Here is a 57671-nt window from a genome sequence, read left to right as displayed (position 1 = left end):
AAAAGAGGTTCATGTCGTCATCGCCGCGCCTCCGCTCGTCAACCCATGTTTTTACGGCGTAGATATTAGCACGGATTCTGAATTGATTGCGACAGGGCGTTCTGTAGATGAAGTACGGGAAATGATCGGCGCGGATTCATTGACATTCCTATCGGCGGAAGGGATGTTGAAAGCAATCGGGAGACCGTCTGATATGAAAAATTGCGGACAATGTCTCGCGTGCTTCACAGGTGAATATCCGACAGAAATCTATGCGGATACAGTATTGCCTCACGAAAAAGAAATTGGGCGATAAGGAGGACTTTCCATGTCAAAGGCGTATGAAAAAGCGGGAGTGAATATCGAGGCGGGCTATGAATCCGTCGAGCGAATGAAGTCTCATGTAGCTCGTACTGCACGTATTGGGGTTGCTGGCGCATTCGGAGGATTCGGAGGAATGTTCGATCTTTCAGAGCTTAATTATAAAGAGCCTGTGCTCATTTCGGGAACGGACGGCGTCGGCACGAAATTGAAATTGGCCTTTCTTGCAGATAAGCACGATACGATCGGCATTGACTGCGTCGCGATGTGTGTGAATGATATCGTTGCGCAAGGCGCAGAGCCTCTTTATTTCTTGGATTACATCGCACTCGGAAAAGCGGTCCCTGAAAAGGTTGAGGCGATCGTTAAAGGCATCGCGGATGGATGCGTTCAGTCGGGAGCAGCGTTGATCGGCGGAGAGACAGCTGAAATGCCTGGACTCTACGACGTTGAAGAATATGATTTGGCAGGGTTTGCGGTCGGTGCGTGCGAAAAGAGCAAAGTCATCACAGGGGAGAAAGTAGCTGAAGGGGATGTTCTCGTCGGCATCGCATCTAGCGGCATACACTCGAACGGTTTCTCACTCGTCCGTCAGATCGTTCTTGAAGAGCAAGGATATGGACTTGACGAGTATATTGCTGGATTCGAGGAACTCGGCAAGGTTGGATCGGCTTTGCTTGAGCCGACGAAGATCTACGCGAAGCCGGTCATGCAAATTCATGAGGAGCTCGATGTCCATTCCATGGGGCATATTACCGGCGGTGGATTTTATGAAAACCTTCCGAGGATGTTCGGAGAAGGATTCGGCGTCGAAATTGACCTTGGCTCATGGCCTGTACTGCCAGTATTCAAAATGCTGAAAGTGAAAGGCGAACTTCAAGATAAAGACATGTATAGCGTCTTTAATATGGGCATCGGCTTCGTTATTGCACTCCCTGCTGAGCAAGCGAAGCGAGCCATTCAAATTGCTGCTGAGCACGGCGAAGAAGCATATGAAATTGGTCGTGTTGTAAGTGGATCGGGAGTCGTTTTCAAAGGAAGCCATGATGGGAGCTTGGCAGAATGAAGGAAAAAGCAAAAATCGCGGTATTCGCTTCAGGCAGCGGCAGCAATTTTGCAGCACTTGAGACTGCGAGTCGCACAGGCGAGTTGGATGCGGAAATCGTCCTTGTGTTAACGGATAAACCCGCATCGTTCGTCGTGGAGCGCGCTAGGCAGACAGATATCCGAGTCGTTGGGTTGGAGCCGAAAGCTTTTTCTACTAAGCAAGCCTATGAGGAAGCGGTACTCGATATTTTACGCGAAGAAGGCGTTGAATGGATTGCGCTGGCAGGATATATGCGGCTAATTGGACCGACTTTATTAGCCGCCTATCCTTCACGCATCGTCAATATTCATCCATCCTTGCTACCTTCATTCCCTGGCAAGGATGCAATCGGACAGGCGATCGCTCACGGTGTGAAGCTGACGGGCGTCACTGTCCATCTTGTCGATGAAGGAATGGACACAGGGCCGATCCTCGCGCAAGTTGCGGTTCCTGTCGTTGAAGGTGACGAGAAATTGACAGCACAAGCGATTCATGCGGTGGAGCATGTCATTTATAAAGAAACATTGCAGAGATTGATTTTAACCAACGGAGGGGTTCATTCGTGAAAAAACGGGCATTGCTCAGTGTCTCAGACAAAAACGGGATTTTGGAATTTGCACAGGCGCTTGCAAAATTGGAATACGAAATTCTGTCAACAGGCGGGACAATGAAGCATTTGAAAGAAAACGGCGTCCCAGTGACGGCGGTTGACGAAGTGACGGGCTTCCCTGAAATTATGGAAGGACGGGTGAAAACGCTCAACCCGATGATTCATGGGGGACTTCTTGCAAAGCAGGATGATGCTGCACATCAAGCGCAAATGACAGAACATGGCATTCAGCCGATTCATATTGTCTGCGTGAATCTTTACCCATTCAAAGAGACAATTTTAAAACCAGACGTTTCTGTCGATGATGCCATTGAAAACATCGACATCGGCGGACCGGCAATGCTTCGCGCATCCGCGAAAAACCATGCCTATGTCACAGTTATCGTCGATGCAGCAGATTATCGTCAAGTGCTTGAAGAGTTGCAAACAGAAGGGCAAACGACTCTCGACACACGCAGACGTCTAGCAGCGAAGGTTTTCCGTCATACTGCAGCATACGATGCACTCATTTCCGGATATTTGACCGATCTAGCAGGTGAAGAATTCCCTGAGCAAGTAACGTTTACATACGAGTTGAAACAGCCGCTCCGCTACGGGGAAAACCCGCATCAGAAAGCGGCATTCTACAGCCGTCCACTCGGTTCGGACTTCTCTATCGCGAGCGCAGAGCAATTGCACGGCAAAGAGCTCTCTTATAATAATATCCAAGACGCGAACGCAGCGATCCAAATCGTCAAGGAATTCAACCAACCAGCTGCAGTGGCAGTAAAGCATATGAACCCTTGCGGTGTTGGTGTCGGTGAAACGGTCGCCGAGGCGTTCAATAAAGCTTATGAAGCTGACCCGGTTTCCATCTTTGGAGGCATCATTGCGCTGAACCGTGAAGTGGATGCGGAGACGGCGGAAAAGCTTTCAGGAATCTTCCTCGAAATCATCATCGCACCTTCATTCACGGTTGAAGCAATTGATTTATTGACAAAGAAGAAAAATATTCGTCTGTTGACGATTCCGTTCGAACAACATACAAAAGATGCTTGGAATACGGTATCGGTTGAAGGCGGACTTCTCATGCAACAGCCGGACACATTCGGATTCGCCGATGCAGACATTCGAATTGCAACGGACCGTGAGCCGACAGAGCCGGAATGGGAAGCACTCAAGCTCGGTTGGGCAGTCGTCAAGCATGTGAAATCGAATGCGATTGTCGTTTCGGATGCGCAAAGGACGCTAGGCATTGGAGCTGGCCAAATGAATCGGGTAGGTGCAGCGAATATCGCTTTGACACAAGCAGGGGACCGTGCGAACGGTGCAGCGCTTGCTTCTGACGCATTCTTCCCGATGGACGATACAGTGGGAGCAGCGGCGAAAGCGGGCATTACTGCCATCATCCAGCCTGGGGGATCTGTAAAAGATGAAGATTCCATTAAGAAGGCTAATGAATACGGCATTGCGATGGTGTTCACAGGCGTACGTCATTTCAAACATTGATCGAAGGAGAAGATACAGATGAAAGTACTCGTCATCGGCAGCGGCGGTCGGGAGCACGTGATTGCAAGGAAGTTCAACGATTCGCCGTCCGTTTCACAAGTATTTGTCGCACCTGGGAATGACGGCATGCGAAACGATGCAGAATGCATCGGAATCGATGCAACTGATTTCGAATCACTTGCTACATTCGCCATAGACCAAGGGGTGGACTTGACATTCGTAGGTCCAGAGCAGCCATTAGCCGAAGGGATTGTCGATTTCTTCTCCGATAAAGGATTGAGGATTTTCGGGCCGACGAAGGCTGCTGCTCAAATTGAAGGCAGCAAGTCTTTTGCGAAGGATTTGATGAAAAAGTACGGAATTCCTACAGCTGCATATGGGACGTTCACGGATGCAGAGGAAGCGAAGACGTTCATCCGTCAGCAAGGAGCGCCGATTGTCGTGAAAGCGGACGGTCTCGCGGCGGGGAAAGGCGTCGTTGTTGCAATGACATTGGAGGAAGCGCTTGAAGCGATTGACGATATGATTGGCAATCAACGGTTCGGAGAGTCCTCATCACGCGTCGTCATCGAAGAATTCCTGGATGGCGAAGAGTTCTCATACATGTCATTCGTCCATGACGGGCAGATCTACCCGATGGTCATCGCGCAAGATCATAAGCGTGCGTATGATGGCGATAGAGGGCCGAACACGGGCGGGATGGGCGCGTATTCCCCGGTTCCGCATATTCCGAAGCATGTCATTGAAGAAGCGTTCGAGAAAGTCGTCGTTCCGACAGTCCGCGCCATGACGGAAGAAGGGACGCCGTTCACAGGTATCCTATATGCGGGCCTCATTTTGACGGAAGAAGGACCGAAAGTCATCGAGTTCAATGCACGTTTCGGCGATCCGGAAACACAGGTAGTCTTGCCAAGAATGGCTTCCGATTTCGGGGAGTTCATGATGGCACTTATGAATAAAGAGCCGTTTGAATTGAAATGGCATGACGAAGCGATGTTCGGCGTCGTCATTGCGTCGGACGGCTATCCTGGCGATGTTGTAAAAGGTGCAAAACTGCCGGACTTCAACCAGCTTCACGGCGTCGAAATCTTCCATGCGGGAACGAAAGCCGAAGACGACCGTTTTGTCGGAAACGGCGGACGAGTTCTGCTAGCCGCTGCGAAGGCGAAAACATTGGAAGATGCACGTGACCAAGTTTACAATCAATTGAATCAAGTTGAATGGAATGGATTTTTCTACCGGACGGATATCGGCTGGCGTGCATTTCGAAGCAACTAAGAAAAGGGGTTGTCCAGAATAGTTTTCTGTGACACCCCTTTTTTACATATACCTCTAGTGATCTCCGCTTTAGGCGGTTCAACCGTGCTATCAGGCGGATTTTGTTTCTATTCAATCGCTCCAGTGCTCTTCAGTTCAATCTTCATATTGACAGTAAACTTGATTTCTGGATAGATGCGGTCCCATTCATCCATGATGTCTTTTCGTGATAGCCTTGTCGCCCGGTAGCGCAATCCGAACCCGATCGGATCAACATTATTTTCCTGGAGCTTTGTCAACAAACCCATCACTTCTTTTTTTAATTCCTCAGACGCGAACTTATTATACTTCTCTAATTGACTGACACTTAACCGATGACTGGATTCGCCGATGACGCCAACCTTCGTTACGTTCATCTCAATCCTCGGATCTCCATTGCCAACAAGCAGTTTATAGTTCATGTTCACTTTATCGAGATTCAGAACCATTGTCATATCATCATCTTGAATTTTATAGCTGAAACCTTGCGCCTTGTTTACAAGCGAGTTGAAATGTTTTGTTTCATTTGCGGATAGCTCCACCGGTTTTTCTCCCGGCTTCAACACAATCGATTTATTCACTTTAAATTCTTGATTGTCCTCATCTATATCGATAATCGGCATGATTGTATCAATTCCTTTGCCTAATACTTCCCGCCTGAACTCGAATAGGAAAGTTGTGACGACGAAAGGACTTTCCGTTCCGGTATTATCGAAATAGTTATATAAAGCAATTGATGTAGGTGTTTCAATTAACGGTTCAAAGGACACGACATCTTCGGCGGTTTTTTCAGCCACAGCTACATAGGAAATCATTTGTATATCGCCGCGCCTTGTGAAAAAATCCATGAATGTATCAATATCCCTCGCAATCAAATCTTTATGCATAACAATGATTTTACTATGGCCGAACTCCAATGTTTTATCAACACGGGTTTCTATTCCATGTATAGCTTCTGCCACGGATTCGGCATCATTCGATATATAGGCAAAAGAAGGGGATGGCGCAGCTTTAACGTCGCCTATTGGCTTTGCCAGTTTCAATGTCACCCTAAAGCCGTTCTTCACTTTATCGGAAGGATCGATGCCGATTGCGACAACGAATATTCTTTTATCGATATCTTTAAATGCACAGCCTGCCTGCAGCAGCAATGTGACCAAAATGGCAACAAGGCAAGCCTTCCTTACTTTTTGCTTTCCCGCCATTTGGAAGCAGCCCCTTTCCTCGCTAAAAGCAGACAGCTGACCAGCAAAAGCAGCATGAAGGGCAGGCCGAAGTTATCAAACGCTTCAACTGATTTAAAAAGCCCGTAAACTGTTACTGTTTTAGTCGATATGATTGCAATCCCCCAGAAGATGACGATGAAAAAAGGAAGAGTCAAATTGTACGATTTCCAATTAAACTTTTTGAAATAAACAACGCTTGATAGCAATTTGATTGAAACATGCCAATGGATAATCATACTGACGACGCCAAGTGCCAAAAAAGCACCAATGAAAATGAATACGACCCTTTCAATAATCCCAAATTTCATTCGCAATGAATCACTTGTCATAATCCATGGATATAGAGCGTTATCCAAGGAATCGAACCCTCCAATACCGATTGGAAGGAAATAAGTCGTCGCAAGGATGTATGCACAAATGAATGTCAGAAGGGCCATTCCTTTGCCACTCGGCTTTTTCAATTTCGTAAAAAAGCGATTGAATATTACCAAGTTTGCAGTCCCTATGACGATAAATAGAGAAGATGTAAAGGCGCTATAATCCGGAAGGTGATTTACTTCCATTAAAGCGACTCGAATATAATCCCAATTGAGCTCGGGAGTCATATATCCTTTTAGTTGAATAAAAAAAATGAGTGGAACGATAAGGATGAAAATGATTTCACCCATGTATAAGATATTTTTCGTGCCCATGCAGATGCCATAGGTGACGATAGCCACAAATGTCAATATAACTGTATACATTGACATCTCAGGTGTGAGAAAACGGTTAATGATAAATGTGTAAATGATGAGAGTGAACAATCCTGCGATATACCAAGCTACAGCAAAAAAAAGAAGAACGGGTGTTGCAAACCATTTAGGTGTGTATGCATTCAAAATTTCCGGCAAGCCTTGCCCAGGGAAACGACTGAAGAGAATGACAAGGATATATGTGAATATCATGCCTATTATGAGTGCGAGAACTAAGGAGAGGACAGTTCCCGTATTGCTTCCGACAATTAGAATCCGTGGTGTAATGGACACCATATTTGTAATCATATTGATCAAAATCAAATAGAAGAGGAAGCGGCTCATTTATTGTCCTGCCTCCAATTCTTCATTCTTGCTTTTCCAAGGGATCCGTAAATAAGGACAGCCTAAGCTTTCCTTGTTCACCATTAACATGATGATTCCCATGAAACCGAGCAGCAAGCCGACCATCCCGAACAAAGTGGTGTAAATAATTAAGAGAAATCTTACGACCCTCACAGCAAAACTCATTTCGTTTATCGGAATGACGAATGTGGAGATGGCGACTGCCGATACGATAATGACCATAATAGTCGAAGTGAGCGCAGCCTCCGTTGCCGCAGTCCCTAAAATCAGGCCGCCGACAGTTGTGGCGGTGCCGCTTACCGCTTTCGGCAATCGCATGCTTGCTTCCGTCAGCAGTTCCATGAAGACAAGCATGAAAATCACTTCAATGAACGAAGGATATGGCACGCCGATCCGACTGCCCGCAACTGTGAGGGCCAATTCAATTCTCAGGATATCCGGGTTGTAGGATGTCATCGCTATATATAAGCTTGGAAGCAAAATACAAGTGAACAAACCGAAATAGCGTAATAAAATCGTGAAACCCGATATGGCAGAAACGTGGTAATTGTCTTCCATGGAAGACATGAAGTCGAAAAAAATGACAGGGGCAACGATGACATTCGGGCTTCCGTCAATTGCGATGATGACTTTACCGGCGACCAAATTGTAGACGATTCTATCGGGGCGTTCCGTCACAAGCGTCGTCGGGAACAGTGTGAATTTACTTTTGTTCAGGAAGTGTTGGAGCTCTCCGCCGGATTGGAACAATGGCGTTTGGATTTCTTCAAGCCTCTCCCTTAGCTTCTTCAGCATTTGCGGATCGACACGATCACTGTCATACAATAGGGCGACAGCTGTATTGGACGTTTCCTTGACATGGATATCTTCAATTTTTAATGTGGCGCGATGATACCGTTGCCTAATGAGATTGATCGTCGTTTCAATATCTTCGCTTAAACCTTTTTGGGGCCCATGAATTGTCGGTTCCAATGTGGTGTCTTGTACTTCATTGTTCTTGATGAGGCGTAGTTCAAGTAGAAATAAGTTGTCGCCAACTGCAATGATCACACTTCCGGCACTGATCAATACGAGCAGCTTATCTATTTTTGGAAGATCGACTCGATTCGGCATCGATTGAATATACGATGCAAAGTCTTCCTCTGAAGCCATTTCAAAAAAAGGTTTGATGACCGTCTGTTGCAACTTATCGCCATCCACGACGGATTTTATATAGAAGAGAAACGCAGTTTGGCCTTTTATTTGTAAAGGCGTTTGAATGACATCGTCCGAAGGCTTGAATTTTTTAGCCAATTCAGTAAGTAAAGGAGGGGCTTGCTTTTCAGTCATTTCCAACACTCCTTTCATATGAGGCACATTAGATAGTTTGCCGTTAGCGTTCCCGAATGTCTGCAAATGATACATGTACTGGATGCGACTGAAATTTCATTCAAATGAACTAAAACATCTATATTTCAATTGGATGCTATGCTACGATAAAAATATAGAAAAATCTTCAAAAGGGGTTTATCCAAATGTGGGAGCAACATGAAATACAAAAGCAACTCGGAATTATCAATGGCAAAGAAGCGCCAGACCTAATTATTCAGCATGCAACATATCTTCATTCCATCTTTAAGAAATGGGTGACAGGGAATATTTGGATTCAAGGCGATCGGATCGTCTATGCGGGAGGCAGAATGCCGGCCATGACGGAAGGCGCGGAAATCATCGATGCAACCGGCAAAAAAATCGTTCCCGGCTATATCGAACCGCATGTCCACCCATTCCAGCTGTACAACCCGGAAACATTCGCGGACTATGCAGGAATACTCGGAACGACGACATTTTTGTCAGACAACTTGACGTTCTTCCTGCTGCTTGGAAATGAAAGGGCATTCAAGCTGATCTCCCAATTGAATGAGTTGCCATTTTCCTTTTATTGGTGGGCTAGGTTTGATTCCCAAACGGTTTTGCAAAATGAAAGGGAAGTGTTCAACCTGGAGGCGATCGCTGAATGGCTGAAGCGTGACGACGTGCTGATGGGCGGCGAGCTGACAGGATGGCCGCGTCTCATGAACGGCGATCCCGAAATGACGGCGTCTGTCAATGCCGCGAAAAAAGCGGGGAAAAAGATCGAAGGCCACTTCCCGGGTGCTTCCGAACGGACGCTTGCGAGAATGAAGCTGCTCGGGGCTGACGGCGATCATGAAGCGATGACAGCTGATGAAGTGGAGTCGCGCCTGTTGCAAGGATACGCGGCGACCTTGCGCCATTCATCGATCCGACCGGATTTGCCTGATTTATTGAAAGGAATCATCGACAAGGAGTTGGACGTCTTCGACCATCTCATGATGACGACGGACGGCTCGACGCCTTCCTTCCATATTGACGGCGTCATGGACAAGTGTATCCAAGTGGCGCTCGATGGAGGGGTGGAGCCGATTGATGCGTATTTAATGGCATCTTATAACGTAGCCCGCTATTACGGCGTCGATGATCTGCACGGCGTCATCGCGACGGGAAGATATGCGACACTCAACTTCCTCGAAGATGAGAGGAATCCAGTGCCGACAGACGTTTTGTCAAAAGGGAAATGGCTGAAGCGCGAAAACGCATCGACAGAACCGTTCAAACAAGTGGATTGGTCGCTCGTTTCGGAATTCGTCCCGGATTTCGATTTGGATGAAAAGGATTTTGACTTCAACGATGCAGTTGGCATTGAAATGGTGAATGACGTTATTACAAAGCCGTATGAAGTAAGCCTTGACTTGTCGGTGGAAGAGCTATCATCGGAACATGATGAAAGCTTCCTTATGCTCATTGATCGACATGGAAAGTGGCGGGTGAATACCGTCATTAAAGGCTTCGCCAATCACGTGCAAGGCCTTGCCTCCTCCTACTCCAACACTGGTGATATTATCCTGATTGGAAAGGACAAGAACGAAATGCTGCTTGCCTTCCGGGAAATGAAGCGGATGAAGGGCGGCATGGTGCTTGTGGAGGACGGCGAAATTGCTGCCTCAATACCGTTGCCAATCGGAGGAGGTCTATCAGCTGAGCGTATGGAAGTATTGATTGACCAGGAAGTTGCATTGAAACAGGCATTGGCGGATCGGGGATACAAGCATGGTGATGCGGTCTATACATTCCTGTTCCTGCAGTCGACCCACTTGCCGTACATACGGGCGACTCAAGTCGGACTCTATCACGTTATGAAAAATGAAGTAATCATTCCGGCAACGGAAAGATAGGAGGAACGGATGAAAGGGAAAAAGGGAGGATGGCTGCTAGCCTTAGCCATCATGTTGCTGTTGCTGTCTGCGTGTTCAAAAAAAGAGAAAGCCGGCGCGGAAGAGATTGTTCCGGAGCCGGAAGAGATAGAAGAAGTCGAAACTGAAGAAGAGCCGATCGAGGAGCCTGAGGAAGAGGGATCACTCCTTTACCAGGAGCCATTCACCGGCATGTTAAGCGAGGAAGAAAAATGGGCGAGACCAGTGCTTGCAACGATTAATAATCATCCCCATGCAAGACCGCAATCGGGCATAAGCCAGGCGGACATCATTTATGAGTTCATGGCGGAAGGGAATGTTACGAGGTTTTTAGCGTTGTTCCAAAGCGAATTGCCGGAAACGGTCGGTCCGATCCGAAGTGCGCGTGACTATTTCATTTATCTTGCAAAAGGGATGGATGCATTTTACGTTGCCCATGGCTATAGCCCCGATGCACAAAAGCTGCTAGCAAACAGGTATGTCGACAATGTAAATGGCATGCAATATGACGGAACTTTATTTAAAAGATCGAGTGAACGCAAAGCTCCTCATAACTCATATATAACCGGTGAAAACATAGTAGCTGCAATGGAAAAGGTCGGGGCATCAGATGAAATCGCAAAGACACCTCCATTTACTTTCCATGAATCGGTAGAGGATGCTAAAATAGGGGATAGTGCATCGATGATTGTTGTCCGCTTTAGCTCTAGTCAGGATTTCATCAATACGTTTTCATACGATCCGGGAACGGAAACGTACAACCGGACGGTGAATGGAATACTTACGTTGGATAAAGCGAACGGAGAACAAGTCGGACTTTCCAATATTATCGTCATGGAAGCGGACCACCGTACAATCGACAATGTCGGAAGACAATCTGTCGATATTGAAAGCGGCGGCAAAGCGCTCCTTTTTCAAGCTGGCAACGTGAAAGAGCTGGAATGGAGAAACGTCGAAGGCTTCCTTGTACCAATGGAAAATGGAGTTCCTGCAAAACTTGTTCCCGGCAAGACGTGGATCCATATTATCCCTACGTATACCGGAATTTCAAAATCTGTCACGTACACACCTTAAGCAGTGAAAGAGGGGGAAACTTATGCAAATTGATAAAATCCGGAGTGAACAAACGGATCAGTTATTCAAAGCCATCTTGGAATTGAAAGATCTTGAGGAATGTTACAAGTTCTTCGACGATCTTGCGACGATGAGCGAGCTGCAATCGTTGGCTCAGCGTTTGGAAGTTGCCCATGCTTTGAGGCAGAAAAAGACGTATGACCGGATTCAAAATGAAACGGGTGCAAGCACTGCGACGATCTCAAGGGTAAGGCGTTGCGTAGATTATGGATCCGGCGGCTATAACACAGTGTTGGACCGCCTCTATCCAGAGCTTGCGGAGAATGACGATAAGAAGTAGGCTGAAAATCCATGAATCAAAGTCAAAAACGACTTTGTCTATACTCGGGACGGGCGGAGAAATCCGTCCGTTTTTTTGGTATACTGTTGAATAGCAGACGCTCCATGAGAATGGGGTGCATCCAATATGCAATTGAAAAATTAGGTGGTAGACAAAATGGACTATAAAACATGGCGCCACGCCTTTAAAGTGGATCCCGCCAAACGATTGGCGGACGAAGAGCTTGAGCAGCTTGCGGAATCCGGAACGGATGGCATTATCATCGGCGGCACGGATGGCGTGACGCTCGAAAATGTCCTCGACTTGTTGGCACGCATCCGGCGCTTCTCAGTACCTGTCGCGCTTGAAGTGTCAACTGTCGATTCGGTGACGATGGGGTTCGATTATTATTTCATCCCGACAGTTCTGAACTCGACCGACACGAAGTGGGTAAACGGCATTCACCAAGAGGCCTTGAAAGAATATGGCCATATGATGAATTGGGATGAAGTCATTGCAGAAGGCTATGTAATTGTAAATACCGAATGCAAGGCAGCGAAACTTACAGGCGTTATAGAAGCTCCAGACGAAGAAGATGTCGTCGCCTATGCGCGGATGGCGGAGCATCTATTCAATCTACCTGTATTTTATGTGGAATATAGCGGAACGCTTGGAGATCCGGCAATTGTGAGAGCAGCCGCACGAGTCCTCGAAAAGACGCGGTTATTTTACGGCGGCGGAATCCGGAATGTGGAGGACGCGAAAATGATGGCTGAAATAGCTGATACGGTTATCGTCGGCAATATTATTTACGAAGACTTTAAGGCTGCCCTTTCGACTGTCGAAGCAGTAAAATCGGTATCCCATTGACATAATTTACGGTATAATAAGGAACAAATGTTCTTTGGAAGGCGGGATTACGTATGAAAGAAATCGCGGAAAATCTGCTTGTCGGCATGAACCCCGAACAAGCCCGCGCAGTAAAAAAGACGGAAGGACCGCTGCTCATCATGGCAGGCGCAGGCTCCGGGAAAACGAGGGTGCTGACACATCGGATTGCGTATTTGATCGTCGAAAAAGGCGTGTATCCTTCCAATGTTTTAGCGATCACATTTACGAACAAAGCAGCCCGAGAAATGCGGGAAAGGATCGATGGTTTGCTCGGCACCGGCTCTGGCGACAGGATGTGGGTGTCGACATTCCACTCGATGTGCGTCCGCATTTTACGGAGGGACATCGATCGTATAGGAATTTCGAAAAGCTTCACAATCCTCGACTCCTCCGACCAATTGACAGCCATTAAAAATGTATTGAAGGAGCGAAATATTGATCCGAAACAATACGATCCACGTGCAATGCTAGGTGCAATCAGCTCGGCGAAAAATGAATGCATCGATGCGGATACGTATAGCGGGCAAATCAATCCGCATAACCCTTATGAAAAGACGATTGCGACTGTTTACGAAGGCTATACGAAAAAGCTGAGACAAAACCAATCGCTCGATTTTGACGACCTCATTATGATGACTCTCAAGTTATTCGAACGCGTCCCTGAAGTCCTCGAATTTTATCAAAATAAATTCCAATATATCCATGTCGATGAATATCAGGATACGAACAATGCACAATACCGCCTAGTCAATATGCTAGCGGCGAAATTCCGGAATCTTTGCGTCGTCGGTGATTCCGATCAATCCATCTACAGATGGCGCGGTGCTGATATCGGCAATATCCTATCTTTCGAAAAGGATTATAAAGATGCAACGGTCATTTTACTTGAACAAAATTACCGTTCGACAAAAACGATCTTGCAGGCGGCGAACGATGTTATCCAGAACAACAGAAGCCGCTACGACAAAAAGCTGCGTACTGAGAATGCTGAGGGTGATTCGATCACGATCTATAAGGCATCTGATGAAAAAGACGAATCCCAGTTCATCGTTCAGCAGATTATCGAACTGAAAGAAAGCGAAAACTTAAGGCTTGATCAGTTCGCGATATTGTATAGAACGAACGCGCAATCACGTGTCATCGAGGAATATCTCGTGAAATCCAACTTGGATTACACAATCGTCGGCGGCACGAAGTTCTATGATCGAAAAGAGATTAAAGACTTACTCGCTTATTTGCGTTTGATTGCAAATAATGATGACGACTTGGCTTTGGCTCGTATTATCAACGAACCGAAAAGAAGCATCGGCGCGACTTCTTTTGAAAGAATGGCGCAATTTGCGATCGAAAACGATAGATCGGTATTTGACGCGTTGCAGGAAGTGCACTTCATGGGTCTGACAGCAAGAGCTGCGAACGAAGCTTCGAAGTTCAGAGATATGATAGCTGGATTTACGCAAATGCAGGAATACTTATCCGTATCAGAACTCGTGGAGCAAGTGTTGGAGAAAACGGGATATCGGGATATGCTCATTCGTGAGAAGACGATTGAATCAGAAAGTCGATTGGAAAATATCGAGGAATTTCTCTCTGTTACGGAAGCTTTCGAAAAGAGGGCAGAAGAAGAGGAAGGCGACCGCTCGCTCGTCGCATTCCTGACAGACCTTGCTTTAATTGCCGACATCGATTCTTTGGATAAAGAAGAGAACCAATCAACAGAAAAAATCGTCCTTATGACGATGCATGCAGCAAAAGGTCTCGAATTTCCGGTCGTCTTCGTCATCGGCATGGAAGAAAACATCTTCCCTCATGCAAGATCGATCGGTGACGACGAAGAAATGGAAGAAGAACGTCGGCTTGCCTACGTTGCAATCACCCGTGCGGAACGCCGGCTCTATTTAACTTGCGCTGCTTACCGGACATTGTTCGGCCGCTCGAGTTTCAATAATCCATCTCGTTTCCTGAACGAGATCTCAGATGAAATCATAGAAGTGACATCGAATAATAATCAAGGCTTTTCTTATGGCGGATATGCAAGACAGGAAGCACCGGTGCGACCTGCTGTAAAAAGGCCGATTTATAAATCAAGCGGCGGAGAAAAGATGGGCTGGAAAGCTGGCGACAAGGCGACCCATAAATCTTGGGGGACAGGCATGGTCGTCAGTGTAAAAGGGAAAGAAGACGATCTGGAGCTCGATATCGCATTCCCGGAACCGGTCGGCATCAAACGGCTCCTTGCCAAATTCGCACCGATAGAAAAAGCGTAAGGAGAGGAAAGAATGGATCTTAACATAGATCGAAAAGCTGCCGAGAAACGAGTACAGGAACTCAATGAACTGCTTAAAGAGTACGGACACGCCTATTACGTGCAAGACCGGCCGATTGTGCCGGACTCCGTCTACGATAGCCTTATGCAGGAATTGCTCTCCATTGAGGCGACGAATCCGGATCTGATCTTCCCTGATTCGCCTACACAGCGTGTTGGAGGGGAAGTTCTAGAAGGTTTCAGCAAAGTCGTCCATGAGTATCCGATGTTGAGCCTTTCGAATGTTTTTAACGAAGAGGATATCCGCGATTTTGATAGACGGGTACAAGCGGGGGCAGGTCAAGTCTCATATATTTGTGAATTGAAGATTGACGGCCTCGCCGTTTCATTGAAATATGAAAATGGCATGTTCGTTCAAGGTTCTACACGGGGAGATGGGACGGTTGGAGAGGACATAACTGCCAACTTGAAGACGATCCGGACTATTCCATTGAAGCTCACCGAACCGGTTACGATCGAAGTGCGCGGAGAAGCGTATATGCCGAAAAAATCATTTATGAAATTGAATGAGACACGGGATGAAAACGGAGAAGAGCCATTTGCGAATCCAAGGAATGCAGCGGCAGGCTCACTTCGCCAATTGGATCCGAAAATAGCCGCGAGCCGTAATCTTGCTGTATTCATATACGGTGTTGGCGGTGACGGTGCTGCTTACGGGCAGGATAGCCACTCCGATTCGCTCGATTATTTAGCGTCGATCGGATTCGAAACGAATAAGAAGAGCAAACGGTGCAAAACAATTGAAGACGTAATCGCATATATAGATTCTTGGCAGGATCAAAGGCAGGATCTTGATTATGAAATCGATGGCATCGTCATTAAAGTGGATAACTATGAAGACCAGGAACAATTGGGCTTTACGGCAAAAAGTCCACGTTGGGCGACCGCCTATAAATTCCCTGCGGAAGAAGTGCATACAAAGCTCCTTGATATCGAGTTAAGTGTCGGGAGGACGGGTGTTGTCACACCGACCGCCATTTTGGAGCCGGTCCGAGTAGCCGGAACGACTGTTGCTAGAGCATCCCTCCATAATGAAGATCTTATTCGTGAAAAGGATATACGTATCGGCGATGCGGTTGTCATCCGGAAAGCTGGGGATATTATTCCAGAAGTCGTCAGTGTATTGATCGAGCAGCGTTCAGGCCATGAAGAACCTTATCACATGCCCGACAATTGTCCTGTCTGCGATTCTGAACTTGTCAGGATAGAAGGGGAAGTGGCGCTCCGTTGCGTGAATCCACAATGTCCTGCGCAGATGAAGGAGGCGCTCATCCATTTCGTTTCACGCAATGCGATGAATATTGAAGGGATTGGCGAGCGGGTCGTCGATCAGTTGTATACGTCAGGTCTCGTTCATGACGTTGCAGACCTTTACGGTTTGACGAAAGAACAGCTGTTATCTCTTGAGCGGATGGGAGAGAAGTCAGCGACGAATTTATTGACAGCGATTGAAGCTTCGAAGTCCAACTCATTGGAGAAGCTGCTGTTCGGACTTGGAATTCGGCATGTCGGGGAAAAGGCGGCGCACATCTTATCTGAGGAATTCGGCACGATGGAGAAACTCGCGAAGGCGGATGCGGAACGGCTTACGTCAATCCATGAGATCGGCGACAAAGTAGCGGACGCGGTCATCCAATTTTTCAATAATGAAGATGTATTGGAAGTGCTTAGAAAGCTGGAATCGTATGGCGTGAATATGGACTATAAAGGCAGAACGCGCCAAGAGATTCCGACTGAAGGACCGTTCGCCGGAAAAACGGTAGTGTTGACGGGCAAGCTTTCGATACTGACGCGCAACGAAGCGAAAGAACGGATAGAAGCGCTCGGCGGGAAAGTAAGCGGGAGTGTCAGCAAAAAGACGGATCTCGTCATCGCGGGGGAAGAAGCCGGATCGAAGCTTGCGAAGGCGGAAGAACTCGGAATTACGGTGTGGAACGAAACAGAGTTGGTCGACGCGCTCGGCGAAAAGGAGTAATTTTGAATGAAAAGGCTATTTATACTACCCTCTATTGCTGCCGTCCTTTTGTTGGGCGGCTGTCTACCGTCAATCGGACCTAACAAAGAGGAAGTCATCCAGGAAAATGAGGAGCAAGTTGAAGAAACAGTCATGATTCCAAACGTCCAAGTGGATGATGAATATTACAAAGTGCTTACCCCTCTCAAGAAGAGCGCAAGCCGTGGCCTTGTCGTGAGCAATATTTATACGAAATACGATATTGGGGAAGCAGAGGAAGGGTTATTGCGATTATCCGCCCAGCACTTCGACACGAAAAATTATCTCTTCCAAGAAGGACAGTATATCGATGCAGCGACAGCACGGGCATGGCTTGCCAGAAGCTCGGTGAATGAACAAGGCTTGAACCCGCCCGAAGCAAAAGGCGAAGATGCTGAAGAGAAACCGATCTATTTGGCGCATATTATCGAACAAAACTATTTGACGATGACGGACGATAAGAAAGTACGTTTATCTGGCGTTTCGATTGGACTCGCTTTAAATTCCGTCCATTACGATAAAGGCGGGAACGAGACGACGATATCTGACGCGGAACTCGAAAAACAAGGCATTGCCATGGCTGACAAAATTGTCAGCAGGCTACGCGCAAAAGAGGGATTCCAGGATATTCCGATCGTCGTCGGCCTGTTCAAACAAGAAAAAAGAAATGCGATTGTTCCGGGAACTTATTTCGCAACTGCTTTTGCTGACAAAGGAAAATCATCAGCTTCTGGGTGGAAAAAAGTGAATGAGCGGTATGTCGTGCTTCCCGCTCCCGCGGATATCGACAATTATATTGAAATCAATAGATCGTTCAGCAACTTCAAACAAGATATCGATGAATATTTTTCTAGCTTTGTAAATGTAATTGGAAAAGCTTTTTTCAAAGAAAATCGTATGGAATCCATTTCTATTGATATACCAATTCAATTTTTTGGGAAGAGTGAAGTCATCGGTTTCACACAGTTTTTAGCAGATCACATTATCAAGTATTTTCCGAATATCGATATTGAGGTTAGTATCACTTCGGTAAATGGTCCGGAAGCGCTAATTGTCAAGGAGGCCGGGGATGATGAACCGTTCATCCACATTTACGATTATTGAATATAAGATGACAAATGGCGCCAGCACCGAGGTGCAATGGATGCGCAGTAGCTTTTCAACATACCGCTAAGGTGGTATGATAAGTCGTACAATTGCAATTGGGGAGGAAATCAAATGACGAAATTTACGCCAGAAGACGTACAATACTTCGCGAATTTTGCAAGAATCGCCTTTTCAGATCAAGAGGCGGAAGTGTTTTCTGAAATCATTTCCGATCTTGTGGAATTTGGAGATGTATTAAAAGAAGTTGATACAACTAATATAGAGCCGATGACTCATCCGTTGCAGCTATTCAACGTGCTTCGGGAAGACGTCCCACAAGATGTATTGGATCGGGACGAAATGTTAGCGGGCGTAAAAGAGCATGAAGACGGAATGATTAAAGTTCCGAATATCCTGTGATAACGGTTTTTAGGAGGAAGTAACATGACGTTAATGAAAAAGACGGCAGCAGAACTTCAAGCACTTTTACATAACCGGGAAGTCTCTGTCAAAGAAGTGACCGAAGATTCATTTAAGCAGATCGCTGCGTTGGATGGTCAAGTGAAAGCATTCCTGGCGTTGACGGAAGAAGAAGCTTTAGCAAAAGCGGAAATGTTGGACAACTCATCGCTTGAAGCACGAGGACCTCTTTTCGGATTGCCGATCGGAATTAAAGATAACATTATTACAAAAGGCACTACTACAACTTGTGCAAGCAAAATGCTAGAAAACTTCGTTCCTGTCTATGACGCAACAGTCGTTGAAAAAGTGAACGAAGCGGGTATGATCAGTGTCGGTAAATTGAATATGGACGAGTTTGCTATGGGTTCTACAACTGAGCGTTCGGCTTTCCAAACGACTCATAATCCATGGAATTTAGACTGTGTGCCGGGCGGTTCATCGGGCGGTTCTGCGGCTGCAGTTGCTGCAGGTGAAGTGCCATTCTCGCTCGGTACGGATACGGGCGGATCTGTGCGCCAACCTGCTGCACTTTGCGGAGTTGTCGGGATGAAACCGACATACGGAAGAGTATCCCGTAATGGCCTTGTCGCATTTGCATCCTCTTTGGATCAAATCGGCCCGATCACTCGGACTGTTGAGGACAATGCACTTTTATTAAATGCCATTTCAGGTGTTGACTATAGAGACTCCTCTTCTTCACCACAACAAGTTCCTAATTTCAAAGATGCTTTAACTGGTGATATTAAAGGCTTGCGTATCGCAGTTCCTAAGGAGTATCTCGGTGAAGGCATCGAAGAAGACGTAAAAGATAAAGTCCGTGCTTCTTTGAAAGTTCTTGAATCCCTTGGCGCAACTGTAGGAGAAGTAACGCTGCCACATTCTAAATATGCTTCACCGACATATTATGCGATTGCTACTGCTGAAGCGTCTTCCAATCTTGCAAGATTTGATGGTATCCGTTATGGCTATCGTTCAGAAGATGCGAAAAACTTGGAAGAGATTTATTTACGCTCACGTGCAGAAGGATTCGGCACGGAAGTGAAAAAACGGATTCTTTACGGCACATATGCACTAAGCGCAGACCATCACGAAGATTTGTATGTCAAGGCAATGAGAGTCCGTACGCTAATCTCACAAGATTTTGCGTCCGTTTTCGAAAACTATGATGTCATCGTTGGTCCAACGAGTGCGACTACGGCATATGAAATCGGCGGAGCTGTGAAGGACCAAGTGACATTGTATGCAAACGATGTTTTAACAGTGTCTGTCAACTTGGCTGGCGTGCCGGCAATTTCGATTCCATGCGGCTTTTCGAATGGATTGCCAGTCGGTCTCCAAATTATTGGAAAACATTTCGACGAAGCACTCATTTATAAAGTGGCGCACGCGTTTGAACAAGCGACCGATTTCCATAAACGCACTCCAACGCTTGGGGAGGGGAATGAATAATGAACTTTGAAACGATTGTCGGACTAGAAGTCCACGTTGAACTGAAAACTGACACAAAAATCTTCTCACCGGCTCCATCTCATTATGGTGCTGAACCGAATATGAACATCCATGTGAAAGACTTGGCATACCCAGGAACATTGCCGACGTTGAATAAACGCGCAGTCGACTTTGGAATGAAAGCTTCACTCGCATTGAACTGTGAAGTGGCAAGAGTTATGAACTTCGACCGGAAGCATTATTTCTATCCGGACAATCCTGCAGCATTTCAAATCTCTCAAGACGATCGTCCGGTCGGCAAAAATGGATGGATTGAAATCGAAGTCGAAGGCAAAAAGAAAAAAATCCGTATCGAACGTATCCATTTAGAAGAGGATGCCGGTAAATTGACGCATTCCGAGAATGGTTATTCTCTCGTCGACTTGAATCGACAAGGTACGCCACTAATTGAAATCGTTACTGAAGCGGATATTCGCTCACCGGAAGAGGCATACGCTTTCCTAGAGAAACTGAAAGCGATCATTCAATATACAGGCGTTTCTGATGTTCGTATGGAAGAAGGTTCATTGCGATGCGACGCTAATATTTCTTTGCGCCCATTTGGACAAGAGGAATTTGGAACGAAAACTGAATTGAAGAACTTGAACTCCTTCAACTTCGTTCGCAGAGGGATTGCAAATGAAGTGGAGCGTCAAGAAAAGATCCTTCTCTCTGGCGGTAAAATCCAGCAGGAAACGCGTCGGTATGACGAAGCAACAGGCCAAACTGTGCTTATGCGCATAAAAGGCAGCGCAAATGACTACCGTTTCATCAATGAACCGGACTTGCCTGAAATCCATATCGACCAAGAGTGGATCGATCGTGTCCGTGCTGAAATTCCGGAACTTCCGGACGCTCGTAAAGCTAGGTATGTCAATGAACTTGACTTGCCGGAATATGATGCTCACGTCTTGACGTTAACGAAAGAGATGTCCGATTTCTTCGACGCGACTGTAGCAGCGGGGGCTGATGCGAAACTCGCTTCTAACTGGTTGATGGGTGAAGTGTCTGCATACTTGAATGCCGAACAGAAGGAGCTTCATGACACAGCACTTACTCCTGACGGTCTATCTAGCATGATCAAATTGATTTCGGACGGTACAATTTCATCTAAAATTGCTAAAAAAGTCTTCAAAGAATTAATCGAAAACGGTGGAAACGCTGCTGACATCGTAAAAGAGAAAGGCCTCGTCCAAATTTCTGACGAAGGTACTCTCCGCACAATCGTAACAGAAATACTCGATGCGAACGAACAATCAATCGAGGACTTCAAAAACGGCAAGGATCGCGCAGTCGGCTTCCTTGTAGGACAAGTAATGAAAGCGACAAAAGGTCAAGCGAACCCGCCAATGGTTAATAAAATCCTACTTGAGGAAATTAATAAGCGATAATCTTTATCCTCAATCGTCCTATACGGGTCTTGCGAAAGTCTCCGTATAGGGCGTTTTTGCTTGTTTTCGAGTCTTGCTCCGGGCTTCATTCGCTTTTGTTTGGCATCCTATTTGATTCGCACAGCGAATAGCCTTACACTTAAGAAAAAGGAGCGTGTCAGCAATGAAAACTGAAAAGCAGTATTTTGACGAAGCAATCTCACTTGCAGACTATATGGACAAGATGGAGAAACATAAAGAAAACAGCTTTGGCATTTACGAAAAATTCGACGTGCCTCAAGATGATGCGTTTATCGAAATAGCAAAAAAGGAAAAGCCCAATATACTAGTCATAACGGAAGATTGGTGCGGAGATGCAATGATGAACAATCCGATCCTGCGCCGATTTGCAGAAGCCGCGGACTTGGACGTGAGGGCTGTCTATCGCGATGAAGATACTGATTTGATCGACAGGCACCTGACAAATGGCGGAAGATCGATTCCAATCTACCTCTTGCTCGACCAAGAAGGCGAAGTACTTGCAAAATGGGGTCCTCGTGCAGCGTCCATCCAAGAAGACGTATTGGAACGCCGCAAACAACTTCCTGCTAAAGATGCGCCTGATTTTGAGGAGAAGCAAAAGGAATTCATTGCAGAATTAATGAAAGAATATACGACACTGCCCGAATTATGGCTCACTGTTTATGAAGATATTCGAAATACGTTCATGCCAGTATTGCAACAGACGAGATGATGCTGTAATGGGAACTTTTTAGTAGGACGAATAGTCCAAATAAGCGACTAATGTTGGTTTATTAACATGTGCAAGCGTTGCAATTTGTAGGAATTGAGAGGGAACATGTATGAAGCGTGCAAGAATCATTTATAACCCGACAGCGGGACGTGAAATATTCCGGAGACATCTAGCTGAAGTTCTAGAAAAGTTGGAGAAGGCAGGCTATGAAACTTCCGTACATGCGACCACGGGGGAAGGCGATGCAACAGAAGCAGCGAAGAAAGCTGTGGAACGTGGCTTCGATATCATCATCGCGTCAGGCGGGGATGGAACGTTGAACGAAGTCGTCGCAGGAGTGTCCTCATTTGATAAGCGACCGACAATCGGGCTTATTCCGACCGGAACGACGAACGACTTTGCACGGGCTTTGCGGATTCCTAGAGATATTGACGAAGCAATCGACATTATTATCCGTGGTGAGACGATTCCAGTGGACGTCGGTTTGATGAACGACCGTCATTTTATCAATATTGCAGGCGGCGGAAGAATGACTGAGCTGACGTATGAGGTGCCAAGCAAGCTTAAGACTGTTCTTGGCCAGCTAGCTTATTATTTGAAAGGGATTGAAATGCTCCCATCCATCCACTCAAGTAACGTAAAAATTGAGTATGATGATGAAGTATTCGAAGGGGAGGTAATGCTCTTCCTCGTAGGCTTGACTAATTCCGTCGGCGGCCTTGAAAAATTGGCGCCGGACTCCAGCATCAATGACGGCAAATTTACATTGTTAGTTTTGAAAAAATGCAATATAGCGGAATTCATTAGAATCGTCACGTTAGCGTTGCGTGGGGAGCATTTGGATGATCCGCTCGTCATTTCCGCCAAACCTTCAAAAGTGACAATCACTTCATCTGAAGAAGTGTTGCTGAATTTGGACGGAGAGTATGGAGGCACCCTTCCTGCCACGTTCGAAAACAGATACCGCCATATCGAAATGTTCGCACCACTAGACCAATTGCGAGAGCAGGATCGAATTGATAATGACCTAGAAAACGAAAAAGCTGCATTGGATTAACATCCAAGCAGCTTTTTATATTTTATTCAATTAATAAAATCAATCGCTTCATCTTGTTTTGCAGCGAGTGCGGGCAAGTCGTTGACAGGAATCCAGCGACAGTGGAAAATCATTCCGTTGTCTTTGCCATTGCTGTTTACACAAGTATCCCATTCGTTTTCATCTTCACCGATATAAGTGAGGTGAAAAATGTTTCTCTCGTGTATAACATCCTTTCTGTTTTCGGGAAAGTAACTGTTCTTATTCACTTTACCATTCAACTTAAGCTGTTCCCGCCGAATGCCTGTTTCCTCTTCGATTTCCCGATAAAGTGCATCAATGAGAAGTTCGTCATCTTCAATTGTCCCGCCAGGCACTTGCAATCCTGCTTCTGGATGATCTTTATGCTCGAACACAAGGATTTTCTGTTCAGCATGTTCATCCTTCGTAATGTAGGCTAAAACTTTTCTTTTAATTTCCATTGTGCTCACCTCTCTTTATCCCTTTATTATACACAACATTCTAAATTCTCTCAAGAGCAATACTCTAGTCGAAAACTTTTCACAATAACTGTGACAATCCTGTTATATCACTCGTAAAAAGGGAAAAGTATAAAACAGTATCTTATGATAGGAAAGAGGAATTCGAAGGACGGAGGGATCCCGTGTATAAGAAACAAGAGAGATGGCTCATGTGGCTTGTCTTTATCGTGGCGGGAATCATGTTGCTTTCTATTGTTGGAAGAATATTTGGAGGGTAAGGAGGAAAAATAGATGGGGAATGAAGAAGCCGTTTTTTATTCGCGTGTCTTAACGGAACTGACTTTATCTTTCCATATCATTTACGCGACGATTGGAGTCGGTGTCCCGCTCATGATCATGATCGCTCAGTGGGTAGGGATCCGAAAAAATGACGAACATTATATTTTGCTTGCCAGAAGGTGGGCACGCGGCTTTGTCATTACAGTCGCCGTCGGAGTCGTTACTGGGACTGCGATCGGTTTGCAGCTGTCATTATTATGGCCGAATTTCATGGAGTTTGCGGGGAATGTTATCGCGTTGCCGCTTTTCATGGAAACATTTGCGTTCTTTTTTGAAGCTATTTTCCTTGGGATTTATTTATACACATGGGACCGTTTTGAAAATCAGAAAAAACATTTGCTGCTATTAGTACCGGTTGCGATCGGCGCTTCGTTTTCTGCGGTTTTCATTACGATGGTAAATGCGTTCATGAATGCTCCTCAAGGATTTGACATTGTGAATGGGGAACTCGTCAACATTAATCCGATCATTGCGATGTTCAACCCAGCGATGCCGACGAAGGTTGCACATGTCGTTATTACAGCGTATATGACTGCGGCATTTGTGCTTGCGGCAATTGCAGCATTCAGGCTATTGAAGGGCTCGAATCATATCTATCACAAAAAAGCACTTTTTCTAACAATGAAATTGGGATTTGTTTTCTCTATAGCAACGGCTCTGATTGGGGATTTCTCCGGAAAGTACTTGGCGGAATACCAACCTGAAAAACTTGCTGCGGCAGAATGGCATTTTGAAACGCAGGAAAACGCACCTCTCATCTTGTTCGGAGTCATGAGCGACGGAGAAGTGAAATATGCTATTGAAATTCCATTCGGGCTTTCAATGCTCGCACATAATAACCCGAAAGCGGAAGTGATCGGCCTCGATCAATTTCCTGAGGATGAAATTCCGCCGCTGTATATCCATTATTTATTTAATATAATGGTCTTCATTGGCATGTGGATGACAATCCTCTCCGCATTGTACTGGATTGGCGTCAATCGTGGTTGGAAACGTGTGTCAACAAAGTGGTTCCGTTGGCTCATCGTCCTCGGAGCACCGCTGACAATCATCGCCATTGAATCCGGTTGGTGGCTAGCGGAAGTCGGACGGCAGCCATGGATTCTCCGCAAAATAATGCGAGTCGAGGATGCTGCAACAACGAGCGGGCAAGTCGACTTGATGCTGATGATGTTCGCGTTGCTATATTTGATCCTCGGTATCGGAAGTATCGTCGTCTTAAGCCGGATGTTCCGTAAAAATCCGGTCGAACGTGAGCTAGAAGATCGGCATATGGAAAAGGGCGGTGATGTACAATGAACTTGGAGATTTTAGGGATAACGGTTCTTTGGACTTTCCTCTTCGGTTATATTGTCGTCGGTGCCATTGATTTTGGCGCGGGGTTCTTCAATGCATACAGCTTACTGACAGGGAAACAGCGGATTTTGACGAAAGTCATCCAGCGTTATTTATCGCCGGTCTGGGAAGTGACGAACGTCTTTCTTGTCTTTTTCTTCGTTGGCATTATCGGGTTCTTCCCGAAAACTGCCTTCTATTATGGGACGACGTTATTGGTGCCAGTCAGCATAGGCGTCATCCTGCTCGCAATTCGCGGTTCGTATTATGCTTTCGAAACGTATGGGGCTAGAGGACACAAAGGCTATTCATTCATGTATGGGCTTGCGGGACTGTTGATTCCCGCTTCACTCTCCATCGTCCTGACGATTTCGGAAGGCGGCTTCATCGAAATGGTTAATGGAGCTCCAGTGCTCGATTACTGGGATTTATTCACAAGTCCTTTGACTTGGTCGATCGTCGTTCTTAGTATTTCCGCGACGCTTTATATTTCGGCAGTCTTCCTGACATGGTATGCGAATAAAGCAAGGGACAAGGGAGCAACCGATCTGCTCCGAAAATATTCGCTCATCTGGTCATTGCCGACGATTGTAACAGCGGGGGGCATCATATTTGAACTTCGTAAACATAATTTTGAGCATTATACGAACATCCAGGCATTCTGGCCGATGTTTCTACTTTCGTTCTTGTTATTTGTCGGAACGGTTTGGCTTTTATGGAAACGTCGTAGTTACGGATGGGCATTCGGATTGCTGCTAGGCCAATTCGCATTCGCGTTTTTTGGATACGGAGCATCGCATTATCCGTATTTGCTCTACCCGCATTTGACGATATATGACAGCTTTACGAATCCAGCGATGGCAATCTCGCTCGTAGTCGCTTTCATTCTTGGACTGTGCCTGCTGATACCGTCGCTCGTCCTGCTCATGCGTTTGTTCTTGTTCAATAAAAACTATGTTAGCGGAAAAGAGGATTTCCATGCGTAAAGGAGGCTTGCGGCATGACTGATTTTATAATTTTCTACGCGCCTTTTATCATTTTGATTGCGGCCATTGTCGTTGCATTTTTAATCGCGCCGATGGATCGTTCGGTAAATAAGGATGATTAACACGGAAAACAGACGTCACGAGGCGTCTGTTTTTCCTCTTTCAAAAGTTATCGATCATTTCGAGGAAGTTATCGATCACTTTCACAATTTTATCGATCATTCCGAGGGACTTATCGGTCACTTTCACAATTATATCGGTCACTTCTCAAAAGTTATCGTCATTTCGGGACCTTTGGCTCGCCTTGGATAGGTGAAATACGTGCTGCTTTCCATGCCTGCCGACACCATCTTTTGTGATAGACTATGTACATACGAAATTTGGAGGAAATATCATGTCTTTTATAGTAAATCAAAATGACCGACTCACTGTCCATGTGGAGGATTTGACGCATGACGGCTCGGGCGTTGCAAAAGTGGAAGGCTACCCGTTATTCATCCCAGGAGCATTGCCTGGCGAAGAAGTCGAGGTTAAAGTCGGGAAGACGTTGAAGAATTACGGATTTGCCCGTCTATTGAATGTATCGAAGCCTTCACCGAATCGCATTGAACCGCCATGCCATGTGTTCTGGGAATGCGGCGGTTGCCAGCTGCAGCACTTATCATACGAAGCCCAGCTCATCCAAAAGCAAAAACAAGTCCGCGATGTCATCGACCGAATCGCGAAATTGCCGCACGTACCTGTCCATCCAGTCAAAGGGATGGAAGACCCGTGGCGCTATCGCAATAAATCCCAAATCCCCTTCGCTGAACGGGACGGTAAAGTCGTATCAGGTTTTTATAAATCACGGACCCATCATATCGTCGACACGGACGTCTGCATCATTCAAAGCGAAGAAGCGGATGAACTCATGTCTACGCTGAAACATGAAATGCATGCGCTTGGATTAGAGGCGTACAACGAAAAGACCCACCGTGGCATGCTTCGGCATCTGATCGTTCGGAAAGGGAAGGCAACAGGGGAAATCATGGTTGTCCTCGTGACGCTGAAGAAAAAATTTCCCCAGAAAGAAGCAGTCATCGAGCTTATTAAGCGGGTCGTGCCGGAAGTGACGTCAATCATGCAAAACGTCAATGGAGAGAAGACGAATGTTATCTTTGGGAATGAAACGATACCTCTATACGGCAAATCATTCATCATCGACACGATCGGCGACATCCAGTTTGAAATATCGGCGCGCTCCTTCTACCAAGTGAACCCGGCACAAACCGAAGTGCTTTACAAGCAAGCACTTGACTACGCCAATTTGACTGGTGGCGAAATGGTCATCGATGCATATTGCGGCATTGGTACGATTTCATTATTCCTTGCTCAAAAGGCGAAGGAAGTGTACGGCGTCGAAATTGTCCCTCAAGCCATCGAGGATGCGAAGCGCAATGCGGAATTGAATGGCATGATAAATGCCCATTTCGAAGCAGGGGCAGCTGAAGACGTCATCCCTAGATGGTACGCAGAAGGCAAACGGTTCGACGTATTAGTCGTAGACCCGCCGCGTAAAGGATGCGATGAGAAGCTATTGCAAACAATCTTGGAATATAAACCAAAAAGGGTCGTATACGTTTCATGCAACCCAGGGACATTAGCACGCGACTTGCGGATATTAGAGGACGGCGGTTACCGGGCCAAAGAGGTCCAGCCGGTAGATATGTTCCCGCAAAGCAGCCACGTTGAATCTGTCGCTTGGCTGGAAATATAATTGCAACCTATTAGTAAAACTCCCAACTCAATTGCAGTGCATATTCACATGTAACTTATTATGGGTATTAAAAGGAGTCGATTGTTAATGACAAAAGTTACACCCTTCTTAATGTTTCAAGGCGGTAAAGCAGAAGAGGCAATGAATTATTACACATCGCTTATCGAGGATTCGGAAATTACTACTGTTATTCGATATGGGTCGAATGAGCCTGGCGGGGATGAAGGAACAGTGATGAAGGCTACATTCACTTTAAAAGGGCAGGAGTTTATGTGTATAGACAGTAATATCAAACATCAGTTTACCTTTACACCATCTTTCTCCATCTATATTAGTTGTGAAACAGACAAAGAAATCGATTATCTGTATGAGCAACTAATTGAAGGTGGACAAGCACTCATGCCATTAGGAGATTATGGATTCAGTAAGAAGTTTGGCTGGCTGAATGATAAGTTCGGCGTCTCTTGGCAACTTGATCTGACTGAATAATGCTTTGTGGATTTTAGGTGAACCTCAATACTAGAAATGAAAAGCCGATTGGTTATAAAAAACCACTCGGCTTTTTTTGATTGATAACAATATTGGACCGTCCTTTTTATTTCCCCGCAGGAATTTCATTACGCTTGTCGAAATAATACATATATCCTTTTCAGAAAGATGTGATTAAATGAATCCTTTTGTGTATGCATGTATTGCGCCTCATGGCGGTGAAATAATTCCGTCGCTTGCAGGCAATCAGCCTGAACGTATGAAGAAAACGAGAGACAGTATGGAAAAGCTGGGTGAAAAAATGAAAGCGGCGCGTCCGGATACGATCATCATTCTGACTCCACATGGGACCAGAATCGACGGCATGTTTTCAATTACGAACAGCGAGAGAATGTACGGAACCCTTGAGGAGAACGGCTCTTCTTATGAACTTGAACGCTCGGTCGATCGGGAGTTGGCATTGGCAATCACAAAAACTGCACAACAAAAAGGCATACCTGCAGCTTCCATTAATTTTGGAACAGCTTTAGGGCCGGTTTCTTGTTTGCCGCTCGATTGGGGCGTCATCGTTCCTATGGCATTTATGCCAGACGTGGAAATCGTCGTCATCAATCCAACCCGTGATCTGCCTTTTGCGTTACATATCGAAATGGGAGAGGTCATTCGTCAAGTCGTTCAAAATAGTGAAAAGAGGGTTGCATTGATTGCAAGTTGTGATTGGTCACATGCGCATGATGGAAATGGCCCATATGGCTATGACCCTGCTGCAATGCAATTGGACGAAGAAGTTGTAGATCTTTTAAAGGCAAATGATATTGAGAAAATGGCTGATTTTGAGCCAGACTATATCGAAGCCGCCAAACCGGACGGCATATGGCAAGCATTGATCATGGCTGGAGCAATTCCAAAAGCCGACCGTAAAATGCATGTTCTTTCCTATGAAGCGCCTACCTATTTTGGTCTCATTTGCGCGGAAGTTGAATAATCTGTTTCAGGAGGTATTCATATGGTAGAAGGAAAAGTGTTATTTATAACAGGAGCTGCACAAGGGATTGGCTTTGAAATCGCGAAAGAATTTTCTGAGGCTGGCGCTAAGGTTGTACTTTCAGATATTCATGAGGAAAAAGTGAAAGCTGCTGCCCGAAACCTTAATGGGGACGCTATTGGAATTAAATGCGATGTCACTTCCGAAGCAGATTTAGAAAAGGCGATCAATGAAGCGATCACTCATTTTGGTAAAATTGATATTCTCATTAATAATGCAGGGATGCAGCATGTTGCGATGCTTGAGGATTTTCCGACGGAGCGGTTCGAATTGCTTATCAAAATTATGCTCACAGCTCCATTCATTGCAACTAAACTTGTTTTGCCACACATGAGAAAAAATGGTTTTGGACGAATCCTGAATATGGCTTCGATCAACGGACTTGTAGGATTCGCGGGGAAAGCCGCGTACAATTCAGCTAAGCATGGTGTAATCGGTTTAACGAAGGTAGCGGCATTAGAAACGGCAGCAGACGGAATAACGGTGAATGCAATTTGTCCTGGGTATGTTGACACGCCGCTAGTGCGGAATCAGCTGCAAGACTTAGCGGCAACACGTAATGTTCCGCTTGAATCGGTATTAGAAGAAGTCATTTATCCATTGGTTCCTCAGAAGCGACTTCTAGATGTTAAAGAAATTGCCGACTTGGCACTGTTCCTTGCAAGTGATGGAGCGAAAGGCATGACCGGACAAGCGGTAGTTCTTGATGGTGGATATACAGTGCAGTAATCAGATGCCGCTTGATTGGCAAAGAAAAAAGACGATAGGCAAACCCATAATTGTTGGAGTTTGCCTACAGTCTGCTGCCGTTTAACGTGGGGTTGAAACTTCTTCTACGCCAACACCAAGCCGATCAAGGATGAATGCATAGCATTCCGCAGCCTCTTTCAAGTGATTGAAGCGCCCTGATTTGCCGAAGTGGCCAGCACCCATATTCGTTTTCATTACAAGTGTGTTGTCATCGGTTTTCAACGCTCGAAGACGTGCAACCCACTTGGCAGGCTCCCAATAACCGACACGTGGATCGTTGAGGCCGGTTGTAATGTACAAATGCGGATAGTCTTTCGCTTCCACATTGTCATAAGGGCTATAGGACTTCATATAGAAATAGTCTTCTTTTTCTTGAGGATTGCCCCATTCATCCCACTCCAAAGTAGTCAAAGGAATCGTCGTGTCCAGCATCGTAGTGACGACATCGACGAACGGCACTGCTGGAACGATGACCTTGAACAGCTCTCCTGCCATATTGGCGACAGCTCCAACTAGTAACCCTCCTGCACTTCCTCCGCGGGCAGCCATTTGACTCGGTGTAGTGTAGCCTTCCTCAATTAGATGTTTCGCCGTTGCGATAAAATCGGTGAATGTGTTTCGTTTGTGCTGCATCTTGCCATCCTCATACCAGCTCCGTCCCATTTCGGAACCGCCTCGTACTTGTGCAGTGACAAAGACAATCCCTTTTTCCAATAACGGCAGTCGATACGGATCGAAACGCGGATCGCTGTTCGCCCCATACGATCCATAGGCATATAAAATTAGCGGGGCAGGCCCATTGTCTAGCGCGCCTTCCTGATAGACGACCGTCATCGGAATGTTAACGCCGTCCTCTGCAGTTGCCCATAATTGCTCCTGATGGAATCGGGAACGGTCATATTCGCCGCTTACCGGTGCAACTTGCAAGCATTGTTTCTCGCCAGTTCCGGGATTTAGCCCATATGTTGTTTTTGGTGTCAGCAACGATTCGTATTGTAGTAATACTTCAGTAGCTTCGTAGCTTTGATTGGATAAAACCGCAACATTGTAAATCGGCTCGTCCCAGCTGATTTGCTCCAGCTCACCGTCGCGGAGCACCCAAATTTGCGTCAACCCATTCTCCCGGCCAGCAATTAGAAGAGTGTCGCGGAACGGATACACTTCTTGAAGATAACGGTCTTCATTATACTCAATGAGGTTTGTACGTGCTTCAAGATTATCTAGCGGACAACGGAGCAGCTGGAAATTCAACGCATTCTCGTTTGTCAAAATGAGCAAGTCATCGCCCCAATGCTCGACATCATATAGAATTCCATCACGCCGCGCATCCACTAGTTGCATGGGAGATAACGGAGCATCCGCATCCAGCATACGAATTTCACTCGTCGTTTTCGATCCTGAATGTGCAAAGATGAATTTCCCGCTTTGCGATTTTGTTACGTAAAGCGTAAATGTCTCATCCTTTTCTTCATAGACAAGCTCATCATTTTCCACGTCACTTCCTAAACGATGTCTCCATAGCTTGCAAGGGCGTTGATTGTCATCAACGGTAATGTAAAAAATATAGTCGCCGCAGCGGCTCCATTCCATACTTCCATATAAAAACACATTCGGAATCCGGTCTGGCAGTAATTCGCCTGTATTCATGTCCTTGACATGAATGGTGTACCGATCTGTGCCATCCCGGTTCTCCAAATAAGCGAGACGGTTATGATCAGTGCTCATCCGCTGCACCGTCACGCTTAAATAGTCACTTTCCTCTGCCAATTCATTCAGATCAAGCACTACTTCTTCAGTCGTTTCAGCCAAAAGTTCACGGCTTGCCGATTGCTTGCGTGCATAGATTGGATATTGCTTGCTTTTATCCAAACGTGAATAATAGAAGTACTGTCCATGCTGCACAGGCACGTTCACTTCCGAATCGGGAACACGATCCACCATGCTTTGATAAATATGCTCGGTTTGTTCCTCGAGCGGGCGCATGATTTCATCGAAATACCGATTTTCTTCCTCTAAATACTTGATGACCTCAGGATTATTGCGATCCTTTAGCCAATAGTAGTCGTCTTCACGCACATCTCCATGTAATTCATGGGGATGGGGAATGCGTTTTGCAATTGGTTTTTTCATTTGGATTCTCCTTTCGATATAATAATAAATTCGAGAAAGGCACTGGAAACCCTTCTTTTCAATGAAAGGTTCCTTTTTCATCCGAATCGAATAGGATAGATAGGAATCAGGAATCGAGGGAGTGGAAGAATGTTTACCGATAAGCAAATTCCAGATAGAGGTATGAGTGTGGTTTCCAACAGTAATGCTAATTTCGGCAGATGGGACGTCCTTTCCGATATTGTAAGTCCAGTCGGGCCGGATTTTAGAATCCCTGGACAATATACGAGTGATCAAGATACAAATATAGACCTTGGCCGACAACAAGATACCCATCCTGCACTGTTTGAACAATATGAGCAGAATGGCGGCTTTGGCCCGGTATACGCAATTCCAACGTATCCGCCTCATTTCACTCAACGCCAGGTTTCGGATGCAAATCCATGGCAACATAATTACGGACAAGGAAATGGATGGGGACAGTGGGGAGGCCAGTTTCATACAACGATACCCTTTTGGTCGTTCAATCCCTGGTATATCCATCCTTTTTGCAGACACCGATAATAGATCAATATTTGTCAATAATAAGAAGCCCATTTCGGCGATCGAAATGGGCTTTCATCATAACGCACGTTATTAAGTTATTCTCTCTTCCTCTAAGTTCCTCCATAGATGATGAGCTTCTCTAGCGATATGCTCTAACAAATCTGGCGGCGACGTCGTAGCAACAGCACATTTTTTAATCAAATCATCCAATTCCAATTTAAAGGCCTCTAAACTTTTGGCTTCTTGAATAATTATATTCTTGAATTGAGTTAAAATTGGCAGCGTTTCATTCCGAGGAGTACGTATCATTGTTTGCAGCGCAGTTGCTTGCATTTGCAGACGCTCGAATTTTTGCATCATCTGAGTAACTTGGTAGTTAACTTCATAATTAGATACATCCGAATAATGCCGTATATAGCCTAGATGATCTGCCATTTGTCTTATCCAAAAGACGCATTCATGTATAATTGCATCAGAAGGTGAAATTCTAGCGCCGCTTTCGATTAATTTATATACCCGCTGCGATTCCTCAGACTCTCTCACCATGTGGTCTAGAAGTGACACCGGCGTTGAAATAATAACCTCACAATGTAAGGATTTATCCATCGTGTATGCAAGTAGACTGTGAAATTCGCTAGTAGCATGATGGGCTTCGTTCAGCAATGTGCCGATATCGCCCTGTTTCTTTTCAGCCTTTTCCCACACCTTCCCGAGACGCTCAATATTGTTCAGATTGGCTCGAGCCAGTTCCGTTTCATAATGACTTATCTCTCTGTCGAAAAACCGACCATGGTCGTAATCATTACGTAACCAAAAAGCGATAATCCCATAGGTATCCCTTTCATAGTTATCCGTATACGCCATCACTCCGACCCCTTCCTTTTGGTGAATGATATGCTCGTGTTGACTTTTATTGATAGCATCAATGCGAGCATTTCATTGCCTAAACGATTGTATTCATCCATAAGTTTGTCCTATGAGCGATATGCTTCGAATCGCTCTTCCTATTTCAAAATATAAAAAATGAGCGTGAAGGAGTATACTATGGACAGAAGTTTGGTTTAAAGAAGAAGTGATTGGGAATAAATAAAAAAGGTGGTTTCTACATTGACAAAGGAAAAAAATGAATTAACGACAGAACAACGGGAAGACCTACTTCAAATATTGAAAGCCCGCTTTGAGAACAACATGAACCGACACCAAGGTCTTGAATGGATGAAAATCGAGAAAAAGCTAGAAGCCCATCCAGAAAAGCTATGGTCACTCAATGAAATGGAGAATACCGGAGGCGAACCGGATGTTATCGGCTATAACGTAGAGAAGGATGAATACGTTTTCTTCGATTGTTCAGCGGAAAGTCCGAAAGGCCGTAGAAGTGTTTGTTATGACCGGGATGCTTTGGAATCAAGAAAAAAACATAAGCCGGAAAATAGTGCAATTGATATGGCAACCGATATGGGCATCGAGTTATTATCAGAAAATGAATATCGGATGCTGCAGACACTAGGGAATTTTGATATGAAAACGTCCAGCTGGGTGCAAACGCCAGCTAACATCCGTAAGCTTGGCGGTGCAATTTTTTGTGATCGTCGCTACGACACTGTCTTCATGTACCATAATGGGGCGGACTCCTACTATGCTGCCAGAGGATTCCGCGGTTCACTGAAAGTCTGAATTCAATATACGCAACCAAAAAGGAAGGACATGTTCCATTGAACTGACATCGTTCTTCCTTTTATTTTGCCTCACAAAGCATTAACCGCTTGAAATCAACGTTGTTGTCTATATTGTACAATCGATTGTATAGAATAGACGTTATTCAGAGTGAACAAACGGTTGTCCAATAGGGCTGTGCATGTGACAAATGTTATGCATTGTACATAGCAATCTTTTGTGCAATTTGTTTAATCGACATAAAGACCTAACAAGTAAAGCTATGTATAATAAAGATTATTCACGACAAAGCTTTTTAGAAAGTCATTAGAAAGAAGATCTAATGTTGTTCTACAGAAGAGAAAATCATTTGCACTGTCGTAATAAATAGAGCTTTAAATATAACGCCGAAAGGGGTAAGGCAAATGTCTGCAGTTAATGAAAATTTTGATACACAAGCTGCTCAGATTCAACAAGCTTCGAAATTGGACGAATCACTTCATCCAAAAGCCGATAGCGAAAGAACCGTCAAACCAAAGGACTATATTTTTATGTGGATTGGTGATGGGGTTAACTTAGGAAATATGACGCTAGGTGCCAGCGTAATTGTTGCGGGAATTGCAACATTGAACATCTGGCAGACGCTTATTGCAGCTTTATGTGCAATTGGAATCATTTCAACTGTTTTCGCGTTAAATGATCGCGCCGGCTATAGAGAAGGGATTCCATACGTTGTTCAGCTCAGAATGTCCTTCGGGATAAAAGGAACAGTAATTTCGTCATTGTTACGCGGAATACCTGCCATCGTCTGGTATGGGGTTCAAAGCTGGATTGGCGGAACTGCCTTGAACGAAATTGCGAAAATCGTTACGAATGGATCATTTAATAATGTCGTTATATGTTTCATAGCACTTCAGTTAGTTCAAATTGTACTTTCTCTATTCGGATTCCATGCGGTTAAATGGGTAGAAACGGTTGCATCTGTTGTATTCATGATCGCACTTGTTTATGTTTTCGGCCTTCTTATGACTTCACATACAGCTGAAATTTCCCAAAACTGGGTACAAGCTAAAGGATCATGGGGCTTACCGTTCTTCGGTCTCATCATGGTATTCTTAGGTAACTATGCAGGTATTTTCGTAAGTGCTGCGGATTATTCCAGAGAGCTTAAAACTGGTTTGAGCAATAAAAAGCGTGGAGCACTATACTTTGTTCCAATCACTATTTCCTATGGCTTTGTTATTGTAATTGGAGCAATGCTTGCAGCTGCGACGGGCGTAACAAACCCGGCACAGGCGCTTCCAATCATTCTAGATAATGACTATGTTTCAGTCTTTGTTTCTGTATTTATCGTCATTGCGGTAATTGCAACAAATATGGTGGCAAACATCATTCCTCCAGTATATGTCATTACAATGTTGACAAAGTTAAAGTACAAAACATCTGCAATCATTACAGGATTGCTTGCGCTATGTGCATTCCCTTGGTTGCTTGTACAAGAGTCATCGGCAACTGGTTTGAATATGTTCATTCTCATTTACTCTGCATTTTTAGGACCGGTTATTTCAATACTAATCGTCGAGTATTACATCTTAAGAAAACAAAGAGTGAATACTGCAGAATTGTACAATGAGGAAGGATCTTTTAAAGGATATAACCCTGCAGGGTTGCTTGCGATGTTTATCGGTGCAGCTGCAGCGTTTATCGAGGTTGAGCTAGCTTGGATCATCGGAGTAGTAGTGGCAGGTACAGCTTACTATCTTCTATCGAAGTATGCGTTTAAAGGATCAAGTTTCAAAAAAGGAACTATCTTCGAGAAATAACAACTTTTCGAACTACCTCTTGGAGAACATTTCTTCCAGAGGTAGTTTTGTTTATTTAAAATGCACAATCATTTATTTAAAGTGTATATAACTCATCTTTTCCTTATTCATTATACATAATACAATCCTACCCTTTTGGTCAAGTGGCCTAAAGAAGTACAGTTTTTTATTCTGTATAATGATGTTTCCACTACTACTACTATTACAGTTATAAAACGTACAGGTCTCAATAGTAAGTGGCAACAGGTAAGGAGGGATTCTTTTGAGTCTTTTTGATAGAGAGAAAGCGGTGTCTGCTGGAAATAGTGTGGATGTCTTGCCGACAAAAGACGAAGATCGAAAATGGAGCGTTGGGAACTTTTTCACTGTTTGGATGGGTTCTGTACATAATATTCCAAACTATATCGCCATTGGCGGCCTTTTTGCTTTAGGACTGTCAGTCGGACAGGTTTTTGCAGCAATAATGATTGCTTCCATCATCATCGCAACGATGTTAGTTCTGAATGGTCATGCAGGTTCAAAATATGGACTGCCATTTGCTATGCTTCTTCGTTTATCCTACGGGCCAAAAGGGGCAATGATTCCAGGCGTTTTGAGGGGAGTCATTTCGTCAATTATGTGGTTCGGGTTCCAAACGTATGCAGGAAGCCAAGCACTATCGATTTTAATCGGTAAGCTCTGGCCAGGATATTTAACATTAGGCGGAGATTGGAGCCTGTTGGGATTATCGTTGCCAGCTTTGATTTCGTTTTTAGTCTTTTGGTTGTTTAATGTAGCTTTAATATATGGAGGAATGGGCTTCTTAGGGAGTTTTACTAATATCCTCTCACCACTCGTTTACATTGTTTTTGGAGGAATGGCTATTTGGGCCATTAATTTGGCGGGGGGAATCGAGCCGATACTAGCGTATACTGGCTCAGGAGTTACGGGAAATCAAATCGTTATCTTCGTCGCCGCTATAACGGCAATTGTTTCAGCCTGGGCAGCACCGATCGTAAATGTTTCTGATTTCACGAAGCTTGCAAAATCGACGAAGACGCAAGCGGTTGGACAAACTGTCGGTCTAGTTGTCACATATTTATTGTTCGCAATTGCAAGCATCTCGATAATTGTTGGTTCAGAAATAGCTTTCGGGACACCGATCTGGAATGTGCTTGATGTTGTAGCTCGATTTGATGGAACATTCGCGATTGCGATTTCAGTTCTTACACTATGCTTAACAACCATATCTGTTAATGTGACAGGAAATATAGTGCCTGCTGGTTATCAATTAGTATCTCTGTTCCCCAAAAAAACTTACATTCAAATTAGGTGCAATCATTGCAGCGATCATTGGTATTCTCGTAATGCCATGGAAGCTGATGGAGAGTGCAACAAGTGTTTTCACTTTCTTAAATATTGTCGGTGGGATATTAGCTCCGGTTACCGGAATCATGCTATCCCAATATTTTCATCATATCTAAAAAGGATATTGATTTGAATGCATTATATGATGCGAAAAAGGGAAGATACCATTATCAAAAAGGATTCAATATCAATGCGATTGTTACGACAATCATTGCCGGTGTTATTTGTTTGATTGGTAATTTCATTCCCATGTTAAAACCGCTTTATGATATGTCCTGGTTTGTCGGGATCATAACAGCTTTTATTCTTTACACATTGCTTGAATTGCGGCAGAGCAAGCGAACTTTATTTGCAAAATCGCCAACATTGAACGAAGAGAATAGTTAACGTGAAAGTGGCGAAACTAATAGTTGGCGAAAAATTGGTACGTTAAAAATTGATCGTTGGAAGGGGAATTCAAATGACTTTAGATGTAGTTATTAAAGGTGGAAATGTTGTATTGCGTGACGGTGTTTACAAGGTTGATATTGGTATTAAAGATGAAAAGATTTCTTGCATCGCTGAAAATATTACAGAAGATGCAAAAGAGGTCATTGATGCAACAGGTCAATACGTTATGCCGGGAATGATTGATACACACGTACACATTAGTGAGCCAGGACGTACAGAGTGGGAAGGTTTCGAAACAGGGTCGAAATCATTAGCTGCTGGCGGGACAACGAGCTATGTTGAAATGCCGCTTAATGCCCTCCCTGCAACAACTAACAAAGCTGCATTGGACTTGAAATTGGAAGCTGCTGTTGACCAAAACTACGTAGACTACGCATTTTACGGCGGACTCGTCCCGGGGAATGTGGATAAGCTAAAGGAAATGTCTGACGCTGGCGTTCTCGCTTTCAAATGTTTCCTATCCGATATTACAAGTGATATTCCGGATGATTTTGTAAATGTGGACGATTTCACATTGTACAAAGGTATGCAAAGGCTAGCGGAATTGGATCAAATCTTATGCATCCATGCTGAAAACTCGGCAATCCCATCTGGCCTTGCCAAGGAATTTGCTAGAGAAGGCAAAAACTCCGGGGTGGAATATGCGGAATCACGTCCTATCTTCACAGAAGTGGAAGCTGTTCAACGTGCAATCCTTATTGCGAAAGAAACAGGCTGTAAATTGCATCTTGTTCATATAAGCACTTCAGAGGCAATCCAAGTGATCTTGAAAGCAAAAAGAGAAGGCGTTGATGTGACGGTTGAATCATGCCCGCATTATTTTGCTTTCACTGCTGACCAAGTTGACGAAATCGGCCCTCGTGCAAAATGCCAACCGCCGATCAGAAAAGCGGAAGACCAAGCAAGACTATGGGACGAGTTAATGGCTGGGAATATCGACTGGCTTACTTCTGACCATTCACCATGTACGGAAGATTTGAAGCAAGGAAATATTTGGGAAGCATGGGGCGGTATTAGCGGCGCGCAAAATAACGTTGATCTAATGTTTGATTTAGCTGTTAAACAACGGGGATTGCCAGTCCATAAATTCGTTGAATTGATCGCAACGCACCCATCTGAACGTTTCAATATTTCACATAAAGGTGAAATTGCCGTTTCAAAAGATGCGGATATCATTTTAGTGGATCCTAACCAATCCTATACGGTGAAAAGGGAAGACCTTTACTATAAAAACAAACATAGTGCATATGAAGGCCGTCAAATTGACTGCCGCGTGACAAAAACAATCGTCCGCGGACATGTTGTATTCGATTTGGAAAAAGGAATTGTCGGAGAACCAGTTGGAAAATTGATCTCTGCTAACCGTTAATTGAAAAGCGAATAGGATAGATAATCCCTTTGTCATTGTCTGAGACGACTATGGCAAAGGGAAAATTGTGATGGGGGAATAACAAATGACTACATACGATTTGATCATTAGAAACGGAAAGATCGTCACAGCAGATTCTATTGTCCAAGGAGACATTGCGATTACAGACGGCAAAATTCAAGAAGTTGGCCAATCGATTCAAGGTTCAGCAGATCGAGTTATCGACGCAGAAGGGCTTCACGTATTGCCTGGATTAATAGATACGCATGTTCACTTTAATGAACCAGGAAGAACGGAATGGGAAGGCATTGCAACTGGAAGCAGAAGCTTGGCTGCTGGCGGAGCAACTTCTTTCTTTGATATGCCGCTGAATAGCACGCCTCCGACAATCAATAAAGAAAACCTTGATTTGAAAAAAGCATGCGCTGACGAAAAATCAGTTGTCAATCCTTATTTCTGGGGCGGCCTCGTACCAGAAAATATTGCGGATCTAAAAGAACTTCATGAAAATGGCGTCATCGGTTTTAAAGCATTCATGTCTCCAAGTGGCATCGCTGATTTCAATCATGTTGATGATGAAACGATCTTCAAAGGCATGAAAGAAATCGCTTCTCTTGGCTCTCTACTTGCAGTTCACGCTGAAAGCACAGTAATTTGTGATCAGCTTGCTGCAGAAAAACAGAAACAAGGGAAAACAACTGCCAGAGATTTTGTTGAATCAAGACCTATCATTTCTGAAATTGAAGCTGTTAGAAGAATTATCTCTTATGCAGAAGCAACTGGCTGTAAAGTACACGTCGTCCATGCAAGCAGCAAGAAAGTTGTAGACGTCATTCAGGCGGCGAAAGAAAGAGGCGTCGATATTACAGTTGAAACGTGCGGGCATTATTTAGCGTTAACTGTAAAAGATCTTGAAGAAAAAGGCGGTTTGGCGAAGTGCTGCCCTCCATTGCGCGATGAAGATGAAGTCGAAGATCTATGGGCTGCCGTCGCAAATGGGGAAATTAACGTTATCGCATCCGACCATTCTCCAGCACCAGCATCTATGAAAACAATTACAGATAACTATTTTGAAGGTTGGGGCGGCATCTCAGGTGCTCAATCAACACTTAACATTATGTTGACGGAAGGTTATTTCAAACGGAATCTTCCTTTAGAGAAAATCGTTGCGCTAACTGCAACAAACCCAGCGAAATTATTCGGACTTGAAAACAAGGGAACAATTGCAGAAGGTTATGATGCTGATATTGCGATCGTAAACTTGGAAGAAAGCTTTGAACTGAAAAACGAAGATCTTTTCTATCGTCACCAGCATTCTCCATATGTTGGTATGACGTTCAACGGAAAAGTGAAAATGACTATCGTTAATGGGGAAGTTGTTTTTGAAAACGGTGTTATCACTGCTGAAAAAACAACAGTTGCTCAATAAGAATAAAAAACCAAAACCCGGCTTGTTCCGGGTTTTGGTTTTTTTATTCTTTTTCTTTAAGTATGGATCCGATCAATAATGCGACACGAATACGCAATGAATGGGCTGGGTCGCGGAATGAGCAATTCAGTATTTCTTCCGCTTTCTCGATACGGTATTTCACTGTGTTTCGATGGATGTACAAGCGGCGAGATGTTTCAGAGATTTCACATTGCGAATCCAAGTACACTTGAATTGTTTTGATCAATTCTTGATTTTCTTTTGTTTTCGGATAAGCGAGGGACTTCAATGTATTTTCGTACAATGCTTTTACATCTTTTTTCGGAATCGTATTTAATAAGTCTTCAAGTTCCTTCATTTTATAAAAGTTAATGAACCCGAGCAGATTCATATCGTAACCGCTCGTAATTGCTTCACAAGCTTCGGAATAAGCGGTTGTAATATCTTTAATGGAATGAACGGTATTGCTGACGCCGAAAGAAATTGAATAATCGCCTTGTAGGCTCTCTTGGCATTTATTGACGAATTCGGTTACTTCGTTTGGATCTGCTTCGTTGCCATCGGCAAATTGCAATATCATAACGAAGTATTTTTCCTTCGTGAATAAAATCCCTTCCATATCGTTATGAACCATTTCATCTTCAAGTTGATCATAAATACTATTGTACAATTCCCCTGCTTTTTTCTCGTATAATTGCAGATCTTCGTAGTTCTGTCCTTTTTGATCAACCGTACAAACGATACAAATATTATTCAAATCCTCTTTTAATCCATAATAATTGGCGCGGCTTAATATTTCTTCATCAGAGTGAATTCTGTTTTCGATTAAATCATCAAAGAAATTATTTTTTAACAGTCGAGAATTTTCCTCGATAGCCTGCTCTTTAATAATTGTAAATGTAATGACGTTTCCTGCCTGCTCAATTGCCATCTGTGAAGATGGATAAGGCAACGTCATAGAATCGACAATGACGAGCATGCTAGGATGCTGCCGTTTTGTTTGAACAGGAAATGTGGAAATCGACTGGTGCTCTCTAGATGGAATATTGAATGTTAAACCTTCTCTTGCTGCAGACAAATCATCTTTCACTGTTGCAACGATTTCCTGTTCGACTATTTTCATGGGATCCATTCGAAAATCATGGCTATGGGCAATTTTTTCTCCCCGATGATTGAGTAAGAGGGTTGGGCGCGATAGAAAATGGCCTAATTGCTCAATGAGCGCTGTTAAGCTATACCCTTTAATCATCATATTAGAGAACTCTTTTTGAACGTGCAACGCATAGTAAAGCTGCTCGGCTTCAGCATCATTTAAATAATTCAAGATGTGGCGAGAAACTTCACCCAATGTATGTTTTGTCGGCAAGTCGATAATCGGAAATGCAAGATCATCCGCTAATAATTTAACTTCTGGCGGCAATTCCTTGAAGAAACGATTAATTTTAATGACAAGGCCCGAACAATTTAAATCATGCATTTGTCTAATTAACTCGCAGAACATTTGCGGGTCATCTTTAAACGCATAACCAGTTGAAAGAAGCAGGTGGTTCTCGGATAAAAAATTGATGACATCAGGCGTATCGGATATATTTACGAACTGTACGTTTCTTGTCAGACCGCGATGGCCTGCAAGCACGATGCTATCTTTAATACCTTCCAGTATGAATAAATCGTTAATTGTTTTCATAAGAATAACCTCATTTATTAAATCCCTATAGGAAATTTATATTCCTTCATTTTTTATTTTACGTGAAAAGTATACAAAAATCAAGCATCAATTTGTTCATAGTAAACAATGAAATTTTTGATTGATAGCTGTAGAATAGAGTAGATATGAGTAGAAAAGGGAATGCTATTTTTGTGGATATAATCTTGATTCGGGGTGGAAAAATGTTTTATTCAACGGATATGAAGTCAGATCGTTACAATGGGGCGTTTATATTGAATGCTCTTTCAGCGAGCGATGAAGTGGCCCGTATTGTTAAAACAAACCCCAAAGGTCATGTTCATAGTGTTTTTAATACTAGTTTCAATTTAGCTTTTGGCGGACAACTTGTCCATATTGGCGCATTGGAAAATGGACTCGCTCCATTCGGAATTGGAATGGAACAAGCAAATGCGCATTTACTTACGAAGCTCCTTGCAAGTAACTTGGACGTTTCTTGGGATGAAACATCGTCGTCCCTACTATTTCCGAAAGGGATCGTTCTTTCGTTAGGAAAAGTAAATTGGAAGAATCACGAACTGCGCCCATATAAATATCAAATAGATAGCCTTCAAGATAATTTTGAATTTATAGCATCCAAGCTTCTTCAACCTAATTGGCAAACGGGGCTGGCGGAGACGGAGGAAGGAAAAAAGCAAATCATTCAATATATACTAGATCCTTCATCGGCCACTAACGATATTGCCGTCTTAGAACGATTAGATAGTTTGAAGAATCTTGTCTATGATCATGAGTCTAATCCGCAAACTGTCTTTGATTATTGGATCGGTAGAGGGCTCGGGCTTACGCCTAGCGGGGACGATTGTATAACTGGTATTTGTGCGGTTCTATCAGCTTTGGAAGGGGCAGATCAAACTTTTCTGCAAAAGCTAAAACATTATTTAGTTGAACACGGCCAAAAACGAACGACACATATCGCTTTGGAATATCTTCTCTATGCGACCGAAAACAAATTCCATTCCCATCTTCTAAAGTTATGTTATGTTTTAGATAAACCGCATGGGCCTGAATTTTTGAAGGCTGTCGAAGAGATGAAGGAAATTGGGCATACGTCTGGCACAGATACATTAATAGGTGTCTTAATCGGTATGAAAGCTGCCGTTATGCATAAAAGGAAAGGTGATTGTTATTAACGGGTTATTAAAATCAAGTAACTGGATCTCGGGCTTACAGTGGCTCTTTTTTATTTTCACGAATATTGTTGTCATCCCGATCACAGTTGGAGCGGCTTTTGATCTTTCTCCGGAAACGATTGTCAATATGCTTCAACTATCATTTATCGTGACAGGGCTGGCATGTATTGTTCAAGCGTTTTTAGGACATAAGCGGGCCATTATGGAAGGGCAGTCCGGACTTTGGTGGGGAGTTATTTTAACGCTTTGCACTACAGCCGCAGCTCAAGGGATGCCTTTGCCTGTCCTAGGGGGCAGCTTGACAGTCGGTATTATCATTACTGCGGTTATTACGTTTTTAATCGGTGTAACTGGAGTTGGGCCTCATCTTGCCAAGTTGTTCACGCCAGCGGTAATGGGTGTATTTATGTTCTTGTTCGGATGTCAATTGATCGGTATCTTCCTAAAAGGGATGCTCGGTATTCCTTTTGGCAACAAGACTGAAGGTGCACATATTGATCTATCCATTTCATTATTGTCGATCATCATTGCAATTCTAGTTATCGTTATTAGCGTAAAAGCTCCTTCAAGCGTTCGCCGTTATGGCTTGCTCATCGGGATTATCGTCGGTTGGATCGTGTATGCGCTTATCTTTAAACCAGAAAGCCCGATAGGCGAAAATACGAAATTTGCTCTTGAATTATTCCCATTAGGAAAGCCGGCATGGGATATGGGTATTATAATTACGACTATTTTAGCGGGACTGTTAAATACAGCGAACACGTTTGGCGCATTAAAAGGAACGGAAAGCATGTATGAAGTGGAAACGACAAAGTCTGAGTATAGAGCTTCGTTTACGATTACAGGTATTTTCACGTTGATTGCAGGTATTTTTGGCCTCGTTCCAAATTCACCTTATGTTTCATCAATCGGTTTCTTAAGCCAGACAGGTATTATTAAAAGACTTCCGTTCATTCTCGGTGGGTTCATGTTCCTCATCATGGGACTCATTCCACCGCTTGGCCACTTTTTCTCACAGCTGCCGTTAAGCATCGGTAGTGCAGCATTATTTGTTTCTTATTTGCTTCTTTTGAATTCTTCGTTGAATTTCCTTAAGCAAGTTCGATTCAATACAGTCAATGTGTATCGTTCTGCAGTTCCATTGTTTGTTGGAATTATCATCATGACTCTTCCTGCTTCTTATTTCATTACGATTCCAAGCGTTATCCGCCCGTTGCTTAGCAGTGGATTGCTAGTAGGGATCATTTTAGCCCTACTACTTGAAAACCTATTCAACTGGGATAAATATGGAGTGGAAGAAAGCGCTCAGCAAAAGGAAAAAGAAAGCCCGCTTTCAGATGAGACTGTTATGAAAACAAAATGATTAGAACAAAAGCGCAGGGACCTGTCGCTTCTGACGTAAATGAAAAAAGGGCTTGAGAATTTTCTCAAAGCCCTTTTCTCAAAGTGTAGACAAAGTCGTTTTATGACTTTGTCTACACTCTTTTTCAGGAAAGTGGCAATGGGCAGGAATTTCCTCAAAGCCCTTTTGACTTACTGTAAATTGTTCGTTAGGAAGGCGATGACTTCTTTAAAAGCATCTTGGACGATTGGACTTTCCCAATCTTCATCGAATTGATGCTTGCCTTCTGGGATTGTTATGAGTTTATTATCAACGCCGTTTTCCGTTAGCTTTTCTGCCATTAAGACGGATTGCTCATATGGGACATCTTCATCTTTCGTACCGTGAAGCAGAAGTGTAGGCGGATAATCAGCTTCGACATGGAATAGTGGGCAGTATTTCGATATTTCATCTCTCCATACTACGGGAATCAGTCCAGTCAATTCTTCAATCCAAACGCCACTCTGTCTTGCATACATGTAAAGGGCATACCGCTTTTCAATCGGGCCGACTGAAATGATATCATTCGTGATAAGCGATTTGGCAAGTTCCCTTGGCACTGCTGTCATATTAGAATAATGAGGGCTCGGCTTTACTGCCCAATCACCTATAATATCGCCATACCCGTAGAAAGAGACGATCGCTTTCGGCTTATTCCTGAATGTTCCTGTTAACAAAGCAAGGTACCCACCTGCGGAACTTCCGATGACAGCTACTTTTTCTGGATCATAATCAAACTGTTTAGTGCCTTCGTTTTCAACCCAATGAAGGGCGTCGATAAGATCCTGTTGAATGGCAGGCAGTTTAGTTTCCGGCGCCAAACGATAGTCAATCGAAAAGACATTAAAGCCGGCTTGCGTAAATAAATCAATCTGTTCAGGTTTCATATCTTCACGCGATCCCCATAGAAGGCCGCCGCCGTGGATAAAGACAATCAATGGACGAGATTTGTCAGAGGCAGGGTAAAAATCCCCTTTCAGCTCGAAATTAGATTCCTGTTTATAGATGATCGTTGTTTTTGACAATGATGTCACACTTCTTTCTTCGTTTAGATATGCTTTATTTTTATATTGTATAATAAGATGGATATGATTTCGAGAAATGGACTTTGTAGTTACACGGAAAGGACTGGGCAAATGGAGTTTAAAGTTAAAGACTTACTAGCGATGGAGCCCATGAAGAATGCTGAAGTTTTAGGCGGACAAAACTATATTCATAATGTAATTGAAGGTGTAACCATTATGGAGGGACCTGATATTGCAAAATGGCTTAAAGGCGGGGAAGTGATCTTAACTAGCCTCTATTCGATTCGCAATTTTAATGATACAGAAATAAAAGATTTTATTTCCGAATTAGCGGAAAAGCGAGTAAGTGCACTTATTATTAAAAATTTTGGTGAGGCAATTTCCGAGCGGCTGCTTGAAGCGGGCAAAGTGTATAAAATGCCGATCATCAAACTTCCGCAAGAGGTTCCATTTGTCGATGTCATGTATCCGATCATGGGGGAGCTTTTCAATAATCAAGTTACAAAGCTGCAATATTACAAAGAGATTCATGACCGGTTTACAGCGTTATCTCTTGCTGATAAAGGCCTTGAGAAAATTATTCATACACTTGAAGAACTTATCGGCAATCCAGTTGCTCTATTTGATCGTAACTTTACTTGTATCGTTTCAACATATCCTGAGCTGGAAAACTTCGAAATGGTCGAGAAAGTTCACTTTTACGAACAAACATCAGGTATAAAATTTCCTCATTACCGACAAATAGTAAAATACCCGGAAATGGATAATATAAAAGGGCATCAAATTGTTGTCCCGATTGAGACGTTAAATCATAACAAAATGTATTTGTTGATTGGTGAAATTAATAAATCATTAGGAGAACTGGATTTAATAGCTGTTGAAAACGCAGCGACTTCATTATCTCTGGAACTCGTGAAACAGTTTGCGGTTGCTGAAGTTGAAAAGAAATATAAAAATGATTTAATTGAAGAGCTCATTAGCGGGAAAATCCAATCGGTCGATGCTGTATACGAAAAAGCTAACGTCATCGGTTGGGATTTCACGGGGGCTTTTGCGGCGGTACTCTTTAAAATCAATCGATATCCGGAAAATATGCTGAATCAAAATAGCGGACTTTCGGATCGAAGCCATTTTCTAGTCCATGAGGCGATACATCATTATTTGCCGAACGGTATCATTTCAAATAAAAGCAATCTGTTCATCGTCCTTTGGAAAGTTGAGAAGTCTAGCAAATCCGAGTCTTCGTGGATGAACGAGATTAAGAAAACTTCTAGTGCGATTCAAACAGTCATTAACGAACAAGTGAAAGATATTGGCGTTCAAGTTGGAATAGGTAGTGCAGTAAGTGATATTACTGAAATTCCTAAAAGTTACAGAGAAGCACATGACGCACTCGATTTAGGCGAAACGTTGAATGGCTTAGCATCGATTACCGCTTTCTCTGAGTTGGGGATTTTTAGATTGCTTCGCTATGTTAAAGATTCCACTGCATTAACTCAATTCATTCCACATTCTTTGAAAGAATTACTTGATTACCAACAGGCGAATCAAGCAGATTTGCTGGAAACATTGCAGACATTTTTGGAATGCAATCAAAATGCAGCCCAAACTGCCAAGCATCTCTTCGTTCACTACAAGACGGTTGTTTATCGGTTAGATAGAATCAAAGAAATAACAGGAATGAATTTTGATGATGCAGAAGAAATGCTGTCAGTAAGAGTTGGACTTAAGATTTACGAACTTCTTCAACGTGAAAACCAAGAATATTAAAAGAGGCGGCCAAATGTGCAGCCTCTTTTCATTTTCATTATCCATTTTAGATAATTATAAGATGAATCTTTATCTAACTATGCTAAAGACTATTTTGATTAGAACGTTTACAATGAGTGGTGGAGCTAATAGGTCATCTATAGTTGATAAATAATTCATTGCATACTATCGGCATGAATTACAAACAATAAGTTGCGTTTATAAAGAATTTACATAGCTTGGAAAAGGGTGGTGAAATAGGTGAACGATATTAAAACTACTATACAAAAGCTTGAACGTCTTGACGAAGAAACAGCCGGCAAGCTGGAATGGCTAGCTGAATTCGGAAAAGATCCTGAAGGTGGAGTTTCTCGTTTACTCTATACAAAAGAGTGGGTTGAAGGTCAACACGCGCTAAAAGAATGGATGGAAAACGAAGGCCTGGAAGCTCGATTTGATGAAATCGGCAACTTATACGGAACATTAAAAGGGACAAAGACAGATGAAACAATCTTGACGGGGTCCCATGTCGATACTGTGAAAAACGGCGGCCGTTTTGACGGAGCATATGGAATTGTAGCCGGAATCATAGCGTTGAAATATTTGAAAAAACATTTCGGTCAACCTTTACGCAACATTGAAGTCGTTTCGATGGCTGAAGAAGAAGGAAGCCGTTTCCCATACTCATTCTGGGGATCTAAAAACATTGTTGGATTAGCGAAACGTGAAGACGTTGAAGCGATAAAAGACTTTGAAGGTGTTCCTTTTGTAGAAGCAATGACAAAGGCTGGTTTCGCTTTCAGAGACGCTTCAAATGGTCCGCGTGAAGATTTAAAAGCGTTTGTTGAAGTGCACGTAGAACAAGGAAGCGTTTTAGAAATAGAAAAAACGGATATTGGTGTAGTGAATAATATTGTGGGGCAAAGACGGTATACGGTTGAAATAACAGGTCAAGCTAATCATGCTGGAACAACACCAATGGGTTATCGGAAAGATGCTGTTTTTGCGGCAAGCCATATGATCCATGAAATCATTTCCATGGCTAGAAAAATCGGTGATCCACTCGTAACGACAGTTGGAAAAATCGAAGCTTATCCAAACATCGTAAACGTTGTCCCTGGAAAAGCGATTTTCACAATCGATGTCCGTCACACTGATAAAGAAGCGATTATTTCATTCACAGAGCAAATGACGGCTAGGATGCAGGAAATTTCAACTGAACACGAAGTTGAAATGAATATCGATCTGTGGATGGATGAAGATCCAGTTCCGATGGATGAAAGAATCGTCGAACTTATTGAGAAGCAATGTAAAGCAAACGGTTTGAATTACAAAGTAATGCACAGTGGCGCGGGACATGATTCACAAATCTTTGCGCCTGTCATACCGACGGCTATGCTGTTTGTACCTAGTTTAAAAGGAATCAGCCATAATCCTGCTGAATTTACAGAGCCTGCAGATTTGGCGGAAGGCGTCAAAGCACTTATCGGCGCTCTTTACGAATTAGGCTATAAAGAATAACAAATTATTTCGATCGTCAGGTGTATGCCTGAAATTATATACAAATAGAGGAGAATGTAACGATGGGTTATCCAAAAGACTTACTTTCAAGCAGATCTATTATTAAGCCTGGTCAATATGCTTTAATCGCACCAGAGGGATTAGTAAATAATGTGATTCCTGGGTTTGAAAATTGCAGAATCTCCATCCTAGGTTCACCAAAACTTGGTGCAAGCTTTGTCGACTATATCGTCACAATGCACGAAGGCGGAAAGAACAGCAAGGGTTACTGCGGTGAAGAAGATGTACAAAGCTTTGTTTACGTTATTAGCGGTAAAGTGAAAGCGAAAGCGGACGACGAAGAATTCATTTTAGAGGAAAGCGGCTACCTATACTGCCCTCCAGGCGTAACAATGTATTTGGAGAACTTGGAAGCTGGAGATTCACGTCTATTCCTTTACAAGCAAAAGCATAATCCGCTAGAAGGGAAAAAGCCTTGGGTTGTTTCCGGTCATGCGAATGACATCGAATATATGGACTACGATGATATGACAAACGTACACCTTAAAGATCTATTGCCATTAGATCTTGCATTTGATATGAACTTCCATATTCTTTCATTTGACCCTGCAGCAAGTCATCCATTCGTTGAAACACATTATCAAGGTCACGGTGCGTACTTGCTATCAGGCGAGGGTATGTACAATCTAGATAATGAATGGATTCCAGTTAAAAAAGGCGATTACATTTTCATGGCGCCATATGTGCATCAAGCAGCTTATGCAGTTGGTAGAGAGCCATTGACATATGTTTATTCTAAAGATTGTAATCGGGATGCATCACTATAATAATCCCTAAAAAGAGGTGTCATGATGAGAGTAAGTAGAGAAGACTTACAAGGTCTAATCAAGACGAAGCTTCATAAAGCGGGTCTTAAAGAAGAACATGCTGACATCGCGGCAGACGTACTAACGTTTGCCGACGAAAGAGGCATTCACTCCCACGGCGCAATGCGTGTGGAATATTATGCTGAACGTATCGCCAAAGGTGGAATGAATACAAACCCGGACTTTAAATTCGAAAAAACAGGCCCGGCGACAGGAGTATTCCACGGAGACGGCGGAAATGGCCATACAGCGGCGAAATTAGCTATGGACGAAGCCATTAAAATGGCTAAAGAGAGTGGAGTTGCCATTATTGGCGTTCGAGACATCTCTCACAGCGGAGCAATTTCTTACTTTACAAATCAAGCGGCAAATGCTGATTTGATTGGCTTCTCCGTTTGTCAATCTGACCCGATGGTCGTTCCATTTGGCGGTGCTGAACCTTATTATGGTACAAATCCGATCGCTTTTGCTGCACCTAGCAGCGACGGCAGAATGATTACATTGGATATGGCAACGACTGTACAAGCTTGGGGTAAAATCCTTCATGCTCGTTCCAAAAACGAATCCATTCCTGAGACATGGGCAGTTGATAGCGATGGACAACCAACGACAGATCCGATGAAAGTAAATGCGTTACTACCGATTTCAGGTCCTAAAGGTTATGGACTTGCGATGATGGTTGATGTTCTTTCAGGGATTCTTCTTGGACTTCCGTTCGGTAACAAAGTTTCCTCCATGTATGAAGACTTATCTGAGTACCGAAAATTAGGTCAACTCCATATTGTCATCAACCCAGCATTCTTTACAGGATTAGCTGATTTCAAAAATAATATTACTCAAACAATGAGCGATCTAAACGGAATCAAGCCTGCACCTGGCTTCTCAAAAGTCCTTTATCCTGGACAAAACAACGACGTTGTCATTGAGGAGTATAAGGAAAACGGCATCGAGATTGTCGATGACATTTACGAGTATTTAAAATCAGATGTCATCCATAATAATCAATATGATCATAAGAACCCATTCGCTGAGTAATATTCATTATTCGAATATAGATATATCGGTTAAAAAACTTAATAGGGGTGTGTGGAATGCGACTAAGTAGTGAGCAATTGAATGAGTTAATTACAACAAAACTGCATAAAGCAGGATTAACTGAAGATCATGCACGTGGCGTTGCGGACGTACTTGTTCATGCGGATGCCAGGGGAGTTCACTCTCATGGAGCAATGAGAGTTGAATATTATGCAGAGCGAATCGCTAAAGGCGGACTTAATGCAAACCCTAATTTCACATTTGAAAAAACGGGTCCTGCCACTGCTGTTTTTGATGGCGACAACGGAGTAGGGCATGTTGCTGCAAAGTTAGCGATGGACGAAGCGATTCAAATGGCAAAAGAAAATGGAGTAGCAGTCGTTGGCGTAAAAAGGATCGGACATAGTGGTGCTCTTTCTTACTTCGTACAACAAGCTGCAAATGAAAACTTGGTTGGTATTTCAGTATGTCAATCGGACCCTATGGTTGTTCCGTTCGGCGGTTCAGAGCCCTATTACGGAACGAATCCAATTGCTTTTGCAGCACCAGGCAAAGACGGTAAACATATTACATTTGATATGGCGACGACTGTTCAAGCTTGGGGTAAAATACTCCATGCTCGATCAAAAAATGAAACCATTCCAGACACATGGGCAGTTGATAGCGAAGGACATCCTACAACCGATCCATTCAAAGTAAACGCGCTCGTTCCGATAGCAGGTCCTAAAGGTTATGGACTTATGATGATGGTTGACGTTCTATCTGGAATTCTGCTAGGACTTCCTTTTGGAAACAAAGTTTCTTCCATGTACCATGATTTAACCGAATATCGAAATCTAGGACAGCTTCACATCGTTATTAATCCAGAATTCTTCGCTGGGTTAACTACATTCCAAGAAAGCATTGCAACAACAATGCAAGATCTCAATAACATTAAACCGGCTCCTGGTTTTGATCATGTTTCTTATCCTGGGCAAAGAAGTGCCGAAAGGGAAAAGCAATACGAGGAGAACGGAATTGAAATTGTAGATCATATTTATGAATATTTAATTTCAGACGTAGTGCATAACAATGCGTATGATAATAAAAGCCCTTTTGCTAAGTAAGATTTTTTAAAGGAGAAAGGGTGGTCATCCTGAGTGGCCACCCCCTTTTCTGTGCCGATTTTCCATTGGCGTCTTTGATTTTACGTAATGAATGTATTGAAAAAATAACAATAAGAGGTGCGTGAAAACATGCTTTATACGATTGTAAAACAGAATTCATATCAGGATTCAGTTAACCTAATGCTTCTCACGAATAAAATTTCTACAATGGAAGGCGTAAACAAAGTTCAAATTATGATGGGAACGCCTGCTAACAAAGATATCTTCAAAACTGCTGGCCTATTTACAGACGAGCTTGAAGGTGCTGCTTCAAACGATATGTGTATCGTTGTCGACACAGAAAATGAAGAGAAAATCCAAGAAGTTCTTGATGAAGTAGACAATTACTTAAGCAACCAAGCAATTAGCGCTGGTAAAGAAGCTTTTGAAACTGTTAACTCATGGGACAAAGCTGTAAATGCACTTCCGGATGCCAATATTGCGATCATCTCTACACCAGGTCAATATGCTGCAGAAGAAGCAGAAAAAGCGCTTGACCGAGATATGCACGTTATGATCTTCAGTGACAACGTAACAATTGAAGATGAGCGCCGCATTAAAGAAAAAGCACATGAAAAAGGTCTTCTTGTCATGGGACCTGATGCTGGTACAGTAATCGTTTCTGGTGTTCCTCTTGCATTCGCAAACGTTGTAAAAACAGGAAAAATTGGCGTTATCGGTGCTTCAGGAACAGGAATCCAAGAAGTAACGACTGAAATCGACCGTCTTGGTGCAGGTGTAAGCCATGCAATCGGTACTGGTGGACGTGACCTTTCTGATAAAATCGGTGCAATCACAATGTTAGACGGCCTCAGAGCGTTGGCGCAACATAACCAAACAGAAGTGATCACACTTATTTCTAAGCCACCTGCAAAAGAAGTTCGTGACGAAGTTGTACAATTGCTACACAGCATCTCTAAACCGGTTGTTGCCATCTTCCTTGGAGAAGAGCCTCATAACCATGAAGGAAATGTATACTATGCAAACACACTTGAAGAAACAGCAGCAATCGCTGTCGATCTTGTAAAAGGCAACCCGATCAAATCAAATTATAATCATCTTGAAGACGAAGTACCTTCAGTTGAGTTGAAACCTGAACAAAAAACAATCAAAGGTCTTTATTCCGGCGGTACGCTTGGATATGAAGCAGCTACATTGATCAGCAGAGGCTTGAACCTTGGAGAAACTGACCATCACCAAGCTGGCTACCTTCTAAATGCGGACGGCTTTGAAGTAATTGACCTTGGTGACGATATTTACACACAAGGAAAACCGCATCCAATGATCGATCCGGATACAAGAATTCAATTCTTCCAAAAAGCTGCTCAAGACGAGTCAACAGCAATCATCCTATTTGACGTAGTTCTTGGATATGGTTCACACGATGATATGGCTGGCGCATTGCTTCCAGGCATCGAAAAAATCCAACAAGAAACTAAAGCAAATGGAAGAAACGTTTACTTCGTAGCAACTGTTTGTGGTACAGATCAAGATCCACAAGGAATCGACGAGCAAAAAGCGAAACTAGAAAAAGCTGGCGTTATCCTACGTGATAGCAACAACCAAGCTACTTTAACAGCATTAGCAATGCTCGGCATTCAAGTTGAAGAGGTTGAAAAAGAAGTAGTTCCTGCAAAAGCAGAAGCTGCAAACGTTGACTTTTCAGTTTCCGAAGCAATCGAGAGACTATTGAATGAAAAACCAAGCGTCGTTAACGTTGGTTTGAAGAAATTCACTGAATCGATTACTGCTACCGGTGGCAGAGTTGTTCAATATGACTGGCGTCCAGTTGCTGGCGGAAACCCAAGACTTCGCAAAATCTTGAGCCTTCTTAAGTAATATCAAAAGCGGAAGCGCCTGGCCAGGGGCGACAGGCATAAGACGAATTGGCGAAGAGGCGTTTTTTGCCTCACAGCCAAGTTGGCTTATGACCCGAGCCCCTAGGCGCTGGAGCTAGACGTATCAAAAGCGGAAGCGCCTATTAGGGGCTTAAATATGGACCCGTTGGCGCTGTAGCTGAAGGCACTGGATTTGGAAGCAGCATTTTATGAGAAATATTGAATTTTCAGGAGGAAACCACTATGTACGGACAATTTAAAACAATTGATGAAGCAAACCGAGCGGTTATCGATAAAGTTGTATCAGGCGCACCATTTTTATTGGATGTTGTTGCAGCGAAATCCGTAATTGAAGAGCTCAATGGAAAAGTGTTGCTTCATGCTGGCCCACCAATTAAATGGGAAAACATGACAAGCCCGATGCAAGGATCTTGTATTGGTGCTACACTATTCGAAGGCTGGGCGACAAACGCTGACGATGCACGCAAGATGCTTGAAAACGGAGAAATCGAATTCATTCCATGCCACCATGTGAACGCTGTTGGTCCAATGGGCGGTATCACTTCTGGTAATATGCCTGTTCTTGTCGTTGAAAACCAAGATGGCGGAAATCGTGCTTACTGCACAATGAACGAAGGAATCGGTGCTGTACTTCGTTTCGGTGCATACTCAAAAGAAGTTATTAACCGTCTTAACTGGTTCAGAGATATTCTTGGACCAACACTATCTAAAGCTCTTAAAATTAAAGGTGACGGCCTAAACGTTAACGTTATGATGGCGAAAGCAATTACAATGGGTGACGAATTCCACCAACGTAATATTGCTGGATCACTTATCTTCTTGAAAGAAATCGTTCCTTACATCCTACAAACTGATGTAAACGAAAATGACAAGCAAGATGTAATTCAATTCCTTGCAGACACAGATCAATACTTCTTGAACATCGCAATGGCTTCTACAAAGGCTGTAATGGACTCTGCAAGACAAATCCAACAAGGTACAGTTGTAACAGCAATGTGCCGTAACGGATATGAATTCGGTATCCGTATCGCAGGTATGGGTGACCAATGGTTCACAGCACCAGTTAACACGCCGCAAGGTCTATTCTTCACAGGATACGATCAAGATATGGCTTGTAAAGACATGGGTGACAGTGCAATCACTGAAACATTCGGTGTCGGCGGTATGGCTATGATCGCTGCTCCTGGTGTTACACGTTTCGTAGGTGCCGGCGGTATGGACGACGCTGTTACGACAAGTAATGACATGATGGATATTTGTATCGATCACAACCCGAACTTCTCTATTCCTACTTGGGACTTCAAAGGTTCTTGCCTAGGAATCGACGCTAGAAAAGTTGTTGAAACTGGAATCGAGCCGGTTATCAACACTGGTATCGCTCACAAAGAAGCTGGCGTTGGACAAATCGGTGCAGGTACAGTTCGTGCTCCATTAGCTTGCTTTGAAAAAGCAATCGATGCTTACGCAGTGAAGCTTGGTTTAATCGAAGCGGAATAATGGATTCATGTGGAGAGGAATAGTCATTAGCTAGTTCCTCTCCATTTTTCTGTTAGGAATTCAGTGGTTTCAAATGAAGAATATTTTTTCTTACTTAAAGGAGAGTTAGCGATGAGCAAAAAAATCGTTTTAGCGATTGGCGGAAATGCGATTATTAAAGAAGGTCAAAAAGGAACACTTGAAGAGCAAGTCCAAAACATTAACGAAAGTGTTGAGCCTGTCATCGATTTAATCGAACAAGGAAACACTGTCGTTATCACACACGGAAACGGTCCACAAGTTGGTAATACATTGATTAAAAACCAAGTTGCAGAATCTGTAGTCCCAGCATTTCCTCTTGATGTATTAGATGCTGAAACTCAAGGGAACTTAGGATACCTCATTCAACAAGCATTTAGAAATAAAATGGTCGAGCGTAAAATAAACAGACCGGTTGCGACAATTATTACTCAATCTGTCGTTTCTAAAGACGATGCTGCTTTCTCGAACCCAACAAAACCAATCGGTCCATTCTACACGCAAGAAGAGTTGGACAAAATTCTTGAGACTGAAGAAATTTCTTACGTTGAGGACAGCGGCCGTGGATACAGACGCGTTGTAGCTTCTCCAAAACCGGTTACTATCGTTGAGAAAGAAGCGATCCAAGCACTTCTTGACAAAGAAATCACAGTCATCACTGCTGGTGGCGGCGGAATCCCTGTAGTTGAAGAGAACGGCATGCTGAAAGGTACGGATGCTGTTATTGATAAAGACTTTGCAAGCGCATTGTTAGCTGCGGAAATCAATGCAGATTACCTCTTCATCTTAACAGGTGTTGAACAGGTAGCGATCCACTTCGGTACTCCACAACAACAGAACTTGTTTGAAATGACAGTTGAAGAAGCACTTCGCTACATGGATGAAGGTCACTTCCCGAAAGGAAGCATGGGTCCAAAAATCGAAGCAGCGATTATGTTCTTGGAAAAAGGCGGCAAAAACGTCGTCATCACATCAATGGACAAACTTCAAGATGCACTCGAAGGAAAAACAGGTACTCGCGTAACTCTATAATATAAACAGAATGGCAGCTCTCGTAGCTGTCTTTTTGTGCATTTTTATATGACAGGGACATTCAAAAAAGGGCGTGTTTCAATGTCTGATAATATTGATGACTATATTCAACAAGGAATGTTTGGTACTAAACAAACAAAGCCGGACGAACGCCGGAAATTCCTCGGAACAATTCGCGAACGGATCGTCATTGCACTTACACAAGAACAAGTGAAAGAGCAAGGCATTTATAAACAAGTCGAAGATGCCATAAAAGAAAATAAAAAAGCTCGTCTATATTTAAACGGAAATATAAATTATGGCGTGCTGTCAAAATATACGAAAATTGCATCCAAACATGGTGTGAATTACACATTTGTCACTAACAAAAAACATAATTCCGAAATTGGACTCCTCCTTGCATATGACCATGCCATTAACAAAGAGGAGATTTACGTCAAAAAAGAAATTCCCACACCGACGCCTCAACAAATCAAAAACGAAAAGAAAGGCCTCCTCTCCATCCTCTCAAAACTCTTCAAGCAGCAAAATTAGAGTTGGCAGTGTCCATTAGCGTTGCAGGTCAAGGAATATCTGGAAAATGGTCCACTTTAATGAATACTATTGCTTGAATAAACACAAA

50 protein-coding genes (1 of these 50 running past the window's edge) are annotated in these 57671 nt (G+C 43.6%); 42 read left to right on the top strand and 8 right to left on the bottom strand.

The annotated features are described in order from the left end of the window. The 5 genes in view from purF to purD are tightly spaced (at most 18 nt apart) and all read left to right on the top strand, a layout consistent with a single transcriptional unit that may run on beyond the window. A protein-coding gene (gene purF / locus ACTHPA_RS17510; RefSeq protein WP_440502117.1) for an amidophosphoribosyltransferase crosses the window boundary here: on the top strand, positions 1-295 show its end. Its footprint begins 1133 nt before the window's first position; 295 of the gene's 1428 nt are visible here — the last part of the coding sequence; its start codon lies beyond the left edge, outside the window; it ends in the stop codon at positions 293-295. A gap of 12 nt (positions 296-307) precedes the next feature. Continuing rightward, positions 308-1366, top strand: a complete 1059-nt coding sequence (gene purM, locus ACTHPA_RS17505; protein WP_440502116.1) for a phosphoribosylformylglycinamidine cyclo-ligase — start codon at positions 308-310, stop codon at positions 1364-1366. Next, on the top strand, positions 1363-1953 hold the full coding sequence (purN, locus tag ACTHPA_RS17500) for a phosphoribosylglycinamide formyltransferase (protein WP_440502114.1): 591 nt from the start codon (positions 1363-1365) through the stop codon (positions 1951-1953). Before purM ends, purN begins: the two co-directional genes overlap by 4 nt. Further along, positions 1950-3485 carry a bifunctional phosphoribosylaminoimidazolecarboxamide formyltransferase/IMP cyclohydrolase gene (gene purH, locus ACTHPA_RS17495; protein WP_440502112.1) on the top strand — a complete coding sequence of 512 codons (1536 nt, stop codon included), beginning with the start codon at positions 1950-1952 and terminating at the stop codon, positions 3483-3485. The genes purN and purH overlap by 4 nt, the downstream gene beginning before the upstream one ends. An 18-nt stretch (positions 3486-3503) precedes the next feature. Then, the gene (gene purD / locus ACTHPA_RS17490; protein WP_440502110.1) at positions 3504-4763 is read left to right on the top strand and encodes a phosphoribosylamine--glycine ligase; all 1260 of its coding nucleotides are present in this window, start codon (positions 3504-3506) and stop codon (positions 4761-4763) included. Positions 4764-4870: 107 nt separating this feature from the next. Here the strand turns inward: purD and ACTHPA_RS17485 are convergent, their stop codons facing one another. From ACTHPA_RS17485 to ACTHPA_RS17475, 3 genes are read right to left on the bottom strand one after another with little or no spacing between them, the layout of a single operon-like run. Continuing rightward, positions 4871-5986, bottom strand: a complete 1116-nt coding sequence (locus ACTHPA_RS17485) for a Ger(x)C family spore germination protein (protein ID WP_440502109.1) — start codon at positions 5984-5986, stop codon at positions 4871-4873. Beyond that, complete coding sequence (locus ACTHPA_RS17480; RefSeq protein ID WP_440502107.1) at positions 5965-7083, bottom strand: GerAB/ArcD/ProY family transporter; 1119 nt, start codon at positions 7081-7083, stop codon at positions 5965-5967. Before ACTHPA_RS17480 ends, ACTHPA_RS17485 begins: the two co-directional genes overlap by 22 nt. Next, a complete protein-coding gene (locus ACTHPA_RS17475; protein ID WP_440502105.1) occupies positions 7084-8433 on the bottom strand; it encodes a spore germination protein in 1350 nt (449 codons plus the stop codon). Positions 8434-8618: 185 nt separating this feature from the next. Here ACTHPA_RS17475 and ACTHPA_RS17470 point away from each other — a divergent pair, with 185 nt between their 5' ends. From ACTHPA_RS17470 to ACTHPA_RS17415, 12 genes are all read left to right on the top strand, one after another. Beyond that, positions 8619-10337, top strand: coding sequence for an adenine deaminase C-terminal domain-containing protein (locus tag ACTHPA_RS17470; RefSeq protein ID WP_440502103.1), 1719 nt, complete (start codon positions 8619-8621; stop codon positions 10335-10337). Positions 10338-10346: 9 nt separating this feature from the next. Further along, the gene (locus tag ACTHPA_RS17465) at positions 10347-11429 is read left to right on the top strand and encodes a DUF3048 domain-containing protein (RefSeq protein ID WP_440502101.1); all 1083 of its coding nucleotides are present in this window, start codon (positions 10347-10349) and stop codon (positions 11427-11429) included. Positions 11430-11451: 22 nt separating this feature from the next. After that, entirely contained in the window at positions 11452-11769 is a 318-nt protein-coding gene (locus ACTHPA_RS17460) for a YerC/YecD family TrpR-related protein (protein WP_440502099.1), read from the top strand. A 156-nt stretch (positions 11770-11925) separates the two neighbouring features. Then, on the top strand, positions 11926-12618 hold the full coding sequence (locus ACTHPA_RS17455; RefSeq protein WP_440502097.1) for a heptaprenylglyceryl phosphate synthase: 693 nt from the start codon (positions 11926-11928) through the stop codon (positions 12616-12618). Between the two features lie 53 nt (positions 12619-12671). Beyond that, positions 12672-14906, top strand: a complete 2235-nt coding sequence (pcrA, locus tag ACTHPA_RS17450) for a DNA helicase PcrA (RefSeq protein WP_440502095.1) — start codon at positions 12672-12674, stop codon at positions 14904-14906. A gap of 12 nt (positions 14907-14918) precedes the next feature. Then, on the top strand, positions 14919-16940 hold the full coding sequence (ligA, locus tag ACTHPA_RS17445; RefSeq protein WP_440502093.1) for an NAD-dependent DNA ligase LigA: 2022 nt from the start codon (positions 14919-14921) through the stop codon (positions 16938-16940). Positions 16941-16946: 6 nt separating this feature from the next. Beyond that, complete coding sequence (locus ACTHPA_RS17440) at positions 16947-18062, top strand: CamS family sex pheromone protein (RefSeq protein ID WP_440502091.1); 1116 nt, start codon at positions 16947-16949, stop codon at positions 18060-18062. Between the two features lie 114 nt (positions 18063-18176). Then, positions 18177-18464: an Asp-tRNA(Asn)/Glu-tRNA(Gln) amidotransferase subunit GatC gene (gatC, locus tag ACTHPA_RS17435; RefSeq protein ID WP_440502089.1), complete on the top strand. Its 288-nt coding sequence runs from the start codon at positions 18177-18179 to the stop codon at positions 18462-18464. Between the two features lie 24 nt (positions 18465-18488). Next, on the top strand, positions 18489-19955 hold the full coding sequence (gene gatA / locus ACTHPA_RS17430; protein ID WP_440502087.1) for an Asp-tRNA(Asn)/Glu-tRNA(Gln) amidotransferase subunit GatA: 1467 nt from the start codon (positions 18489-18491) through the stop codon (positions 19953-19955). Then, positions 19955-21385: an Asp-tRNA(Asn)/Glu-tRNA(Gln) amidotransferase subunit GatB gene (gatB, locus tag ACTHPA_RS17425; RefSeq protein ID WP_440502086.1), complete on the top strand. Its 1431-nt coding sequence runs from the start codon at positions 19955-19957 to the stop codon at positions 21383-21385. Before gatA ends, gatB begins: the two co-directional genes overlap by 1 nt. A gap of 163 nt (positions 21386-21548) precedes the next feature. After that, positions 21549-22118, top strand: coding sequence for a thioredoxin family protein (locus tag ACTHPA_RS17420; protein WP_440502084.1), 570 nt, complete (start codon positions 21549-21551; stop codon positions 22116-22118). 109 nt (positions 22119-22227) lie between these two features. Then, positions 22228-23175 carry a diacylglycerol kinase gene (locus tag ACTHPA_RS17415; RefSeq protein ID WP_440502083.1) on the top strand — a complete coding sequence of 316 codons (948 nt, stop codon included), beginning with the start codon at positions 22228-22230 and terminating at the stop codon, positions 23173-23175. 26 nt (positions 23176-23201) lie between these two features. Here ACTHPA_RS17415 and ACTHPA_RS17410 read toward each other — a convergent pair whose 3' ends face one another. Continuing rightward, positions 23202-23636: an NUDIX hydrolase gene (locus ACTHPA_RS17410; protein WP_440502081.1), complete on the bottom strand. Its 435-nt coding sequence runs from the start codon at positions 23634-23636 to the stop codon at positions 23202-23204. Positions 23637-23927: 291 nt separating this feature from the next. On the opposite strand from ACTHPA_RS17410, the gene ACTHPA_RS17405 reads away from it, so the two are divergent. The 7 genes from ACTHPA_RS17405 (at position 23928) to ACTHPA_RS17375 (ending at position 30315) form a co-directional block, all read left to right on the top strand. After that, a complete protein-coding gene (locus ACTHPA_RS17405; protein WP_440502079.1) occupies positions 23928-25274 on the top strand; it encodes a cytochrome ubiquinol oxidase subunit I in 1347 nt (448 codons plus the stop codon). Further along, positions 25271-26296, top strand: coding sequence for a cytochrome d ubiquinol oxidase subunit II (locus ACTHPA_RS17400; RefSeq protein WP_440502077.1), 1026 nt, complete (start codon positions 25271-25273; stop codon positions 26294-26296). Before ACTHPA_RS17405 ends, ACTHPA_RS17400 begins: the two co-directional genes overlap by 4 nt. Positions 26297-26310: 14 nt before the next feature. Further along, positions 26311-26418 carry a cytochrome bd oxidase small subunit CydS gene (gene cydS / locus ACTHPA_RS17395; RefSeq protein WP_440502076.1) on the top strand — a complete coding sequence of 36 codons (108 nt, stop codon included), beginning with the start codon at positions 26311-26313 and terminating at the stop codon, positions 26416-26418. Between the two features lie 272 nt (positions 26419-26690). After that, positions 26691-28052, top strand: a complete 1362-nt coding sequence (gene rlmD, locus ACTHPA_RS17390) for a 23S rRNA (uracil(1939)-C(5))-methyltransferase RlmD (RefSeq protein WP_440502075.1) — start codon at positions 26691-26693, stop codon at positions 28050-28052. A gap of 87 nt (positions 28053-28139) precedes the next feature. Then, entirely contained in the window at positions 28140-28541 is a 402-nt protein-coding gene (locus ACTHPA_RS17385; RefSeq protein WP_440502074.1) for a VOC family protein, read from the top strand. Positions 28542-28719: 178 nt separating this feature from the next. Then, on the top strand, positions 28720-29526 hold the full coding sequence (locus ACTHPA_RS17380; RefSeq protein WP_440502072.1) for an extradiol ring-cleavage dioxygenase: 807 nt from the start codon (positions 28720-28722) through the stop codon (positions 29524-29526). Between the two features lie 21 nt (positions 29527-29547). Then, positions 29548-30315: a 3-hydroxybutyrate dehydrogenase gene (locus ACTHPA_RS17375; RefSeq protein ID WP_440502071.1), complete on the top strand. Its 768-nt coding sequence runs from the start codon at positions 29548-29550 to the stop codon at positions 30313-30315. Positions 30316-30396: 81 nt separating this feature from the next. Here ACTHPA_RS17375 and ACTHPA_RS17370 read toward each other — a convergent pair whose 3' ends face one another. Beyond that, positions 30397-32466 (bottom strand): S9 family peptidase, encoded by a 2070-nt coding sequence (locus ACTHPA_RS17370; RefSeq protein ID WP_440502069.1) that lies wholly within the window; start codon positions 32464-32466, stop codon positions 30397-30399. A 129-nt stretch (positions 32467-32595) separates the two neighbouring features. Between ACTHPA_RS17370 and ACTHPA_RS17365 the strand changes: the two genes are divergently transcribed. Then, complete coding sequence (locus tag ACTHPA_RS17365) at positions 32596-33009, top strand: hypothetical protein (protein ID WP_440502067.1); 414 nt, start codon at positions 32596-32598, stop codon at positions 33007-33009. A 72-nt stretch (positions 33010-33081) separates the two neighbouring features. Here the strand turns inward: ACTHPA_RS17365 and ACTHPA_RS17360 are convergent, their stop codons facing one another. Continuing rightward, on the bottom strand, positions 33082-33855 hold the full coding sequence (locus tag ACTHPA_RS17360) for a DUF2935 domain-containing protein (RefSeq protein ID WP_440502065.1): 774 nt from the start codon (positions 33853-33855) through the stop codon (positions 33082-33084). A 243-nt stretch (positions 33856-34098) separates the two neighbouring features. Here ACTHPA_RS17360 and ACTHPA_RS17355 point away from each other — a divergent pair, with 243 nt between their 5' ends. The 6 genes from ACTHPA_RS17355 to ACTHPA_RS17330 all read left to right on the top strand — a co-directional run bounded on the left by ACTHPA_RS17355 (position 34099) and on the right by ACTHPA_RS17330 (position 41062). After that, the gene (locus ACTHPA_RS17355) at positions 34099-34665 is read left to right on the top strand and encodes a DUF4256 domain-containing protein (RefSeq protein ID WP_440502063.1); all 567 of its coding nucleotides are present in this window, start codon (positions 34099-34101) and stop codon (positions 34663-34665) included. Positions 34666-35069: 404 nt separating this feature from the next. Further along, complete coding sequence (locus ACTHPA_RS17350; protein WP_440502062.1) at positions 35070-36467, top strand: NCS1 family transporter; 1398 nt, start codon at positions 35070-35072, stop codon at positions 36465-36467. A gap of 262 nt (positions 36468-36729) precedes the next feature. Beyond that, positions 36730-37947, top strand: coding sequence for a cytosine permease (locus ACTHPA_RS17345; protein WP_440502060.1), 1218 nt, complete (start codon positions 36730-36732; stop codon positions 37945-37947). Next, the gene (locus tag ACTHPA_RS17340; protein ID WP_440502058.1) at positions 37944-38201 is read left to right on the top strand and encodes a cytosine permease; all 258 of its coding nucleotides are present in this window, start codon (positions 37944-37946) and stop codon (positions 38199-38201) included. Before ACTHPA_RS17345 ends, ACTHPA_RS17340 begins: the two co-directional genes overlap by 4 nt. 73 nt (positions 38202-38274) lie before the next feature. Further along, complete coding sequence (allB, locus tag ACTHPA_RS17335; protein ID WP_440502056.1) at positions 38275-39633, top strand: allantoinase AllB; 1359 nt, start codon at positions 38275-38277, stop codon at positions 39631-39633. An 85-nt stretch (positions 39634-39718) separates the two neighbouring features. Next, the gene (locus tag ACTHPA_RS17330) at positions 39719-41062 is read left to right on the top strand and encodes an allantoinase (RefSeq protein WP_440502054.1); all 1344 of its coding nucleotides are present in this window, start codon (positions 39719-39721) and stop codon (positions 41060-41062) included. A gap of 43 nt (positions 41063-41105) precedes the next feature. Here the strand turns inward: ACTHPA_RS17330 and ACTHPA_RS17325 are convergent, their stop codons facing one another. After that, positions 41106-42749: a PucR family transcriptional regulator gene (locus tag ACTHPA_RS17325; protein WP_440502052.1), complete on the bottom strand. Its 1644-nt coding sequence runs from the start codon at positions 42747-42749 to the stop codon at positions 41106-41108. A gap of 203 nt (positions 42750-42952) precedes the next feature. On the opposite strand from ACTHPA_RS17325, the gene ACTHPA_RS17320 reads away from it, so the two are divergent. Both ACTHPA_RS17320 and ACTHPA_RS17315 read left to right on the top strand, forming a co-directional pair. Then, positions 42953-43921: a DUF2877 domain-containing protein gene (locus tag ACTHPA_RS17320; RefSeq protein ID WP_440502050.1), complete on the top strand. Its 969-nt coding sequence runs from the start codon at positions 42953-42955 to the stop codon at positions 43919-43921. Continuing rightward, a complete protein-coding gene (locus tag ACTHPA_RS17315; protein WP_440502049.1) occupies positions 43908-45284 on the top strand; it encodes a uracil/xanthine transporter in 1377 nt (458 codons plus the stop codon). Before ACTHPA_RS17320 ends, ACTHPA_RS17315 begins: the two co-directional genes overlap by 14 nt. A gap of 170 nt (positions 45285-45454) precedes the next feature. Here ACTHPA_RS17315 and ACTHPA_RS17310 read toward each other — a convergent pair whose 3' ends face one another. Then, entirely contained in the window at positions 45455-46327 is an 873-nt protein-coding gene (locus ACTHPA_RS17310) for an alpha/beta hydrolase (RefSeq protein WP_440502047.1), read from the bottom strand. A gap of 111 nt (positions 46328-46438) precedes the next feature. Between ACTHPA_RS17310 and ACTHPA_RS17305 the strand changes: the two genes are divergently transcribed. From ACTHPA_RS17305 to ACTHPA_RS17265, 9 genes are all read left to right on the top strand, one after another. Next, positions 46439-48097 (top strand): PucR family transcriptional regulator, encoded by a 1659-nt coding sequence (locus tag ACTHPA_RS17305; protein ID WP_440502046.1) that lies wholly within the window; start codon positions 46439-46441, stop codon positions 48095-48097. A gap of 249 nt (positions 48098-48346) precedes the next feature. Then, positions 48347-49597 (top strand): allantoate deiminase, encoded by a 1251-nt coding sequence (allC, locus tag ACTHPA_RS17300; RefSeq protein ID WP_440502134.1) that lies wholly within the window; start codon positions 48347-48349, stop codon positions 49595-49597. 62 nt (positions 49598-49659) lie between these two features. Beyond that, positions 49660-50424 (top strand): (S)-ureidoglycine aminohydrolase, encoded by a 765-nt coding sequence (gene allE / locus ACTHPA_RS17295; RefSeq protein ID WP_440502044.1) that lies wholly within the window; start codon positions 49660-49662, stop codon positions 50422-50424. Between the two features lie 24 nt (positions 50425-50448). Continuing rightward, complete coding sequence (gene allD, locus ACTHPA_RS17290; RefSeq protein ID WP_440502042.1) at positions 50449-51498, top strand: ureidoglycolate dehydrogenase; 1050 nt, start codon at positions 50449-50451, stop codon at positions 51496-51498. A gap of 56 nt (positions 51499-51554) precedes the next feature. After that, positions 51555-52604, top strand: coding sequence for an ureidoglycolate dehydrogenase (gene allD, locus ACTHPA_RS17285; protein WP_440502040.1), 1050 nt, complete (start codon positions 51555-51557; stop codon positions 52602-52604). 129 nt (positions 52605-52733) lie between these two features. Then, positions 52734-54482, top strand: a complete 1749-nt coding sequence (gene fdrA / locus ACTHPA_RS17280) for an acyl-CoA synthetase FdrA (protein ID WP_440502038.1) — start codon at positions 52734-52736, stop codon at positions 54480-54482. Between the two features lie 242 nt (positions 54483-54724). Then, positions 54725-55999, top strand: a complete 1275-nt coding sequence (locus tag ACTHPA_RS17275; RefSeq protein WP_440502036.1) for a DUF1116 domain-containing protein — start codon at positions 54725-54727, stop codon at positions 55997-55999. 111 nt (positions 56000-56110) lie between these two features. Next, positions 56111-57049 carry a carbamate kinase gene (gene arcC, locus ACTHPA_RS17270; RefSeq protein WP_440502034.1) on the top strand — a complete coding sequence of 313 codons (939 nt, stop codon included), beginning with the start codon at positions 56111-56113 and terminating at the stop codon, positions 57047-57049. 81 nt (positions 57050-57130) lie between these two features. Next, a complete protein-coding gene (locus ACTHPA_RS17265) occupies positions 57131-57583 on the top strand; it encodes a YueI family protein (RefSeq protein ID WP_440502032.1) in 453 nt (150 codons plus the stop codon). Positions 57584-57671: the final 88 nt, after the last annotated feature.

Source organism: Sporosarcina sp. SAFN-015 (genome assembly GCF_051966875.1).
Taxonomy (GTDB): domain Bacteria; phylum Bacillota; class Bacilli; order Bacillales_A; family Planococcaceae; genus Sporosarcina.
Note: the sequence above shows the minus strand (reverse complement) of the source record. Positions and strands in the feature narration are given on the sequence as shown.

Excerpts from the sequence above, each read along its gene's own strand:
- ACTHPA_RS17405 (WP_440502079.1), top strand. The coding sequence starts at position 23,928 with ATGGGGAATGAAGAAGCCGTTTTTTATTCGCGTGTCTTAACGGAACTG.
- ACTHPA_RS17360 (WP_440502065.1), bottom strand. The coding sequence starts at position 33,855 with ATGGCGTATACGGATAACTATGAAAGGGATACCTATGGGATTATCGCT.
- arcC (WP_440502034.1), top strand. The coding sequence starts at position 56,111 with ATGAGCAAAAAAATCGTTTTAGCGATTGGCGGAAATGCGATTATTAAA.
- pcrA (WP_440502095.1), top strand. The coding sequence starts at position 12,672 with ATGAAAGAAATCGCGGAAAATCTGCTTGTCGGCATGAACCCCGAACAA.
- ACTHPA_RS17385 (WP_440502074.1), top strand. The coding sequence starts at position 28,140 with ATGACAAAAGTTACACCCTTCTTAATGTTTCAAGGCGGTAAAGCAGAA.
- ACTHPA_RS17440 (WP_440502091.1), top strand. The coding sequence starts at position 16,947 with ATGAAAAGGCTATTTATACTACCCTCTATTGCTGCCGTCCTTTTGTTG.
- ACTHPA_RS17275 (WP_440502036.1), top strand. The coding sequence starts at position 54,725 with ATGTACGGACAATTTAAAACAATTGATGAAGCAAACCGAGCGGTTATC.
- purM (WP_440502116.1), top strand. The coding sequence starts at position 308 with ATGTCAAAGGCGTATGAAAAAGCGGGAGTGAATATCGAGGCGGGCTAT.
- ACTHPA_RS17480 (WP_440502107.1), bottom strand. The coding sequence starts at position 7,083 with ATGAGCCGCTTCCTCTTCTATTTGATTTTGATCAATATGATTACAAAT.
- ACTHPA_RS17380 (WP_440502072.1), top strand. The coding sequence starts at position 28,720 with ATGAATCCTTTTGTGTATGCATGTATTGCGCCTCATGGCGGTGAAATA.
- allB (WP_440502056.1), top strand. The coding sequence starts at position 38,275 with ATGACTTTAGATGTAGTTATTAAAGGTGGAAATGTTGTATTGCGTGAC.
- ACTHPA_RS17470 (WP_440502103.1), top strand. The coding sequence starts at position 8,619 with ATGTGGGAGCAACATGAAATACAAAAGCAACTCGGAATTATCAATGGC.
- ACTHPA_RS17410 (WP_440502081.1), bottom strand. The coding sequence starts at position 23,636 with ATGGAAATTAAAAGAAAAGTTTTAGCCTACATTACGAAGGATGAACAT.
- ACTHPA_RS17375 (WP_440502071.1), top strand. The coding sequence starts at position 29,548 with ATGGTAGAAGGAAAAGTGTTATTTATAACAGGAGCTGCACAAGGGATT.
- rlmD (WP_440502075.1), top strand. The coding sequence starts at position 26,691 with ATGTCTTTTATAGTAAATCAAAATGACCGACTCACTGTCCATGTGGAG.
- ACTHPA_RS17475 (WP_440502105.1), bottom strand. The coding sequence starts at position 8,433 with ATGACTGAAAAGCAAGCCCCTCCTTTACTTACTGAATTGGCTAAAAAA.
- ACTHPA_RS17265 (WP_440502032.1), top strand. The coding sequence starts at position 57,131 with ATGTCTGATAATATTGATGACTATATTCAACAAGGAATGTTTGGTACT.
- ACTHPA_RS17370 (WP_440502069.1), bottom strand. The coding sequence starts at position 32,466 with ATGAAAAAACCAATTGCAAAACGCATTCCCCATCCCCATGAATTACAT.
- ACTHPA_RS17415 (WP_440502083.1), top strand. The coding sequence starts at position 22,228 with ATGAAGCGTGCAAGAATCATTTATAACCCGACAGCGGGACGTGAAATA.
- allD (WP_440502040.1), top strand. The coding sequence starts at position 51,555 with ATGCGACTAAGTAGTGAGCAATTGAATGAGTTAATTACAACAAAACTG.
- fdrA (WP_440502038.1), top strand. The coding sequence starts at position 52,734 with ATGCTTTATACGATTGTAAAACAGAATTCATATCAGGATTCAGTTAAC.
- allE (WP_440502044.1), top strand. The coding sequence starts at position 49,660 with ATGGGTTATCCAAAAGACTTACTTTCAAGCAGATCTATTATTAAGCCT.
- gatB (WP_440502086.1), top strand. The coding sequence starts at position 19,955 with ATGAACTTTGAAACGATTGTCGGACTAGAAGTCCACGTTGAACTGAAA.
- purN (WP_440502114.1), top strand. The coding sequence starts at position 1,363 with ATGAAGGAAAAAGCAAAAATCGCGGTATTCGCTTCAGGCAGCGGCAGC.
- ACTHPA_RS17420 (WP_440502084.1), top strand. The coding sequence starts at position 21,549 with ATGAAAACTGAAAAGCAGTATTTTGACGAAGCAATCTCACTTGCAGAC.
- allD (WP_440502042.1), top strand. The coding sequence starts at position 50,449 with ATGAGAGTAAGTAGAGAAGACTTACAAGGTCTAATCAAGACGAAGCTT.
- ACTHPA_RS17330 (WP_440502054.1), top strand. The coding sequence starts at position 39,719 with ATGACTACATACGATTTGATCATTAGAAACGGAAAGATCGTCACAGCA.
- ACTHPA_RS17485 (WP_440502109.1), bottom strand. The coding sequence starts at position 5,986 with ATGGCGGGAAAGCAAAAAGTAAGGAAGGCTTGCCTTGTTGCCATTTTG.
- gatC (WP_440502089.1), top strand. The coding sequence starts at position 18,177 with ATGACGAAATTTACGCCAGAAGACGTACAATACTTCGCGAATTTTGCA.
- ACTHPA_RS17465 (WP_440502101.1), top strand. The coding sequence starts at position 10,347 with ATGAAAGGGAAAAAGGGAGGATGGCTGCTAGCCTTAGCCATCATGTTG.
- ACTHPA_RS17400 (WP_440502077.1), top strand. The coding sequence starts at position 25,271 with ATGAACTTGGAGATTTTAGGGATAACGGTTCTTTGGACTTTCCTCTTC.
- ligA (WP_440502093.1), top strand. The coding sequence starts at position 14,919 with ATGGATCTTAACATAGATCGAAAAGCTGCCGAGAAACGAGTACAGGAA.
- ACTHPA_RS17320 (WP_440502050.1), top strand. The coding sequence starts at position 42,953 with ATGTTTTATTCAACGGATATGAAGTCAGATCGTTACAATGGGGCGTTT.
- gatA (WP_440502087.1), top strand. The coding sequence starts at position 18,489 with ATGACGTTAATGAAAAAGACGGCAGCAGAACTTCAAGCACTTTTACAT.
- ACTHPA_RS17460 (WP_440502099.1), top strand. The coding sequence starts at position 11,452 with ATGCAAATTGATAAAATCCGGAGTGAACAAACGGATCAGTTATTCAAA.
- cydS (WP_440502076.1), top strand. The coding sequence starts at position 26,311 with ATGACTGATTTTATAATTTTCTACGCGCCTTTTATCATTTTGATTGCG.
- purD (WP_440502110.1), top strand. The coding sequence starts at position 3,504 with ATGAAAGTACTCGTCATCGGCAGCGGCGGTCGGGAGCACGTGATTGCA.
- ACTHPA_RS17365 (WP_440502067.1), top strand. The coding sequence starts at position 32,596 with ATGTTTACCGATAAGCAAATTCCAGATAGAGGTATGAGTGTGGTTTCC.
- ACTHPA_RS17325 (WP_440502052.1), bottom strand. The coding sequence starts at position 42,749 with ATGAAAACAATTAACGATTTATTCATACTGGAAGGTATTAAAGATAGC.
- ACTHPA_RS17350 (WP_440502062.1), top strand. The coding sequence starts at position 35,070 with ATGTCTGCAGTTAATGAAAATTTTGATACACAAGCTGCTCAGATTCAA.
- ACTHPA_RS17305 (WP_440502046.1), top strand. The coding sequence starts at position 46,439 with ATGGAGTTTAAAGTTAAAGACTTACTAGCGATGGAGCCCATGAAGAAT.
- ACTHPA_RS17455 (WP_440502097.1), top strand. The coding sequence starts at position 11,926 with ATGGACTATAAAACATGGCGCCACGCCTTTAAAGTGGATCCCGCCAAA.